This window comes from Pseudomonas sp. D3-10, assembly GCF_051132175.1.
GTDB lineage: Bacteria > Pseudomonadota > Gammaproteobacteria > Pseudomonadales > Pseudomonadaceae > Aquipseudomonas.
This window is the reverse complement of the sequence record NZ_CP071668.1, coordinates 5,661,854-5,719,524: the sequence shown is the minus strand read 5'-3', so window position 1 is coordinate 5,719,524 and position 57,671 is coordinate 5,661,854. Positions and strand designations below refer to the sequence as shown.

43 protein-coding genes (1 of these 43 cut by a window edge) are annotated in these 57,671 nt (G+C 59.4%); 18 read left to right on the top strand and 25 right to left on the bottom strand.

The genetic code is table 11. The features are described from left to right. Together J3P90_RS25985 and cfaB are read left to right on the top strand one after the other, a co-directional pair. Window positions 1–80, top strand: partial view of a heavy metal translocating P-type ATPase gene (locus J3P90_RS25985; protein WP_434675603.1) — the final stretch only. It extends 1,816 nt beyond the left edge of the window; the window shows 80 of its 1,896 coding nt (coding positions 1,817–1,896); the start codon falls outside the window, past its left edge; the stop codon is at window positions 78–80. Window positions 81–270: 190 nt separating this feature from the next. Then, a complete protein-coding gene (gene cfaB / locus J3P90_RS25980; protein WP_420766085.1) occupies window positions 271–1,458 on the top strand; it encodes a C17 cyclopropane fatty acid synthase CfaB in 1,188 nt (395 codons plus the stop codon). On the opposite strand, the gene cls is transcribed toward cfaB, so the two are convergent. Then, complete coding sequence (gene cls, locus J3P90_RS25975) at window positions 1,455–2,894, bottom strand: cardiolipin synthase (protein ID WP_434675602.1); 1,440 nt, start codon at window positions 2,892–2,894, stop codon at window positions 1,455–1,457. The genes cfaB and cls overlap by 4 nt on opposite strands. A 140-nt stretch (window positions 2,895–3,034) precedes the next feature. Between cls and J3P90_RS25970 the strand changes: the two genes are divergently transcribed. Next, window positions 3,035–3,556 carry a DUF3617 domain-containing protein gene (locus J3P90_RS25970; protein ID WP_420766087.1) on the top strand — a complete coding sequence of 174 codons (522 nt, stop codon included), beginning with the start codon at window positions 3,035–3,037 and terminating at the stop codon, window positions 3,554–3,556. Window positions 3,557–3,558: 2 nt separating this feature from the next. On the opposite strand, the gene J3P90_RS25965 is transcribed toward J3P90_RS25970, so the two are convergent. The 5 genes from J3P90_RS25965 to J3P90_RS25945 all read right to left on the bottom strand — a co-directional run bounded on the left by J3P90_RS25965 (window position 3,559) and on the right by J3P90_RS25945 (window position 7,370). Then, complete coding sequence (locus tag J3P90_RS25965; RefSeq protein ID WP_434561530.1) at window positions 3,559–4,434, bottom strand: metal ABC transporter substrate-binding protein; 876 nt, start codon at window positions 4,432–4,434, stop codon at window positions 3,559–3,561. A 10-nt stretch (window positions 4,435–4,444) separates the two neighbouring features. Next, window positions 4,445–5,311, bottom strand: coding sequence for a metal ABC transporter permease (locus J3P90_RS25960; protein WP_434675601.1), 867 nt, complete (start codon window positions 5,309–5,311; stop codon window positions 4,445–4,447). After that, window positions 5,311–5,979 (bottom strand): metal ABC transporter ATP-binding protein, encoded by a 669-nt coding sequence (locus J3P90_RS25955; RefSeq protein WP_420766090.1) that lies wholly within the window; start codon window positions 5,977–5,979, stop codon window positions 5,311–5,313. Before J3P90_RS25955 ends, J3P90_RS25960 begins: the two co-directional genes overlap by 1 nt. After that, the gene (gene folE2 / locus J3P90_RS25950) at window positions 5,976–6,872 is read right to left on the bottom strand and encodes a GTP cyclohydrolase FolE2 (RefSeq protein WP_434676606.1); all 897 of its coding nucleotides are present in this window, start codon (window positions 6,870–6,872) and stop codon (window positions 5,976–5,978) included. Before folE2 ends, J3P90_RS25955 begins: the two co-directional genes overlap by 4 nt. Before the next feature lie 105 nt (window positions 6,873–6,977). Then, the gene (locus J3P90_RS25945) at window positions 6,978–7,370 is read right to left on the bottom strand and encodes a glutamine synthetase (RefSeq protein ID WP_434675600.1); all 393 of its coding nucleotides are present in this window, start codon (window positions 7,368–7,370) and stop codon (window positions 6,978–6,980) included. 130 nt (window positions 7,371–7,500) lie between these two features. On the opposite strand from J3P90_RS25945, the gene zigA reads away from it, so the two are divergent. Continuing rightward, window positions 7,501–8,709 carry a zinc metallochaperone GTPase ZigA gene (gene zigA, locus J3P90_RS25940; protein WP_434675599.1) on the top strand — a complete coding sequence of 403 codons (1,209 nt, stop codon included), beginning with the start codon at window positions 7,501–7,503 and terminating at the stop codon, window positions 8,707–8,709. Continuing rightward, window positions 8,709–9,359, top strand: coding sequence for a DUF1826 domain-containing protein (locus J3P90_RS25935; protein WP_434561540.1), 651 nt, complete (start codon window positions 8,709–8,711; stop codon window positions 9,357–9,359). Before zigA ends, J3P90_RS25935 begins: the two co-directional genes overlap by 1 nt. Here J3P90_RS25935 and J3P90_RS25930 read toward each other — a convergent pair. Continuing rightward, window positions 9,356–9,709: an NADH:ubiquinone oxidoreductase gene (locus J3P90_RS25930; protein WP_434675598.1), complete on the bottom strand. Its 354-nt coding sequence runs from the start codon at window positions 9,707–9,709 to the stop codon at window positions 9,356–9,358. The two genes, J3P90_RS25935 and J3P90_RS25930, sit on opposite strands and share 4 nt — an antisense overlap. A gap of 27 nt (window positions 9,710–9,736) precedes the next feature. Here J3P90_RS25930 and J3P90_RS25925 point away from each other — a divergent pair, with 27 nt between their 5' ends. After that, on the top strand, window positions 9,737–10,702 hold the full coding sequence (locus J3P90_RS25925; RefSeq protein WP_434675597.1) for a CobW family GTP-binding protein: 966 nt from the start codon (window positions 9,737–9,739) through the stop codon (window positions 10,700–10,702). 12 nt (window positions 10,703–10,714) lie between these two features. On the opposite strand, the gene J3P90_RS25920 is transcribed toward J3P90_RS25925, so the two are convergent. Beyond that, window positions 10,715–11,137, bottom strand: coding sequence for a DUF3301 domain-containing protein (locus tag J3P90_RS25920; RefSeq protein WP_434675596.1), 423 nt, complete (start codon window positions 11,135–11,137; stop codon window positions 10,715–10,717). 119 nt (window positions 11,138–11,256) lie between these two features. Here J3P90_RS25920 and pdxY point away from each other — a divergent pair, with 119 nt between their 5' ends. Further along, window positions 11,257–12,129, top strand: coding sequence for a pyridoxal kinase PdxY (pdxY, locus tag J3P90_RS25915; protein ID WP_420766098.1), 873 nt, complete (start codon window positions 11,257–11,259; stop codon window positions 12,127–12,129). A gap of 45 nt (window positions 12,130–12,174) precedes the next feature. Here the strand turns inward: pdxY and J3P90_RS25910 are convergent, their stop codons facing one another. Next, a complete protein-coding gene (locus tag J3P90_RS25910; RefSeq protein WP_039593237.1) occupies window positions 12,175–12,660 on the bottom strand; it encodes an acyl-CoA thioesterase in 486 nt (161 codons plus the stop codon). A gap of 265 nt (window positions 12,661–12,925) precedes the next feature. Between J3P90_RS25910 and J3P90_RS25905 the strand changes: the two genes are divergently transcribed. After that, window positions 12,926–14,689, top strand: coding sequence for a cation:proton antiporter (locus tag J3P90_RS25905; RefSeq protein WP_420766099.1), 1,764 nt, complete (start codon window positions 12,926–12,928; stop codon window positions 14,687–14,689). Between the two features lie 21 nt (window positions 14,690–14,710). Here J3P90_RS25905 and J3P90_RS25900 read toward each other — a convergent pair whose 3' ends face one another. From J3P90_RS25900 to uvrD, 3 genes are all read right to left on the bottom strand, one after another. Continuing rightward, window positions 14,711–15,118, bottom strand: coding sequence for an SMI1/KNR4 family protein (locus tag J3P90_RS25900; protein WP_003187120.1), 408 nt, complete (start codon window positions 15,116–15,118; stop codon window positions 14,711–14,713). 137 nt (window positions 15,119–15,255) lie between these two features. Then, a complete protein-coding gene (locus J3P90_RS25895) occupies window positions 15,256–16,128 on the bottom strand; it encodes a Tim44 domain-containing protein (protein WP_434561548.1) in 873 nt (290 codons plus the stop codon). Window positions 16,129–16,372: 244 nt separating this feature from the next. Next, a complete protein-coding gene (uvrD, locus tag J3P90_RS25890) occupies window positions 16,373–18,556 on the bottom strand; it encodes a DNA helicase II (protein ID WP_434675595.1) in 2,184 nt (727 codons plus the stop codon). A 260-nt stretch (window positions 18,557–18,816) separates the two neighbouring features. Here uvrD and J3P90_RS25885 point away from each other — a divergent pair, with 260 nt between their 5' ends. From J3P90_RS25885 to J3P90_RS25875, 3 genes are all read left to right on the top strand, one after another. Next, a complete protein-coding gene (locus J3P90_RS25885) occupies window positions 18,817–21,681 on the top strand; it encodes a putative bifunctional diguanylate cyclase/phosphodiesterase (RefSeq protein WP_434675594.1) in 2,865 nt (954 codons plus the stop codon). A 175-nt stretch (window positions 21,682–21,856) separates the two neighbouring features. Further along, complete coding sequence (hexR, locus tag J3P90_RS25880; RefSeq protein ID WP_003187110.1) at window positions 21,857–22,723, top strand: transcriptional regulator HexR; 867 nt, start codon at window positions 21,857–21,859, stop codon at window positions 22,721–22,723. Between the two features lie 155 nt (window positions 22,724–22,878). Further along, window positions 22,879–23,088 (top strand): PA3496 family putative envelope integrity protein, encoded by a 210-nt coding sequence (locus tag J3P90_RS25875; protein WP_434561552.1) that lies wholly within the window; start codon window positions 22,879–22,881, stop codon window positions 23,086–23,088. On the opposite strand, the gene J3P90_RS25870 is transcribed toward J3P90_RS25875, so the two are convergent. Beyond that, the gene (locus tag J3P90_RS25870; protein WP_434675593.1) at window positions 23,030–23,992 is read right to left on the bottom strand and encodes a LysR family transcriptional regulator; all 963 of its coding nucleotides are present in this window, start codon (window positions 23,990–23,992) and stop codon (window positions 23,030–23,032) included. The genes J3P90_RS25875 and J3P90_RS25870 overlap by 59 nt on opposite strands. 187 nt (window positions 23,993–24,179) lie before the next feature. Here J3P90_RS25870 and J3P90_RS25865 point away from each other — a divergent pair, with 187 nt between their 5' ends. Together J3P90_RS25865 and oadA are read left to right on the top strand one after the other, a co-directional pair. Beyond that, complete coding sequence (locus tag J3P90_RS25865; RefSeq protein WP_420766105.1) at window positions 24,180–25,595, top strand: acetyl-CoA carboxylase biotin carboxylase subunit; 1,416 nt, start codon at window positions 24,180–24,182, stop codon at window positions 25,593–25,595. 12 nt (window positions 25,596–25,607) lie between these two features. Further along, window positions 25,608–27,416 carry a sodium-extruding oxaloacetate decarboxylase subunit alpha gene (gene oadA / locus J3P90_RS25860; RefSeq protein WP_434675592.1) on the top strand — a complete coding sequence of 603 codons (1,809 nt, stop codon included), beginning with the start codon at window positions 25,608–25,610 and terminating at the stop codon, window positions 27,414–27,416. Window positions 27,417–27,478: 62 nt separating this feature from the next. On the opposite strand, the gene J3P90_RS25855 is transcribed toward oadA, so the two are convergent. From J3P90_RS25855 to J3P90_RS25845, 3 genes are all read right to left on the bottom strand, one after another. Then, on the bottom strand, window positions 27,479–29,491 hold the full coding sequence (locus tag J3P90_RS25855) for an autotransporter outer membrane beta-barrel domain-containing protein (protein WP_434675591.1): 2,013 nt from the start codon (window positions 29,489–29,491) through the stop codon (window positions 27,479–27,481). Window positions 29,492–29,759: 268 nt separating this feature from the next. Next, window positions 29,760–30,596 (bottom strand): amino acid ABC transporter permease, encoded by an 837-nt coding sequence (locus J3P90_RS25850; protein ID WP_434675590.1) that lies wholly within the window; start codon window positions 30,594–30,596, stop codon window positions 29,760–29,762. Next, window positions 30,593–31,414, bottom strand: coding sequence for an ABC transporter substrate-binding protein (locus J3P90_RS25845; RefSeq protein WP_434675589.1), 822 nt, complete (start codon window positions 31,412–31,414; stop codon window positions 30,593–30,595). The genes J3P90_RS25850 and J3P90_RS25845 overlap by 4 nt, the downstream gene beginning before the upstream one ends. A 113-nt stretch (window positions 31,415–31,527) precedes the next feature. Here J3P90_RS25845 and J3P90_RS25840 point away from each other — a divergent pair, with 113 nt between their 5' ends. From J3P90_RS25840 to J3P90_RS25825, 4 genes are all read left to right on the top strand, one after another. Further along, the gene (locus tag J3P90_RS25840; protein ID WP_434675588.1) at window positions 31,528–32,424 is read left to right on the top strand and encodes a homocysteine S-methyltransferase family protein; all 897 of its coding nucleotides are present in this window, start codon (window positions 31,528–31,530) and stop codon (window positions 32,422–32,424) included. A gap of 265 nt (window positions 32,425–32,689) precedes the next feature. Next, window positions 32,690–37,585: a dermonecrotic toxin domain-containing protein gene (locus J3P90_RS25835; protein WP_434675587.1), complete on the top strand. Its 4,896-nt coding sequence runs from the start codon at window positions 32,690–32,692 to the stop codon at window positions 37,583–37,585. Between the two features lie 158 nt (window positions 37,586–37,743). Next, the gene (locus J3P90_RS25830; RefSeq protein ID WP_434675586.1) at window positions 37,744–38,010 is read left to right on the top strand and encodes a hypothetical protein; all 267 of its coding nucleotides are present in this window, start codon (window positions 37,744–37,746) and stop codon (window positions 38,008–38,010) included. A gap of 72 nt (window positions 38,011–38,082) precedes the next feature. Further along, the gene (locus tag J3P90_RS25825; RefSeq protein ID WP_434675585.1) at window positions 38,083–43,053 is read left to right on the top strand and encodes a dermonecrotic toxin domain-containing protein; all 4,971 of its coding nucleotides are present in this window, start codon (window positions 38,083–38,085) and stop codon (window positions 43,051–43,053) included. 52 nt (window positions 43,054–43,105) lie between these two features. Here the strand turns inward: J3P90_RS25825 and J3P90_RS25820 are convergent, their stop codons facing one another. From J3P90_RS25820 to J3P90_RS25810, 3 genes are read right to left on the bottom strand one after another with little or no spacing between them, the layout of a single operon-like run. Further along, the gene (locus J3P90_RS25820; RefSeq protein ID WP_420766112.1) at window positions 43,106–43,774 is read right to left on the bottom strand and encodes a GNAT family N-acetyltransferase; all 669 of its coding nucleotides are present in this window, start codon (window positions 43,772–43,774) and stop codon (window positions 43,106–43,108) included. A 10-nt stretch (window positions 43,775–43,784) separates the two neighbouring features. Beyond that, window positions 43,785–44,231, bottom strand: a complete 447-nt coding sequence (locus tag J3P90_RS25815) for a GNAT family N-acetyltransferase (protein WP_420766113.1) — start codon at window positions 44,229–44,231, stop codon at window positions 43,785–43,787. A gap of 2 nt (window positions 44,232–44,233) precedes the next feature. Further along, the gene (locus J3P90_RS25810) at window positions 44,234–44,875 is read right to left on the bottom strand and encodes an FMN-binding negative transcriptional regulator (RefSeq protein WP_434608780.1); all 642 of its coding nucleotides are present in this window, start codon (window positions 44,873–44,875) and stop codon (window positions 44,234–44,236) included. A 102-nt stretch (window positions 44,876–44,977) separates the two neighbouring features. Here J3P90_RS25810 and J3P90_RS25805 point away from each other — a divergent pair, with 102 nt between their 5' ends. Beyond that, window positions 44,978–46,522 carry a PLP-dependent aminotransferase family protein gene (locus tag J3P90_RS25805; protein ID WP_434675584.1) on the top strand — a complete coding sequence of 515 codons (1,545 nt, stop codon included), beginning with the start codon at window positions 44,978–44,980 and terminating at the stop codon, window positions 46,520–46,522. Between the two features lie 41 nt (window positions 46,523–46,563). Here J3P90_RS25805 and J3P90_RS25800 read toward each other — a convergent pair whose 3' ends face one another. From J3P90_RS25800 to J3P90_RS25775, 6 genes are all read right to left on the bottom strand, one after another. Continuing rightward, the gene (locus J3P90_RS25800) at window positions 46,564–51,150 is read right to left on the bottom strand and encodes a dermonecrotic toxin domain-containing protein (protein ID WP_434675583.1); all 4,587 of its coding nucleotides are present in this window, start codon (window positions 51,148–51,150) and stop codon (window positions 46,564–46,566) included. 133 nt (window positions 51,151–51,283) lie between these two features. After that, a complete protein-coding gene (locus J3P90_RS25795; RefSeq protein ID WP_434675582.1) occupies window positions 51,284–52,384 on the bottom strand; it encodes a polyamine ABC transporter substrate-binding protein in 1,101 nt (366 codons plus the stop codon). 11 nt (window positions 52,385–52,395) lie between these two features. Then, a complete protein-coding gene (locus J3P90_RS25790) occupies window positions 52,396–53,427 on the bottom strand; it encodes a histone deacetylase family protein (RefSeq protein WP_434675581.1) in 1,032 nt (343 codons plus the stop codon). Window positions 53,428–53,759: 332 nt separating this feature from the next. Beyond that, on the bottom strand, window positions 53,760–54,752 hold the full coding sequence (locus J3P90_RS25785) for an AraC family transcriptional regulator (protein WP_434675580.1): 993 nt from the start codon (window positions 54,750–54,752) through the stop codon (window positions 53,760–53,762). Window positions 54,753–54,971: 219 nt separating this feature from the next. Continuing rightward, window positions 54,972–55,976, bottom strand: coding sequence for an asparaginase (locus tag J3P90_RS25780; RefSeq protein ID WP_434675579.1), 1,005 nt, complete (start codon window positions 55,974–55,976; stop codon window positions 54,972–54,974). 132 nt (window positions 55,977–56,108) lie between these two features. Then, window positions 56,109–57,560: an alanine/glycine:cation symporter family protein gene (locus tag J3P90_RS25775; RefSeq protein ID WP_434608791.1), complete on the bottom strand. Its 1,452-nt coding sequence runs from the start codon at window positions 57,558–57,560 to the stop codon at window positions 56,109–56,111. Window positions 57,561–57,671: the final 111 nt, after the last annotated feature.

Here is a 57,671-nt window from a genome sequence, read left to right as displayed (position 1 = left end):
TGCACAACTTGAGCACCCTGTTGGTGCTGGGAAACGCTGGGCGTCTGCTGCGGTTCCAGGAACCGCTGTTGAGAATCTAACGAGCGAGCTGGAGCGAACTGTTGGCGGCGCCCGCGGTCACTTACGAGAGGGCACTCCTTCGCCAGCAGTCACTGCTAAAACACAGCTGGTAACAGGGCGATAGAAAAAGGCTATAAATTCGATAGCCTGCTATTTTTCTAGCATGGTCTACCCTCATTTCAGACGTCTGAAACAAAGGGGGGATTTTTCATGCTCGCTCAACTTCCGCCGGCCTTACAGAATCTGCATCTACCGCTTCGTTTGCGGCTCTGGGATGGCCATGAGTTCACGCTCGGTGCCGATCCCAGCGTCACGATTGTGGTCAAGGACCCTCAAGTGGTCGCGCAATTCACCCACCCCAGCCTGGATGCACTGGGTGCAGCGTTTGTCGAAGGCAAACTCGAGCTTGAAGGCTCTATCAATGAAGTCATTCGTGTATGTGACGAGCTGAGCCAGGCCCTGGTGGACGAAGACGACAGCAACTTGCCGGTGCGTACTGTCCACGACAAGGAAACCGACGCCAAGGCGATCTCCTATCACTACGACCTGTCCAATGCGTTTTATCAGCTCTGGCTCGACAGCGACATGGTGTATTCATGCGCTTATTTCGAGACCGGCAGCGAAACCCTCGAACAAGCGCAACAAGCGAAATTCCGCCATTTGTGCCGCAAGCTGCGCCTGCAACCCGGAGACTATCTGTTGGACGTTGGCTGTGGCTGGGGCGGGTTGGCGCGTTTCGCGGCGCGGGAATTCGGAGCCAAGGTGTTTGGCATTACCCTGAGCAAGGCGCAGCTCGCCCTGGCTCGGGAGCGGGTCAAGGCTGAAGGCCTGGAAGATCAGGTGGAGCTGCAGTTGCTGGACTATCGGGACCTGCCCCAGGACGGACGTTTTGACAAAGTGGTCAGTGTCGGCATGTTCGAACACGTGGGGCACGCCAACCTGGCCCAGTACTGCAAGACGCTGTTCGGTGCCGTCCGTGAAGGCGGCTTGGTGATGAATCACGGTATCACCGCCAAGCACACCGATGGCCGTCCGGTAGGGCGCGGGGCGGGCGAATTCATCGAGAAATACGTGTTTCCCAATGGTGAGTTGCCGCATCTGTCGATGATCTCTGCCGAAATCAGCGAAGCCGGGCTGGAAATCGTCGATGTAGAAAGCCTGCGCATGCACTACGCGCGCACCCTCGATCATTGGAGCGAGCGTTTGGAGGACAACCTCGAAGCCGCGTCCAGGGAAGTACCGGAGCAGGCCTTGCGAATCTGGCGGCTGTATCTGGCGGGCTGCGCCTACGCGTTCGCCAAGGGCTGGATAAACCTGCACCAGATTCTCGCGGTCAAGGCCCATGCCGATGGCAGCCATGAATTGCCTTGGACTCGCGACGACATTTACACGCCTTAAAGAATCGGCGAAATGAGCCGGGCGATTCGCATGCCGATTTTTTGCAGGCGGTGGGTCTCCCGGCTTTCTTGTTTGGCCACTTCGTGGGCTTGGGCAAAATCCTTCTCGAGCATTTGCTCCACTTCGCTGGCAAACGCGATATCAACGGTCAGCAGCATGACTTCGAAATTCAATCGAAACGAACGGTTATCCAGGTTCGCACTGCCGATCGCGCTTATTTCCTGATCGATCAGTACGACTTTCAGGTGCAGGAATCCTGGCTCATAACGAAACACCCGGACGCCGGCCCGCACCGCTTCGAATGCATAGAGGCTGGACGCCGCGTAGACGATTTTGTGATCGGGCCGCGAAGGTAGCAGGATACGCACATCCACGCCGCGCAAGACGGCCAGGCGCAGCGCCGCAAAGACCGCTTCGTCAGGGATGAAGTAAGGCGTGGTGATCCAGATTCGCTCGTTTGCGGCGTGGATCGCTTCGACGAAAAACAATGAGCAGGTTTCCTGCGCGTCCGCCGGACCGCTGGCCAGCAGTTGGCAGAGCACGCCGCCATCCGGATAGGTGTCCGGCAGGATCAATGGCGGCAATGCACGGGCGGCCCAGAACCAGTCTTCCGCAAAGGATTCCTGCATGCTCGCCACCACGGGGCCGCGCACTTCGACGTGGGTGTCGCGCCATGGGGCCAACGGAGGCTTTTCGCCCAGGTATTCGTCGCCCACGTTGTGACCACCGACAAACCCCAGGACGCCGTCCACGGCCACGATCTTGCGATGGTTGCGGAAGTTGACCTGGAACCGGTTCAACCAACCGCTGCGGGTGGCAAAGGCTTTCACATGGACGCCGCCGTCGCGCAGTGCCTGGACATAACGGTGGGGCAGGGAGTGACTGCCGATACGGTCATAAAGCAGGTATACCGCCACGCCCTCGGCTGCTTTCTTCAACAGTAACGCGTGCAAGCGTTGGCCGAGACGGTCGTCATGGATGATGAAGAATTGGATCAGAATGGCTTCCCGCGCACTTTCCATGGCCTGGAAAATCGCCTCGAACGTGGCGTGGCCATCCACCAGCAGCCGCACCTGGTTATTCGCCAGGCAAGGCGCGCGTCCGAGCTTCGGCATGGCGCGCAAGGAAGCATAAGCGTGAGACGCGCGGGCTGTGAGCGCCTCTTCGACCCAAGGCCGCCAGTTCAGCTCGGAGATCGCCTTGCGCATCTCTTCGTTGGCCTGTCGTCGCGCCTTGATGTAACCGTCGAAAGTACTGCGGCCAAAAACCAGGTAGGGAATAAGCGTCAGATAAGGGATGAACACCAGTGACAGGGCCCAGGCGATCGAGCCTTGGGCGGTTCGCACGGTGAGTACCGCATGGACCGCAGCGATGGAACCGAGGGTGTGGAGCAGCGCGATCAGGTAACCGAAAACATGCGGGCCGTAATAGTCCATGGGGCAGCCGTGCTCCTGAAGTTTCAATGCTTAACAGACCATGTTACGCAACGAATGTCGCTAATTAATTCACCTGTGCTGGCCTGAACCGAAGCTTGCCGGCAGCGTCTAACGGCCACTTGTCCTCTGGAGTTTTTGCAATGAAAGTTCGCCTGCTGGGTTTGGCCTTGGCCATTGGTTTCTCGGTTCCTGTAGCGGCTCATGCGCAGATGCTTCAACCGGGCCTGTGGGAACTGACGACAAGCAACATGAAGGTCGATAACCAGAATCTGCCTGACCTGCAATTGATCCTCGGCCAGTTGCAGAACCAGATGACGCCCGAGCAGCGAGCGATGCTGGAAAAGCAAGGCATCACCATGGGTGGTAAAGGTATTCGGGTATGCCTGACGCCGGAGCAAGTCCAGACCAACGACATCCCGCTGCAGGATCCGCAATCAGGGTGCAAGCAGCAGATCACCGAGCGGACCGGCAACCAATGGAAGTTTCGCTTCAGTTGTCCGAAAGCCCAGGGCAGTGGCATCGCGACCTTCCAGAGTGATCGCGAATTCACCACCAAGGTCAATGGCACGTTCAACGCCACGGGCATCCAGCAGAACGGTAGCCTGGATACCCGCGCCGTGTGGCTGGGGCAGGATTGCGGAACGGTCAAGCCGAGGGCTTGATTTCAGGGCTGGCTCAACGCTTCGTACAGGGTGTTGAGGTTGTACTCGAACAGGCCGGTAAACGTGCTCGCGGGTCCGCTGGCGGCGAGGGCGTCGGAGTACAAGGTGCCGCCGATGTGCGCGCCGCTTTCATCGGCAATTTGCTTGAGCAGGCGTGCGTCCTTGATGTTTTCCATGAACACCGCTTTGACTTTGGCCTGACGGATTTGCGTGATCAAGGCAGCCACTTCGGCAGCCGATGGCTCGCGTTCAGTGGACAAGCCTTGCGGTGCCATGAAATCGATGCCGTAGGCTTGGCCCAGATAACCGAAGGCGTCGTGAGAAGTGACGATCTTGCGATTGCCGGGTGGCAAAGCGGTGAACTTCGCCTTGGCTTCGGCGAGTAGGGCATGGATCTTTTTCAGGTACGCCTGGCTGTTACGTTCGTAATCGGCCTTGTTGGCCGGGTCGGCTGCTTCCAATGCCTTCGTGATGTTGCCGACGTAGAGCACGGCGTTGGCAAGGTTGTGCCACGCATGCGGGTCTGGGATGGTCTCCCCGTCTTCGTCCAACGAACGTGGAATCACGCCACGGCTGGCACTGATTACCGGCGCGGTGGTTTCGGTGCTGGTGACCAGGCGATCCAGCCACGGCTCGAAGCCCAATCCATTCTTGATGATCACCTTGGCTTTCAGCAGCGCCTTGGCATCGTCTGGGGTGGGCTCGTAGGTGTGTGCATCGGCGTCGGGACCGACCATGTTGACGATCTGAACGTGTTCGCCGCCGACCTGTTGGGTCATGTCGGCAAGGATGCTGAAGCTGGTGACAACCTGCAGCTTTTCGGCAGCAGGGGAGGACATGGACACCATCAAGCTGAATATCAGGAGCAGGGCGCGCATCGGCAAAACCTCATTGGGATGTGAGCAAAGGCGGGCGGCGCAGCAAGCCATGCACCGGACCGAATACTACGGACAGCAAATAGAGCACGCCCGCCATCAGTACGATGGCCGGTCCGCTGGGCAGCGAGAAGTAGAAGGACAGCAGCAGGCCCAGCCACACCGAAAGGCAGCCGAATAGTGCGGCCAAAGCCATCAGGGCCGGCAGGCGGCGGCTCCAGAACCGCGAAGCCGCGGCAGGCAACATCATCAGGCCCACAACCATCAGCGCTCCGATGGCCTGGAAGCCAATCACCAGGTTCAACACCACAAGTGTCAGGAACACGCCGTGGGCCAACGGACCCAGACGACTGACTGTCCGCAGAAACAAGGGGTCCAGGGTATCGAGCAACAGCGGGCGATAGATCAGCGCCATTGCACCCAGGCTTGCGGCGCAAACCCAGAGCATGCCGGTGAGTGTCGGACTGTCTACTGCCAGTGCGGAACCAAATAACAGGTGCAGCAAGTCCAGGCGTTTGCCGGCCATGCCGAGAATCAGTACGCCGGCCGCCAGGGATATGGGATAGATCGCCGCCAGGCTGGCGTCCTCTCGCAGTCCAGTGCGGCGGGTAATCCACGCTGCGAGCCCGGCCATGCTCAGGCCGGCCCCCAGGCCTCCGACGGTCAGGGCAGGCAGGCTCAAGCCGGCGAACCAGAACCCGAGCGCTGCGCCCGGCAGGATGCCGTGAGCCACGGCATCACCGATCAGGCTCATCCGCCGCAGAATCAGAAACACCCCTAGCGGAGCCGTGCTGCACGCCAGTACCAGTCCGCCCAACAACGCCCGGCGCATGAACAGGAAATCCAGGAAGGGCTGCCATAGGTGGGGTGCGCTGAGCATCAGGCGACCTGCGTGTACTGAGGCCGTTCGATCAAGTCGACGCTGCGACCCAATGCGCAACCTGTAGGACTGATCAGCAAGGTGTGGGGAACATGCCGATGTACCGCAGCGAGGTCGTGACAGACCACCATTAAGGTCCGACCTTCTCGGTGCCATTGGTGAATATGTTTCCACAACAGCGCCTGGCCCATTTCGTCGAGCGCAGCATGAGGCTCGTCGAGCAGCAGGACGGGTGCCTCGGCCAAGCTCAACCGGGCGAGCAGGGAACGCTGTAGCTCACCACCCGACAGAGCCATCAGTGGGCGATGTTCGAGGCCGCTTAGATTCCAATCGTCCAGGACGGCCTTGAGTCGCTGGTTTCGGGTCGCAGGATTTTGTCGAAGGCCCCATGAGCCTGCTGCAACCAGCTCTTGCAGGCTGATCGGGAAATGCCGGTCCAAGTGTTGTTGCTGGGGCAGGAATGAAACACCGCCGCGCCGAGGCACGTTCAATGAAGCTGTTCCAGATAGCGGCTTTTGCAACCCGGCCAGCACTTTTAAAAGGCTGCTTTTTCCGGAGCCGTTGGCGCCGATGATGGCGGTCAGGCTGCCTTCAGGTCGTTCCATGTCCAGCGGGGGCGTGAGCGGTTGACCCGGCGCACCCCATCTCAAGGCTTGGCAACGAATCATGAGGCCTCCCGTACCCAGTGACTCTGGGCGACGGCATCGTGGGCATGGAGGCTTTCAGCGTGAACCACCCGCACGTCAAATGAGGAGATCCAGGGCATCTTTTGCAACGCGACGTTCAATCGACGCGCAGCGTCTTCACAGAACATCAGGTTCTGGCCGTTGGCCAAGGCAAAGGCTTGTTCGTCCGCACGCTTCACGGCGGTTTGTAGAGCGGTGCCCAGGGCAGCCTCGGCCTCGTTGATCAGCGCCAGCCATGGTAATTCACGGATATCGGTGTTCAGCCGTACTTTCAAGGTGGCGAGGCTGCGTTGGCTATGAGGGGTAGCGACGATGCCTTTTGATGAGCCCAGCCAAGCGAGCACGTCGGCATGCTCGAGCGCTTTGTTTGCAAAATCCTCGATGAATTGTTGCTGAATGAGCTGACGCGCGAGCGCTGCCGAGCAGGGACAGGTGGATGAATACGGAACTTGAATCTCAAGTTCCACGTGGAACATCGAATCGTCCAAGTGAGCGTCCACCTTGGTGGGGTACAGCTTCCACCCAGCAAGAGGGCTGATCAAGGCGGAGCGTTTGTACATGAGATCCGTCTTCAGGCTAAGCGAGGCGCGCCGGGACAATCCCCCATGGCTATCAAGGAAGCTCTGTAAAATCTGTCGTAAAAGAGACGGCGAAAGTGGGGAGTTTTCGAGCGGCTCCAGCGCCAGATACAAGCGTGACATATGGATGCCACGAGCTTCGCCATCATCGAGGCTGACGCCCGCGTCAGCAGTTGCGCTCAAGCGTTGACCGTCGATCAACAGCGGTACAGCAATGCCGCACATGCCGACCCAATCTAGCGGCAAGTTCTGGCGAGATGCCTGTGCCGCGACGTCTGGCAGAGTTAACGCATTCATCTTGAAGGTCCAGAAGAGGTTCGCTTGAATGTTATAGTATAACAATAAAAGCGACGAGGCCTTTTTCATGAATGCTTTTTCATGGGCAGCGTTCCACGTGAAACATCAGCGTTTCGGTTGCTCGCACCCGCTCATACGGCCGCATACAAACCGGCCACCGCCCCCGCCGGAGCTGGAAAAGCGATTGATAGTGGTCCAACCCACGCGCCGGCTATATCCAACCCAGGCTTCGCCTTCAGAAGCAAACCCGGTGAAAAACGTCAGCTGACCATAACGGCTATTTGTCTGGGACCAATAGCGCCGTCCGGTAGCCTCAAAACCTCGTAAATAAAAGGTATTTCCTGCCGTGAAAACGCTGTAGGCATTGCCTTGTGCATCGACGCACGCGAGCAGATTGGCGCTGCGCGTGCAATTGGCCGGCGTGGGAGGGTGAGCCGAAGCACCCACTGAAAATAGCAATAACAGCCCTATCGGCAAAAGATTCGAAAAGCTCGGCATACGGTGTCGCCATGGAAATCGTTTGGTCAGCTTGCACTGTTATACTATAACATGTATATCGACCAGCCTTTCATCGAACCAATGCCTGAAGACTCCCCGTGAATAACGGCGTCCCAACGAGGATCCTCTGATGACCAAGCGTCTCCCTGTAACCGTGCTTTCCGGATTTCTCGGTGCCGGAAAAAGTACCCTGCTTAATCACGTCCTGCGCAATCGGGATGACCTTCGCGTTGCCGTCATCGTCAACGATATGAGCGAGATCAACATCGATGGAAGCGAAGTCCAGCGAGACGTCAGCTTGAGCCGGTCGGAAGAGAAACTGGTGGAAATGAGCAACGGATGCATTTGCTGCACGTTGCGTGAGGACTTGCTTGAAGAAGTCGGGCAACTTGCCCGGGAAGGGCGCTTCGATTATTTGCTGATCGAATCCACAGGCATCTCCGAACCGTTGCCGGTGGCCGAAACCTTCACGTTTCGTGACGAGGAGGGCCGAAGCCTGGCCGATGTGGCGCGGCTCGACACCATGGTGACGGTGGTCGATGGGGTGAATTTCCTGCTGGATTATCAGGCCGCGGAAAGCCTGGCGTCACGGGGGGAAACTCTGGGCGAGGACGATGAACGCTCGATCACCGACCTGCTGATCGAACAGATCGAGTTTGCCGACGTGATTCTGATCAGCAAGATCGACCTGATCAGCCAACACGAGCGGGAAGAGTTGACCGCGATTCTGCAGCGTCTCAACGCCCAGGCGCAGATCATTCCAATGGTCATGGGTCAGGTACCGCTGGGCCGTATTCTCGACACCGGCCTTTTCGACTTTGAGCGCGCCGCCCAGGCGCCTGGCTGGCTACAGGAACTGCGTGGCGAGCATGTACCTGAGACAGAGGAATATGGCATTGCCTCGACCGCCTACCGGGCACGTCGGCCGTTTCATCCCCAGCGTTTCTTCAACTTCATCGACCGTCCGTGGCCAAATGGCAAGCTCCTGCGCTCCAAGGGGTTCTTCTGGTTGGCCAGCAAACCTGAGGAGGCGGGGAGCTGGTCCCAGGCCGGCGGCCTGATGCGCCACGGATTTGCCGGGCGCTGGTGGCGGTTCGTACCAGAAAACCAATGGCCGCAGGACCAAGAGAGCACCGCGGCCATCATGAAGAACTGGTCTGTGGCCACCGGCGATTGCCGTCAGGAGCTGGTGTTTATTGGCCAGGACATCGACTTTGGTCAACTCACCGCCGAATTGGACGCCTGCCTGCTCACCGACGAGGAATTGGCCCTTGGTGTCGAAAGTTGGCGGCTATTGTCCGATCCATTCGGCCCATGGCATGAAGAGGCGGCAGTGTGATGCTGGCGCCGAGTCTGAAAAGGGCATTGCAGGTACAGCAGGTCCAAGGCGATACACCGGAGATACTCACGAAGATCCTGGACGACGGCACCAACCTGGCGGTCTGGCAACGTCAGCTTCCCGCGCACATCGGCGATTTCGCGGCACTGGTACTTGCGTTGGACCAGCCATTGACCGAATCACGGGTGCTCGACTTGCCGGATGATGACGCCCAGCCAGCGCTGCAAGGCTTGGCTGCAGGCTTCAGCGACCTGCACGGCTATGAAGGCTTTATCGCCGACGTCTCTTGGCTGGTTTGCGCATTTGCTTGCCTGTTGGGGGCGCAACGGGTCGGTCTGCGTCTTCGCACGTTGGACAAGGCCATGTGCCCGCGCTTTCACGTTGATCACGTACCGGTGCGGCTGCTGACCACCTATGGGGGCGTCGGCAGCCAGTGGCTCAAGGAGGGCGTCATGGATCGCCAGCACCTGGGGCAACCTGAGGCCGAACCGGTGGATCCACAAGTGATCGAGCAGTTCTGTTGCGGTGATGTCGGCTTGCTTAAAGGCGAGAAATGGCACGGCAACGAGGGGTTTGGCCTGATCCACCGCTCACCGGAACCCGCCCCGCAAGAGCGTCGCCTGATTCTCACGCTGGACTGGCTGGCTTAAGGCTTGAGCCAGGTGCCCTGGCTTTGCCCTTCGCAAAATGGCTGCAGGTAAGCGGCATCGGTCGCCACGCCGTAGTAGTGAATATCCTGGCGGTAAGGCATATTGGCGACCTGAGCGTTGCGGCAAACGCCGAACGCGCCGCCGGGGCACTGATCGACGTATTGCACCTCGACCTTCTGGCCGGCCAGGTTTGGCTGGCAGAAGCCATCGGCAAACAGCTTCTGCGGAATGTTGAGGTTCTGCTGGCAGACTTTCACATCGAGCCGCTCCGCCTGGCTGTGGACCACGCAAGCCTGGGCCAGTACCTGGTTCGACGTCAGCGCCAGTAACAACCAGCCGATCATTCGCATGTTCACCTCCATCGAAAGCCGTCGATTATGTTGCAGCACATCCCCACTCATGTCATAGCCGGCCCTTTGGGCGCCGGCAAGACCAGCCTGATCAGGCATCTTCTGGCCCAGCGCCCGGCCAGCGAGCGCTGGGCGGTGCTGATCAACGAGTTCGGTCAGATCGGCCTGGATGCCGCGTTACTGACCCAGGCTGGCGATGGTATCGCACTGGGCGAAGTGGCCGGCGGTTGTTTGTGCTGCGTCAACGGCGCGCCGTTTCAGATTGGTCTTGGGCGTCTACTGCGCAAGGCTCGGCCGGATCGGCTGTTTATCGAACCCTCGGGCCTCGGCCATCCGGTGCAGTTGGTGCGGCAGCTGAACGAAGCACCCTGGCTTGGTGTACTGGCGGTGCAACCTTGCGTGCTGGTGTTGGATGCCCAGGCGATGGCGGACGGCAAGCCGTTGCCCGATGCGCAGCGACAAACCCTGGCGGATGCCGGACTGCTGGTGCTGAACAAATCCGAGACCCTTACGCAAGCCGACCGGGAACGGCTGGCGATGCAACTGCCAGGACGGACGCTGTACTGGACGCAGCACGCAGCGTTGCCGATCGACCAATTGCCTGGCCTGGCGGCTCGGGGCAGCGAGGCTGTGGATAACTTGAGCCTGCCCAAAAGCCTGGGTCGAATGGCGGCCATATGGACCGACCCGGCGGTGCCGATCCGCCTGTATCAACAGCAGGAGGGCGGCTGGAGTATCGGCTGGCGCTGGCACCCCAGCCAGCAATTCGACGCAGCGGCGCTTACGCATTGGCTAAAAGATCATCACTGGAAGCGCGCGAAGATGGTTATCCACAGTGCCGACGGTTGGGTTTCAGCCAATGCATTGGAAGCGGCGGCACTGCAATGGCAAGCCAGTGAATGGCGCGAAGACTCGCGGATCGAGCTGATATTCGACCAGCCGCAAGACATTGATCGCCTGCAAACGGGTCTGTTGATTGCTCGGTGCACCTGAATCAGCTTTGCTTCAAGGCTTCCATTTGTTGTGCTCCTGACGCCACTGGCTCAGTTCGATGACTTCAGCTCTGGGCCGGGTCTGCACCGGCTCAACTGGCGTGGGCGGGGCCTCTTCGAAGGGCATCGGGTAGGGAGCCAGTTCGATATGCGCGCTGTGGGCACCGAACTGAGTGATGGTGCCGGTATGACGGGTCTCGCCCGTCACCGTGAATTCGAAATTATAGATACGTGCCAGGCGCCGCCGTCCGTTGGCGTCCTTGACGAATCCGATCTTTCGCAGCGCCACGTTGCCGTCCAGCAGCTCGATTTTCAGGTTGGCGCAATGTTGCATGACCCTCGCCAAGGCTCGTTCGCGCAAGCCATGGTTGTGCCACCGCCAGGCGCCGCCGGTAGCCAGCAGCATCAGCACGAAAATGTTTCCAAGGGTCAGCATGAACGAAGAGCTCCAACAAGTTGCCGTCAGCTTAACTGTGTCGCCGGTCTGTCGTACAGGCTGCGTTTAGTCGCATACTGCGCGGCTTGAATTTCAATCGTTTTACGGACATTTCCCGCATGAAACGCACGCCCCATCTGCTTGCCATACAGTCCCACGTGATATTCGGCCATGCCGGCAACAGCGCCGCCGTGTTTGCGATGCAGCGGGTCGGCGTAAACGTGTGGCCGCTCAACACCGTGCAGTTTTCCAATCACACCCAATACGGGCAGTGGGCCGGTGAAGTGCTCCCGCCGGACCAGATACCGCTGTTGGTAGAGGGCATCGCGGCCATTGGCGAGCTGGGCAATTGCGACGCGGTGCTGTCCGGTTATCTGGGTAGCGCAGCCCAGGGACAGGCGATCCTGTCGGGTGTGGCGCGCATCAAGCGTTGTAATCCCAAGGCGTTGTATCTGTGCGACCCGGTCATGGGGCATGCGGAGAAGGGCTGCATTGTCGCGCCCGAGGTGGGCAGGTTCCTGCTGGAAGAGGCCGCTGCCGTGGCTGACATCATGTGTCCTAACCAGCTGGAGCTGGACAGTTTTTCCGGCCGCAAGGCGCAATCACTACTCGACTGCCTGGCGATGGCCCGTGCGCTGTTGGCCCGTGGCCCGAAAGTCGTGCTGGTCAAGCACCTGGCTTATCCCGGCAAGCCCGAAGACAGCTTCGAGATGCTGTTGGTCACGGCTGAAGGCAGCTGGCACTTGCGCCGTCCATTGCTGGCGTTTCCCCGCCAACCGGTCGGAGTCGGCGACCTGACGTCGGGGCTGTTCCTGGCGCGGATACTGTTGGGGGACAGCCTGTCGGCAGCCTTTGAATTCACCGCTGCGGCCGTGCATGAGGTGCTGTTGGAAACCCAGGCGTGTGCAAGCTACGAATTGCAGCTGGTCCGCGCCCAGGACCGTATTGCCCATCCTCGCGTGCGATTCGAGGCCATGCCGATCAGCCTTTGATCGCTGCGGGAGCGAGCTCGCTCCCACCTTGATTTCGACGGCGGGTTACGGCCCGTCCGCCTTGATTTCCTGATAACGCCTCTCCAGTTCCTGGCGAATCTGGCGACGTTGCTGCGCTTGTTCGTAGCGGCGCTTCTCTTCGCTGTTCTGCGGTTGCAGCGGCGGGACGGGCGCCGGCTTGCGCTGGTCATCCACCGCTACCATGGTGAAGAAGCAGCTATTGGTATGGCGAACCGAGCGCTCACGAATGTTCTCGGTCACGACTTTGATGCCCACTTCCATCGAGGTATTGCCGGTGTAGTTCACCGACGCCAGGAAGGTGACCAACTCGCCGACATGAATCGGCTCGCGAAAAATCACCTGGTCTACCGACAATGTCACCACGTATCGGCCGGCATAGCGGCTGGCACAAGCGTAGGCCACCTCATCCAGGTACTTGAGCAAGGTGCCGCCATGGACATTGCCAGAGAAGTTGGCCATATCGGGGGTCATCAACACCGTCATCGACAGCTGGGCGTTTCCGGGTTCCATAACGTTCTCACGGTTCAAGGCAGCAGTTTCGAGGGCGCGCCTCTGCGGGCGCTGGAATGTGGTGAGCGGGTTCAAACCACTCATATCGGGACGCTGCGCCACGACTTGCCGTCACGCTTGGGTGGATCTGTTTCCATATATTGCACCGTCTTTTCGTAAGAAGTCCCGGTGTTAACCTGCAAAAAACCCGTCATGCCGGGTATTCCTACAAAAGAAACGGACGTACCCGACTTCACCTGGAGTCGTTTCGACAAGGAGCCCCACAATGCACGCCATCAGTTTCATTCAAGACCTGGCGATCATCTTGCTGGCGGCCGGGTTGGTCACCGTACTGTTCCATCGTTTCAAGCAACCGGTGGTGCTGGGCTACATTGTCGCCGGCTTTATCATCGGCCCGCATACGCCGCCGTTCGGCTTCATTCACGATGAAGAAACGATCAAGACCCTGGCCGAGCTCGGCGTGATCTTCCTCATGTTCTCCCTGGGCCTGGAGTTCAGCCTGCGCAAACTGTTCAAGGTGGGAGCCACGGCGTTTATCGCTGCGTTCCTAGAGATCGTATTGATGATATGGATCGGCTATGAAATTGGTCGCTGGTTCGACTGGAGCGCCATGGACTCGCTGTTTCTCGGCGCGATCCTCGCGATTTCCTCAACCACGATTATTGTCAAAGCCTTGAATGACCTGAAGATGAAAAACGAGCGCTTTGCGCAGTTGATCTTCGGGGTGTTGATCGTCGAGGACATCCTCGGCATCGGTATCATCGCTTTACTGTCGAGCATCGCTGTCAGCGGCACCGTAAGCTCCAGCGAGGTGTTTTCCACGGTCGGCAAGCTGTCGCTGTTCATGATCGTAGCGTTGGTCGTCGGCATCCTGCTGGTGCCGCGATTGCTGGCGTACGTGGCGAAGTTCGACAGCAATGAGATGTTGTTGATTACCGTACTGGGGCTTTGTTTCGGCTTCTGCCTGCTGGTGGTAAAGCTGGAATACAGCATGGTGCTTGGGGCGTTCCTGATCGGTGCGATCATGGCCGAGTCTCGACAATTGCTGAAGATCGAGCGATTGGTGGAGCCTGTGCGCGATCTGTTCAGCGCAATATTTTTCGTGGCTATCGGGCTGATGCTCGATCCGGCCATTGTGCTTCAATATGCGTGGCCGATCGCAGTCATTACCTGCGCGGTGGTATTGGGCAAGATATTTTCTTGTGGTCTCGGCGCCTTTATCGCGGGAAATGATGGACGCACCTCTCTACGAGTCGGGATGGGGCTTTCACAGATTGGCGAATTTTCTTTCATTATCGCTTCGTTGGGGATGACCCTGCAGGTGACCAGCGATTTCCTTTATCCGGTCGCTGTGGCTGTCTCGGTGCTCACGACATTGTCGACCCCTTATCTGATTCGGGCCGCTGATCCGTTGTCGGTCAGATTGGCGTCGGCAATGCCGCAGCGATTGACGCGCGTGCTGGGCATGTATGGAGAATGGTTGCGCAGCATCCAGCCACAGGGTGAGGGAGCCATGCTGGCTTCCATCATCAGGCGAATCATGCTGCAGGTGGGCGTCAACCTGGCATTGGTGATCGCGATTTTTGTCTCGGGGGGGTATTTTGCCGAACGAGTGTCTGCCTATCTGCAAGACTGGATCAGCGATCCGAGCTGGCAGAAAGCGTTGATCTGGGGCGGCTCGCTGTTCCTGTCGCTACCGTTCCTGATCGCGGCGTACCGCAAGCTCAAGGCGTTGTCGATGCTGCTGGCGGAAATGGGTGTAAAGCCGGAGATGGCCGGCCGCCACACCCAGCGCGTGCGTCGCGTGATCGCCGAAGTGATTCCGCTCCTTTCGCTGCTGGTGATTTTCCTGCTGCTGGCAGCCTTGTCAGCCAGTATCTTGCCGACCAACAAGCTGCTGGTATGGATCGCAGTGGTCGCGATTGCCTTGGCGGCCCTGCTTTGGCGCTGGTTTGTCCGCCTGCATACACGAATGCAGGTGGCCTTGCTCGAAACGCTGGACAATCACAAGGGATCGTCCGGGCATTGATCAGCGCCGGACGCTAGAGCATCAACTTTCCAACCAGACATCCCTTGCCCAGTGCCATACCGATTCCCACGTTTCCTCGGCGATCAGCTCCTCTTCTGCCTGCCATAGCACTACGGTGCCGTCTTCTTCGACACAGTAGTAGTCATCGCCGTCCTGGCAGATCGGAATCAGGCTTCGATCAACACCGGCATCCCAGGCATTGGCGGCCACATCCGGCAGGTAGGTATGGGACTGCGGATCGGTAACGGTCACCGGCTCCAGGCTGCCGTAGACGACATCGCTGACGGTGAGCAAAAACTCCCGGAACACGAACGGGATATCGATGAACAGCTGCTCTTCGATTTCCACCAGCAAGTCTTCGTCGGGCAATTCCAATGGAACCGGTACGGGTTCGTTGGCTTCGCGTAATTGTTCGATGATTTCTTCCACGTCCGGGATCCTCTTTCTCGATGGCGCGGTTTTATAGGGCGGTTTATACAGTAGCCCGCTGTAGATGCAACCGCGAAATAGAAAACCCCGGCAAGTGCCGGGGTTCTTTTATTTCAACCTGCGAAACGCGCAAAGGTTCAACCGTTCTGGCGGATACCTGCGACCAGCCAAGGCTGGTTTTCGCCTTGGGCACGTTCCATGTTCCAGCTTTCGCTGAACGCTTCACCTTGGTCGAAGCGAGAGTCTTTCGACACGCCGACGAAGGTCAGGGTGGCGATAGTCTTGTCGGCGCGATCGTCGACGCCTTCGAGTTGTATCTGGAGGTTATCGATGTAGGTGGACTGATAGCCATCACCCAACTCGGCCCGCTCGCGCTTGAGGAACTCCAGCAATTGCGGGGTGACGAACTCGGCGATCTTGTCCATTTCGTTTGCGTCCCAATGCTGCTGCAGGGACATGAAATGGCTGCGTGCCGCTTCGATGAAGCGTTCTTCGTTGAACCAGGCAGGTGCGTTGATCACCGGGCGCGCCACTGGAGCAGCCGCGCCACCGAAGATCGAGCCACCGGCAGGTTGTTGGTTGAACACTTCACGCTGCATCGGCGCATGGCCGGCCGGAGCGAATTGCTCCTGCTGCTTGCGACGACGGGCTGCGATGAAACGGAAGACCAGGAAGGCAATGACCGCCATGATCAGGATGTCGAAGATCTGCATGCCCTGGAAGCCGTCGCCCATGAACATGGAAGCGAGCAGACCACCGGCCGCGATACCGGCCAGGGGGCCGAGCCAGCGCGAAGCGCCGCTGGCCTTGGTGGCCGCGCCAGCAGCACCTGCCGCGCCCGCGGTGGCGGCAGTGGACCCGGCGGCAGACGACGGCGCCATCTGGCTGGTCTGATGAGTCGGGGCTGCGCCCGAACTTTTACCACCGCCAAAACGCTTGGCGGCATTGGCGTCGATGGCCATCGTCAGGCCGATGCACAACGCCATGGCGATGCTAAGAAAACGTTTCATATAAAGGCATTCCCATTTGTGGATAGCACGCGCGCCATGTTGCACAGGTGAACTGTTGCTGGCTAGCAGCAGAGTGTTTCGGGCTTTTGCGTGACAGCCAAGGTTCAGGTTCGGCTCGCGCAAGGAGCCTTGTTCGCTTTGGGCTGTAGGAAAGGTGAACAAGTTCTATCGGAAATATTTAATGTTTCCAGAATAATTGTGGGAGCGAGCAAGCTCGCTCCCACAAAGGGGATTACCGAGGCTTTTAGATCGCTTCCAACTTGGCATACCCCAGCATCAGCCATTTGCTGCCTTCGCTGAAGTTGACTTGGACCCGAGCCTGGGCACCGGCGCCTTCGAAGTTGAGAATCACGCCTTCGCCGAATACCGAATGTCGGACGGCCTGGCCCAGGCTGAAGCCGGTTTCCGGGATGTCGCTGCCGGCAAACAGGCTGCTGGTGCCTTGTTGCTGACTGCCGCCGAACGGTCGACTGACACTGTTGGAAAGACGCACTTCCTGGATCAGACCCTTCGGCACTTCACGTACGAATCGCGACACTTTGTTGTAGGTCTCGCTGCCATACAAACGTCGGGTTTCAGCGTAGGTCATCACCAGGTTCTGCATGGCACGCGTGATGCCGACATAAGCCAGGCGCCGTTCCTCTTCCAGGCGTCCGGGCTCTTCCAGGCTCATCTTGTGGGGAAACAGACCTTCTTCCATGCCCACCAGGAAGACGTAGGGGAATTCCAGGCCCTTGGCGCTATGCAGGGTCATGAGCTGAATACTGTCTTCATGCTCGTCCGCCTGGGTGTCGCCGGCCTCCAGGGAGGCGTGGCCGAGGAAGGCCGACAACGGCGACAGGTCTTCATCTTCTTCGGTGTTTTCGAAGTTGCGCGCAGCGCTGACCAGTTCCTCAAGGTTTTCCACCCGGGCCTGGCCTTTCTCGCCTTTTTCAGCTTCATGGTAGGCAATCAGGCCGGACTGCTCGATGACGGTCTGGGTCATCAAGTGAAGGGGCATTTCCCCGCATTTGGCGGTCAGGTCTTCTATCAGGTCCATGAAAGCCTTCAGGGCGCCGGCGGCACGGCCGGTGACGCCTTTGTTGTCCACCAGCTGGCGCATGGCTTCCCACATCGACACATGGCTGTGACGGGCATGGTCGCGAATCGCCTCGACGGTTTTCTCGCCGATGCCCCGCGTCGGCACATTGATTACCCGCTCCAGGGCCGCGTCGTTGCCTCGTCCTTCGATCAGGCGCAGGTAGGCCATGGCGTTCTTGATTTCGGCGCGTTCAAAGAAGCGCTGGCCGCCATAGATACGGTAAGGGATCCGTTCGCGAAGCAAGGCCTCTTCAAGCACTCGCGACTGGGCGTTGGAGCGATAAAGGATGGCGATGTCGCTGCGGGCCAGGCCGGTTTTCAACGCGCTCTCGATGGTTTCCACCACATAGCGGGCCTCATCGTGTTCGTTGAACGCGGCGTAGAGATTGATCGCCTCGCCTTCGTTGCCCTCGGTCCACAACTCCTTGCCCAGGCGACCGGTGTTGTTGGCGATCAGGGCGTTGGCGGCTTTGAGGATGCCGGCGGTCGAGCGGTAGTTCTGTTCCAGGCGAATCACCTCGGCGTCGGGAAAGTCCGCCGAGTACTGGTGGATGTTCTCGATCTTGGCGCCACGCCAGCCGTAGATCGACTGGTCGTCGTCGCCCACGACCATCAGGCTGTCGCCGCCCTTGGCGAGCAGGCGCAACCACGCGTATTGAACGGCGTTGGTGTCTTGGAATTCGTCCACCAGGACATGTCGGAAGCGCCTCTGGTAATGCTCCAGCAGCCCCGGGTGGTCACGCCACAGGTCCAGCGCCCGCAGCAACAGTTCCGAGAAGTCGATAACCCCCGCACGCTGGCAGGCCGCCTCGTAGGCTTCGTAGATGCTGCGCATGGTTGCCAGGAACAGGTCACCGCTGGCCTGGATATGCTGCGGGCGCAGGCCTTCGTCCTTCTGACCATTGATGAACCACTGAGCCTGGCGGGCGGGCCAGCGTTGTTCGTCCAACCCAAGTTCGCGAATCACGCGCTTGACCAACCGTTGTTGATCGTCGCTGTCCAGGATCTGGAAGGTCTGGCTCAGGCCGGCTTCCTGCCAATGGGCGCGCAACAGGCGATGGGCCAAGCCGTGGAACGTACCGACCCACATGCCAGCCGGGTTGATGCCCATCAACTGTTCGATGCGATGGCGCATCTCGGCGGCAGCCTTGTTGGTAAAGGTGACCGACAGGATCGAATGGGGCGAGGCGTTCTCGACCTGGATCAACCAGGCGATACGGTGCACCAGCACTCGGGTCTTGCCGGAGCCGGCACCGGCCAGGACCAATTGACGGCCCACGGAGGCAGCAACTGCCTGGCGTTGGGCATCGTTTAGGGAGTTCAGCAGAAGGGAGAGATCATCGCGCATCGAGGCATTCTAGGGTGCGGCGCCACCTCGGGCAAACCGAGCTTTGCATTGGCCGACAAAACACCGCCTGCGGACGACCGGTCAGTCATCGCCAGCAAGCATCGGCGGGGCTCGGTTACGGTGGCCGGCGCGCAATTGGATCCGCGTTTTTTCAGTATTTTTATGAACCAGGGCAGTGTGGGATGGCCTTTGGCTTGTGTATGCTCGGTGATCGTTTCGGGCTCACCATGCTCCCCTGAATAAGAACAAGAACAACATTTATGACCTTCAATTCCGATCTGGCAGGCCCGCGTGTAGAGCCGCGGATTATCTGCAAGCAGTACGCCACGGAAATGGCGGTCGAACGCACCAGGTTGTTGTACCAGGGCTCGCTGCTGCCCACATTGTTCATGCTGATCAACGGTCTGGTCTGCGCGGCGCTGCTGTGGGAGCCTCAGCGCTATTTCCTGGTCAGCGTGTGGCTGGTCTGGTTACTGTCGCTGGTCGCGCTGCGGGTGATCCAGGTGGCCGCTTTCGATTCGGCGATACCAAGCCGCCAGGCCCACCCGGTCTGGTTGCGCATGTTTCTTCTGGGCTCGGCCATGACCGGCCTGACGCTGGCCGGTGCGGGCATTGCCCTGGTGCCGGCAGACAGTTTCCAGCAACAGGCTTGGGTGTTCGGCCTGATCGGCGCCGCGACCCTCTCTGCCAGTGTCGCTTACGCCGTGAGTCTACCGGCGTTCCTGTCCTTTACCTTGCCCTGTCTTTTGCCGGCTATCGCTTATCTTTTCTGGGGGCCGGACGAGCATCAACGTGGCTGGGGTTGGCTCGGGCTGGTGGTGCTGGTCTCGCTGAGCGTGGTGGCCTGGCAGGTCAACCGGCTGATACAGAACGGGATGTTGCGACGGTTCCAGAACCAGGCGTTGATCGAGCATTTGCAGCAGGCACAAAGCCGCGGCGCGCAGCTCAACGAGGCGTTGGCCCGGGAGGTCGAACAGCGTCGCTCCGCCGAGGCCCAATTGCGCACGGCGCAGGTTGGCCTGGAGGCGCGGGTAGCGCAGCGCAGCCTCGAACTGGAGGCGGCCAGCCAGGCCCTGGTCAAGAGTGAAGCGCGCCTGGCGTTGGCCCTCAAGGCCAGTGAGCTGGGGTTGTGGGACTGGAACCTGCAGACCGACGAGGTTCATCACACCCAGCTCAAGGAGCTATTTGGTCTGGAACCCGAATACATCACGGCCATGCTCAGTCATCTCACCCCGCGCCTTCATCCCCAAGACCTTCCGGCGCTCAAGCGTGCCCTTGTCGAACATCTGAAGGGCCGCAGCGAGGATTACCAGATCGAATACCGCGTGCGCCACGGCGACGGCCATTGGGTCTGGATCGAAGACCGCGGCCGGGCCGTGGAGCGCAGCGCGAATGGGCGGGTACTGCGCATGGTCGGTACGCGCCGCAACATCAGCGTCGGCAAGGAGCTGGAACAGCAGCGCCAACTGGCCGCCACGGTGTTCGAGGCCGCCAGTGAGGGTATCGTGATTTTGGACCCCAATTACGCGCTGCTTGCCGCCAACCAGGCGTTTACACGAGTGACCGGCTTCGATATCGCGGACATGCTGGGGCGCAATGTGGTTGATCTGCCTTGCAGTCGCGACGCGCGTCGGCACTATCCGGTGATTCGCCAAGCGCTCAAGCAGCACGGCACCTGGCAAGGCGAGCTGGTTGAGGCGCGCGCCAACGGCGAGCTCTACCCACAGTGGCTCCAGTTGAATGTCGTGCGGGACTCGCGGGGAAATATCAGCCATATAGTCGGTTTCTTCGCCGATCTTTCAGCGCGGCGCGAATCCGAAGAGCGGATGCGCTATCTGACCCATTATGACGAGCTGACCGGGCTGGCGAACCGCTCGCTGTTCCGTGAGCGCTTGAACGAAGCCCATCAGCGGGTGCGCCAGGGAGGACGGCGTAGCCTGGCCTTGCTGCACATCAACCTCGACCGTTTCAAACTGCTCAACGACAGCCTCGGCCATGACATCGCCGACCAGCTTTTGCAGAAAATGGCTCGGCGCCTGATCAACGCATTGCCCGAAGCCGACACCATCGCCCGGCTGTCCGGCGATGAGTTTGCGGTACTGTTCGACGCCTACGGCAATCTTTCGAGCCTGGCGCGAGTGGCGACCCGACTGGCCACCAAGCTTCGCGTGCCGGTGACGATCGATGGTCACGAACTGGTGGTCAGCGCCTCCATAGGCATCAGCCTGCTGCCGGATAACGCGCGGGAAATTTCCACCCTGGTCAGCCAGGCCAACATGGCCATGCAACACGCCAAGCACTTGGGCGGGAATAATTTCCAGTTCTACACCGACAGCCTGCAAGCCAGCACGCTGGAGCGTCTGCAGTTGGAGAACCAGTTGCGCAAGGCGTTGGAAGAACAACAACTGAAAGTGTTCTACCAACCCAAGCTATGCCTGGCGACGGGGCGTCTGAATGCCGCCGAAGCGTTGGTGCGCTGGGAGCATCCGAGCATGGGCCAGATTCCACCCGGGGAGTTTATCGGTCTCGCCGAAGAAACCGGGCTGATCGGTCCGATCGGCGAGTTCGTGCTGCGCCAGGCTTGTTGGCAGGCGTGTGAATGGCAGCGCCAGGGGCTGGAGTCCATTCGTGTCTCGGTCAACCTTTCGGTGCATCAGTTGCGCCAGGGCAAGTTGGTCAGCCTGGTGCGCCAAGTGCTCGAAGAAACCGGCCTGGCTCCGCATTATTTGGAGCTGGAACTCACGGAGAGCCAGTTGCTTGACAGCGTCGAGCACATCATCGCTACGTTCCAACAGCTGCGGGATCTGGGAGTCAAGCTGGCCATCGATGACTTTGGCACCGGTTATTCGTCCCTGAGCTACCTCAAGCGCATCCCGGTGGATTACGTGAAGATCGACCAGGCCTTCGTTCGTGGGCTGGAGGAGGGGGGCGAGGACGCGGCCATCACCCGCGCGATCATTGCCATGGCCCACGGACTGTCGCTCAAGGTTGTGGCCGAAGGTGTCGAGCGGGAGGGACAGCTTGAGTTCCTGAAGAATGAGCACTGCGACGAAGTCCAAGGTTATCTCATCAGTCGACCGGTTGGAGCCGAAGGCCTCGCCCGTCTGCTGCGGGAGCAGGGATAGGATTGGACTTGGCGTGCGCCGAGCCTGCGAGACGGCTACAAGGAGCGTCGCCCGCCAAAACAAGGGACAACAAGGTCAATTCAGTTACGTATTGGACAGGCGAAGAGCCGATTCTTGTAGTATAACTACAAGCCTGCTACATCCCGGCACCTGCCCATAACAAGAGTCCAGCCCCTTGAACCTGTTGCAACACATTGCCCAGTCACGCCACTTGCTGCGCAAATCGGAGCTGAAAGTCGCCGATCATGTACTGCTTGATCCCGCGGCCGTGATGCACAGTTCCATGGCCGATCTGGCCCACAGCGTTGGCATCAGCGAACCAACCATCGTGCGTTTTTGCCGGGCTATCGGTTGCTCGGGTTTCCAGGACTTGAAGCTCAAATTGGCGCAAAGCCTGGCGGCCGGTGCCAGTTTCGGGCAATTCGCTATTCATGAAGACGATTCGGTCGCCGACTATAGCCTGAAAATTTTCGACACGACGCTGCACACCCTGATGGAGGTCCGCGAGAAACTTGACCCGGTCGCGCTGCAGAAAGCCGTTACGGCAATGTCCCAGGCCCAACGTGTCGAGTTCTACGGGTTCGGCGCCTCGGGTGCGGTGGCGGCCGACGCCCAGCACAAGTTTTTCCGGTTGCTGCTGACGGCGGCGGCTTATTCCGACCCGCACATGCAGGCCATGTCGGCCGTCACGTTGAAGCCGACCGACGTGGCGATCTGTATTTCCCAGTCGGGGCGCTCCAAGGATCTGTTGATCACTGCCAATCTGGTGCGTGAAAGCGGCGCCTCGCTGATCACCTTGTGTCCGAGCCAGACACCGCTGGCTGAGCTCTCCACCGTGAACCTGGCGATCGACGTGCACGAAGACACGGAAATCTATACGCCGTTGACGTCGCGCATTGCCCACCTGGTGGTTATCGATGTGCTGGCGATGGGCGTCGCCATGGCGCGTGGCCCAAGCCTGGTCAACCACCTCAAGAGCGTGAAGCGCAGCCTTCGCAGCTTGCGGTTGTCACCCAAGTCGGTGAAGGCGCTGGACGACTAAACGCGGCCTTAGAAGTCAGGGCTTTTGGGCGGGGGAGCAAGCTCCCACACCACGGGGCATTTGGCCGAATTCATCGTTCTGTAACGCTCGCGCCGCCAAACCGTCATCCCTCACCGTCATCGTGAAGCTCCCGTATACGTCTTGGGAGTCTCGACATGACCCAGTCCTACGAAGAACGCAGCGCCGCCAAAACCCGTCGCCAGCAGGAAGACCAGCGCCGCATGGCGTTCCGTCGTGCCATCGAAGACCGCTATGAGCAGCGTCAGCTCCTGGCGCAAATAAGCGAATATCCTGACCTGATGGAAATCAATTACTGGCAGGCAACGCCGGCGGTTTCCCGTCGAAACGCTCAACCAAGCCGATGATCTGCGCACGTTCGCCGCGAACGAATGCCAGAAACGCATGAGCCACCGGTGACAGGCGCTTGGCCCGGGCCTGTACAAGGCACCAGCTGCGATACAGCGGCAGCTCCTCCACCGGCAACTCGATGAGCGCGCCGGACGACAATTCCCGGCTCACGGCGTGGCGCGTCAAGAGCGCCACGCCCAGCCCGGCCACCACGCATTCACGCTGGGCTTCGGCAGACGCCACCTCCAGCGTCTGGGTGAAATGCACCCGTTTCTCCTTGAAATATTCCTCACAGGCCAGCCGCGTGCCTGAACCCGGCTCGCGCAACAGCTGCGTATAGGGTTCCAGGTCTTGCAAGCGCAATGAGCCCATGTGGCACAGCGGATGATCGGGCGGCGCCACCGCAACGATGGGATTATTGAGAAACGGCAGAAACTTCAGGCCCATGTCCTGGGGCACCATGGACATGATCACCAGGTCATCCCGGTTATCCGAAAGCCTGCGGATGACTTGGCCGCGATTGACCACCGTAAGGTTCAGGTTGACCTCCGGATGCTGGCGCTTGAACGCGGCGAACAGATGCGGGACGAAGTACTTGGCGCTGGACTCCACCGCAAGCTTCAGCTGGCCTTGCAGCGAGCCCTGCATGTCGGAAAGCTGCATATCGAGGTTTTCCAAACGCCCGAAGATATCCCGGCTGGCGCGTTGCAGCGCTTCGGCGGCTTCGGTCATGTAGAGTTTTTTGCCGACATACTCAAACAACGGCTGGCCGATCAGCTCTTCCAGGGATCGAATCTGTAGGCTAACGGCCGGTTGCGTGAGAGACATTTCATCCGCCGCACGGCTGTAGGACCTCAGATCGCACACCTCATTGAAGATTTGCAGCTGACGCAACGTCATACGCATCAATGACTTACGCATTTTTCAAGCACTCTGGTCCGAGACTGATCACCCAACTATAAGTGTTTGCTTATGCGTGACCCAATAATTATTCATTTTTGTTAATCCCCAGCCAGGACTAGTGTGGGGCTGCGACCAATTGTTACATCTGGTCACGCGTCGGCCTGGATCCCAGGCCGTGGTATCACCGGCTCAAGGGAACCTCCAATTGATAACAAAGATCCTGATCGCCAACCGTGGTGAGATTGCCGTCCGCATCGTGCGCGCCTGCGCCGAGATGGGCATTCGCTCGGTCGCGGTCTACTCCGACGCGGACCGCCATGCGCTGCATGTCAAGCGCGCGGACGAGGCCCACAGCATTGGCGCCGATCCGCTGGCCGGTTACCTCAACCCGCGCAAATTGGTCAACCTCGCCGTGGAAACAGGCTGCGATGCCTTGCACCCCGGCTATGGCTTTCTGTCGGAAAACGCCGAGCTGGCAGATATCTGCGCTGAACGCGGAATAAAATTCATCGGTCCGTCGGCGGAAGTCATTCGGCGGATGGGCGACAAGACCGAAGCGCGCCGCAGCATGATCAAGGCGGGCGTACCGGTGACGCCAGGCACCGAAGGCAACGTCGCGGGCATCGAAGAAGCCCTGGCCGAAGGCGACCGAATCGGTTACCCGGTAATGCTTAAGGCTACGTCCGGTGGCGGCGGTCGGGGTATCCGTCGCTGCAACAGCCGCGAAGAACTCGAACAGGCCTTCCCGCGTGTCATCTCCGAAGCCACGAAGGCGTTTGGATCGGCGGAAGTGTTCCTCGAAAAATGCATCGTCAATCCCAAGCACATCGAAGCGCAGATCCTGGGCGACAGTTTCGGCAATGTGGTGCACCTGTTCGAACGGGACTGCTCGATCCAGCGCCGCAACCAGAAGCTGATCGAAATCGCCCCCAGCCCGCAACTGACCCCCGAACAGCGTGCCTATATCGGCGACCTGTCTGTGCGCGCCGCCAAGGCTGTCGGTTACGAGAATGCCGGTACCGTTGAGTTCCTGCTCGCCGAAGGCGAGGTGTACTTCATGGAGATGAATACCCGGGTCCAGGTAGAGCACACCATTACCGAAGAAATCACCGGTATCGACGTGGTGCGCGAGCAGATTCGCATCGCCTCCGGGCTGCCGCTGTCGGTCAAGCAGGAAGACATCCAGCACCGCGGCTTTGCGTTGCAGTTCCGCATCAACGCCGAGGACCCGAAAAACAACTTCCTGCCCAGCTTCGGCAAGATCACCCGCTACTACGCCCCGGGTGGCCCGGGCGTGCGCACCGACACGGCGATCTACACCGGTTACACCATTCCGCCGTTCTACGATTCGATGTGCCTGAAGCTGGTGGTCTGGGCGCTGACCTGGGAAGAAGCGATGGACCGCGGCTTGCGGGCCCTGGATGACATGCGCCTGCAAGGGGTCAAGACCACCGCCGCGTATTACCAGGAAATCCTGCGCAATCCGGAGTTCCGCAGCGGCCAGTTCAATACCAGCTTCGTTGAAAGCCATCCGGAACTGACCAACTACTCGATCAAGCGCAAACCCGAAGAGCTGGCCTTGGCCATCGCCGCCGCCATTGCCGCCCACGCAGGCCTGTAAGGAATCATGACAATGTCCAAGAAGATCCACGTAACCGACACAATCCTGCGCGACGCCCACCAATCGCTGCTCGCCACTCGCATGCGCACCGAAGACATGCTGCCGATCTGCGACAAGCTCGACAAAGTCGGCTATTGGTCGCTGGAAGTCTGGGGCGGCGCAACCTTCGACGCTTGCGTGCGCTTTCTGAAGGAAGACCCGTGGGAGCGCCTGCGCCAACTGCGTGCGGCGCTGCCCAACACCCGCCTGCAAATGCTCCTGCGCGGCCAGAACCTGCTGGGCTACCGCCATTACAGCGACGACGTGGTCAAGGCGTTCGTGGCCAAGGCTGCGGTCAACGGCATCGATGTGTTCCGTATCTTCGATGCGATGAACGACGTGCGTAACCTGCGGGTCGCCATCGAAGCGGTGAAGGCTGCCGGCAAGCATGCCCAGGGCACCATCGCCTATACCACCAGTCCGGTGCACACCATCGAAGCATTCGTGGCCCAGGCCAAGCAGATGGAAGCCATGGGTTGCGACTCGGTGGCGATCAAGGACATGGCCGGGCTGCTGACCCCCTACGCCACTGGCGAATTGGTCAAAGCCCTGAAAGCCGAGCAATCGCTGCCGGTCTTCATCCATTCCCACGACACCGCCGGCCTCGCCGCGATGTGCCAGCTCAAGGCTGTCGAAAACGGCGCCGATCACATCGATACCGCGATCTCCAGCTTCGCCTGGGGCACCAGCCATCCAGGCACCGAGTCGATGGTCGCCGCTCTCAAGGGCAGCGAATTCGACACCGGCCTGGACCTGGAACTGCTGCAGGAAATCGGCCTGTACTTCTACGCCGTTCGCAAAAAATATCATCAGTTCGAGAGTGAATTCACCGCGGTGGACACCCGCGTCCAAGTCAACCAGGTTCCGGGTGGAATGATTTCCAACCTGGCCAACCAGTTGAAAGAGCAGGGCGCACTGAACCGCATGAACGAAGTGCTGGCGGAAATCCCACGAGTACGCGAAGACCTCGGCTTCCCGCCGCTGGTGACCCCGACCTCGCAGATCGTCGGCACCCAGGCGTTCTTCAACGTATTGGCCGGTGAGCGCTACAAGACCATCACCAACGAAGTGAAGCTCTACCTGCAAGGCGGATACGGCAAGGCACCTGGCGCGGTGAACGAGAAGCTGCGTCGCCAGGCCATCGGCAGCGAAGACGTGATCGATGTGCGTCCGGCCGACTTGCTCAAGCCGGAAATGACCCGGTTGCGTGGTGAAATCGGTGCCTTGGCCAAATCCGAGGAAGACGTGCTGACCTACGCGATGTTCCCGGACATCGGGCGCAAGTTCCTCGAGGAGCGTGAAGCCGGCACCTTGACACCCGAAGTACTGCTGCCTATCCCAGAGGCGGGCAGCGTGAGCTCCGCTGGCGGCGAAGGTGTACCGACCGAATTCGTCATCGATGTCCACGGCGAAACCTATCGCGTCGACATCACCGGCGTAGGCGTCAAGGCCGAGGGCAAGCGGCATTTTTATCTCTCCATCGATGGTATGCCGGAAGAGGTCGTGTTCGAACCGCTCAATGAGTTCGTCAGCGGCGGCAGCAGCAAGCGCAAGCAAGCCACCGCGCCGGGCCACGTCAGCACCACCATGCCAGGCAACATCGTTGATGTGCTGGTCAAGGAGGGCGACGTGGTGAAGGCCGGCCAAGCAGTGCTGATTACCGAAGCCATGAAAATGGAGACCGAGGTCCAGGCCGCCATCCCAGGCAAGGTCACGGCGATTCATGTAGCCAAGGGCGACCGGGTCAATCCGGGCGAAATCTTGGTGGAAATCGAAGGCTGATCCGAACAGCCGCGATATAACGTTTTACCTCGGGGGAGCAGGTGCTCCCCTTTTTTTGCCCGTTAGAACGCCATCCGCCATTGCCCGGTCAACGCGCCGTTACGGTTGTCCTGGCCCGTTTCTGCGCTGTAGCTCAACCCCAGGGTGTGACGTGGCGACATGGCCAGGTCCAACCCCGCTTGCAAGAGCAGGCTGTCCCGGTCCAGTTCCACCCCTTGGATGATGTAGGTGCTGCCACCGTTAGCCAGGCGTTGATGGGAGCTGCCCCTGATGTCGCCGTATAGGTGTTTCCAGCCGACATCCACGCGTGGCGTCAACCGCATGCCTTGGTCGAACGCAAAAGGGAGGGCGATACGCAGGCCGAGATCGCTGCTGAAGTGTTCCTGGCTCTGGTCGTGGTATTGCAATGCAGCATCGCCACCTTTTTCTGCATAGGCGTCGCGTTGGTAGCGTTGGTAACCCACCTGGATGTAGGGCTCCATATCGAAGTGTCCGACGTCCAGGTTGTAGCCGACCTGTCCAAAGATCTGTTGTGTCGTGGCGTCGTAGCGACCCTTGAGGTGATCCCTGAAACCATTGAACGCAACATGGCGTTTGGTGCTTCCGTCATGGCTGCCATAAACGGCACCCAGGCGCAGGGCCACTGGCCCATCCTGGCGCAAGGCATAGGCACCCACCAGCCAACTGTCGAGCGCGCCGTCGAATTGATAGCTGTCCAGCCGTGTCTGGGTTTTGCTGCCGATGACGCCCAGGCGCCAATCGGGGCTGACGGCCCAGTCGGTTCCCAGCATCAAACCTTTGGTCGAATGCTTCAGGGCAAAGCTGCCCAATTGCTTGGCGAGGCTGCCGTTGTTGCCGATGGCCTGGACCCAGACCTGGCCATTGCCATGCTCACCCGTCGGGTTGTTCCGGCCCATGGCGGAGAGCATTCCCGAGCTGATCGGTGCGACGCTGCTTAAAGTAGCACTGCCCAGGTCTGCCGTGTCGTAACCGCCCAGTTGGTCGATGGCATCGGCGGCGGTGGCCATGTTGGTACCGAGCAGGGCGTTGATGGCGGCGTTGGGTTTGGGGTTGGCTGCCACTTTCGCGGGTTCGTTGGGATATGACGCGGGATGACGGGTTTGCGATTCTGTGGCGGATATTTGTTCAGCGGGTAAAGCGACGGCGGGGCCAGCCTCCGTTGCTTCGGCATGGTGTTCCACGATACTGCTTATAACCGCTTGGCTATTAACCGTGGGCGCGATCTCGTCGGGCACCTTGTCCTTAAGCGCAAGGGTCAATCCTACTTCTCCAGTGGCGTACTCAGGTGTTGCCGTCATCAAGGCCAATTCGTTGATGACGTTCCCGAACTTCCCTTCGACTTTTTGCGCTTTTATCACGACGTGTTTGTTCTCAGCGATGGACTCGCCCGACAGAGACGTGATCTTCAACGTCGCATTGCCTAACGTCGCGGTACCGCCAACCTTGATCGTGGCGCCGCCTTTCTCCGTGTCGACTGCATAAGCCAGCGTCGCGCTTTTGGACAGCTTGAGGTCATGGGTAACCGAGGGGGCACCCATGACTGGAGCGACTTCAATCAAACCCGCCACATCCAGCGCGTCGACCGTCCCGTTGCCGCTGAACGTGCCGTTTTTTCCAACGAACACAGGCCCGGTCACGGTACCTGGGTTATGGAATACGCCAAGCACATGCACTGCGCCCGTTATCTGACCTGTGTTGGCCAGCTTTGCCTTTGAGTCAACCAGGCTTGCACCGGTGAGCGCGCCACTGTTCGACCATTCGCCTTGCTTGAGGTACAGATCCTTGAAGTTGCCGGTTGGACCGATTACGCCTCCCTTGCTGATATCCAACTGCAGGACATTGGTACCGCCGCCGCCGTCAGTGGGCCCGAAAAGTTCGCCTTGCTTGCTGACAATCACCAGGTCATTGCCGTCGCTCATCGATAGGGGCGCTTCCTGGGCCTCGATGACCGGTTCGATGTTTGTATCCGGCGCCGCCGCGAACGCCTTGAGCCTCGCCTGCATCTTGGCGGTTGTTTCAACGGGGTGGGCGTCCTCGGTAGCTGACTGGGCCATCGAAACCTCGGCACACCCGAGGGTCAAGGTTATTGCCAAAGCAAGATGGTGGGGCAGGAATAGGTGTTGGGTAGGCATTGAATGCGACCTGTAGTGGAGAAGGTCGCACTTTAAAAATTCACCGAAAGCGGCGATGCCAGCCATCTTCTCGCCGCAGAGGCGAATTGGCGGATGAAGAGCGTAGGCCGGTCGTGCTCGGTTCCCTCCATCGTCGCGATGGCTGGCGGAGCCTGTAGCTTTACCCTACAGCAGGTTCATACACGATCGATCAGCTGCGCTTTAGATAAGCCTTCCCATAATGCCGCTCCATCCGCGCTTGAATCAGCTCCAGCGCAATGGACATCAGCCAGTAGATAATCGCGGCCGTGGTCAGCATTTCGATATAGCGATAGCTGGAGCGACCATAAGATTGCGCCAGGAACATCACTTCCCAGACACCCATCACCGAGATCAGGGAGGAGTCCTTGAGCATGGAGATGAATTGGTTGGTGGTCGGCGGGATGATGGTGCGCATGGCCTGGGGCAGGGTGACGCGCCAGAAGATCACGGTTTCGCCCATGCCCAGGGCGAGGGAGGCTTCGCGTTGGCCGTGGGGAACGCCGAGGATGCCGGCGCGGAAGATTTCGCTCAGGTAGGCGCCGTAGTTCAGTGACAACGCGATGATGCCGGCGGCAATGGCGCCAGGAACGATGCCCAGCTGGGGCAGGCCCAGGTAGATCAGCAAAATCTGGATCAACAGCGGGGTGCCGCGAAAGAACGACGCATAGAAGCTGGCGATGCCGAACGCCACCGCACTGCTGGACAGCCGCGCCAGCGCGGTGATGAAGCCCAGGAGTGACGACGCGACGATCGAGCACAGGCACAGGAACAACGTCAGCACCGCGCCCTGCAGGAAGCCGTTGGGGGCCAGATGCAAACCGAGCAGGTTCGGCAGTTTGTCCAGGATGATCGAGAACTTCAGGTCGAAACTCAGGAAAAAACTGGCGAACAGCACCAGCATGACCGCCCACGTCAGGTACAAGCGTGTGCGAAAGCCGAAGATTTTATGCAGGCGCGACTCAGTCACCGGTGGCGGTAGCTGGACAGGAGGCGGAATGGAAGTCATTGGCTGATGTCGGCGCCGATCCATTTTTGCGAGAGCTTGCTCAGGGTGCCGTCCTGTTTCAGTTGGGCGAAGACTTCTTGCACCTTGCTGTTCCACTCGGCGTCACCCTTTTCGATGGCGACCGAGTTTGGCTCGGCATACAGCGCTTCGCCAGCGAGTTTGAAGCGCTTGTCTTCGGTCAGGCGTGGCTGAGCGGTCACCAGGTTGGTCAGCACCGCGTCCAGGCGCACTCCGGCGCCCAGGCCGAGGTCCTGGAACGCCACGTTATCGGTGTCATACGGGGCGATCTGTACGTTCTCGAACGGATAGCTCAACCGGGTATCTTGCGCGCCTTCAATGACCAGGTTCTTGTTCAAGTAGCTCTCATAGCTGGACGCGCTGGTCAGGCCGACCTTCTTGCCGCTCAGATCCTTGGCGCCATGGATGCTGTCGTCCTTGGCGTTGACCACGATGACCGCTGGCGAGGCGTAGTACTGCACCGGGAAATCGAACACCTCGGCGCGGGCCTTGCTCGGTGTCATGGAGCAGATGCAGATATCGTAGCGCCCGCTCCAGCGGCCGGCCGCAATCACGTCCCAGGACGGCGTTTCCAGGCGCAGCTTCACGCCCAGTTTCTGCGCCACGGCCTTGGCGACGTCCACGTCGAAACCGTCTAGCTGGTTCTGGTCATTGAGGAACGAGAAGGGTGGATAGCTTTCCATCAACACGCCGACGAGTTCTTTTTTCTGCTCGATACGCTCCAGGGTGGTGCCAGCGAGCGCCTGGGAAGACGCAGCCAGCAGACCCAGGCCCAGGGCCAGCAACGGTTGAAATTTCATGGGCGATCCCTGGTTGAAAAAGAGGTTGTGATTGGCGAAAGAGTGCGCATTAAATAGTTATAAGAACTACTCCGGTAGTGAGTATTTTTCATAAGCTTATGAGTGAATCGCATATGGGCGCAGCAACAGTCATTCTCGATGGCGGCATGGGCCGTGAATTGCAATGCCGCGGCGCGCCGTTTCGACAGCCCGAGTGGTCGGCGCTGGCGCTGAGCGAAGCGCCCCAGGCAGTGGAAGACGTCCATGCCGCTTATATCGCCAGCGGCGCCAACGTGATCACCAGCAACAGTTACGCCGTGGTGCCGTTCCATATTGGCGAGGCGCGTTTTGCCGCCGAGGGCCAGGCGCTGGCGGCTTTGGCCGGTGAGCTGGCGCGGCGGGCGGTGCAGGCTTCAGGCAAAACCGTACGAGTGGCCGGGTCGCTGCCGCCGCTGTTCGGTTCCTATCGTCCCGATCTGTTCGATGCGTCCCGTGCCGGTGAGCTGCTGGCGCCTTTGGTGGCGGGCCTGGCGCCCCACGTCGACCTGTGGCTGGCAGAAACCCAAAGCTCAACGGTCGAGGCACGAGCCATCCGTGCCGGGATCCCACGGGATGGCAAGCCGTTCTGGCTATCGTTCACCTTGAAAGACGAGGACACGGATGAAGTGCCGCGCCTGCGTTCCGGTGAACCCGTGGCGGATGCCGCGGCCGTCGCAGCGCAGCTGGGCGTCGAGACGCTCCTGTTCAACTGCAGTCAGCCGGAGGTGATCGGTGGCGCCATCGATGCCGCGCGGCAGACGTTCGAGCGCCTGGGCGTGAAAATCCACATCGGTGCCTACGCCAACGCGTTTCCGCCGCAGCCCAAGGAGGCGACCGCCAACGACGGGTTGGACCCATTGCGCGACGACCTTGATCCACCGGGGTATCTTCAGTGGGCAACGGACTGGCAAAAGCGCGGGGCCAGTCACCTGGGGGGCTGCTGCGGAATCGGGCCGGAGCATATCGCCGTCCTGGCGCGACGATTGGGTTGAGAGGCGTGGCGGTTGGCCGAGGAATTGGCCGACCGCTTGTTCATCCCCGCTTACGATTTTTACCCAAAACGACAGCGACGCCATACATATGTATGGCCGTGCTGCGCGACTGACGCGTTAGGTTTCCGGACTTTCCAATCAACCCTTGGACAGTCCAATGCCCTCTGATTCGACAAATCAACCCAGCCCCCTCCCGATACCCAACGCGGCGCCATTGAGTGGTGACCGCCAGCCGTCCTGCGAGCCCGTACCAACAGAAACGCTCATGCCAGACGACGACCTGAGCGCCGCCGGCAAAGAGCAGCTGCGACAATTGAAGTTGCTGGACGCCAACCAGAAGAGCCTGGCGCTTCTATTCGCCGGCCTGCCAACTTTCGATACGGTGATCAATAACCTGTTGGTCAGCTCGATCAAGAGGAAAATACCCGAGCGTAAACTCCGTCCAGCACTGCTTGAAAATATCGACCCTGATCATTGCTACGTGAATCACTTCGCCATCGACTCGGATGGCGGGCGCACGTTGACGCACTCGCAGAGTTTTACCGACGTGATGCGTAGCAGTTTGGAAACCGATACGCCTCCCATCTATACGGCCGGTGGCGTAGGTTTCTACATTCGCCCGGATACCGTAGACGAAGCTGACAGTATTTTTTCCAGCCCTGCGGATAGCAAGATCCTACAAGCAATGGAGGCGACGTTTTACATAGCTGGCCCGACGACCAACGAGACGGTAAGGCAGCAATTGCGTGACGACCTCAGTCTCTTTCGCAGCAGCGAGCGCTGGGCGGGCATCCTCGACAGGGCGGACTCATCGACGGTTCAAGCGGTATTCGCCCATCTGCTTTCGCGGCGTTTCCTGCATCTTTGCGACCTGTACAAAGCCGACCGCAAGCCGGCTGCCTCACCGGGCGAGCGGACGCAGCGGGCCGAGGATGACCGCCTGTTGGACATCCTCACCACTCATCCCTCCATGATCGACAGGGGACGTTTGCAACGAGCGCCCATTCCCCATGTTTATGCGGTCATGCTCGATACGGGGCGCGCAAAGCCGCAGCAGTGGCCAGCCGCGATGGTAATCAAGCAAACCGACCGACAACGGTTGTTCTTGTATTCCATGGAAGGCGGCCTACAGGGCTTCTCCTCCTTTCAGGCAATGACCGTTGCGGTGAGTCCGCTCTATGACGGGCAGGAACGCACGATCCTGAATATTTCCTCCGAGCTGTCCGGGCATGTGTTTGAAGTGGCGGCCTCGGATCTTTTCCAGCGGCAAAGCACAGCGCTCGAAAAATTCCTGAGCACACCCATCGACGGGACGATGACCTTGGAAGCTTTTGCCCAACAGGCAGAAGAAGCCCTGAGTCTGCCTGTGCTATCGCTCTCCGGGCCATTGGCGGTGCGTCGGTTGACCCGAGTCGAAAACAACCGTCCGGTCTTCTACGCATCCGCGACACTGTCTGAGCAAGCGACCTATCGTCGTCTGGAAGCGCAGGTGTACCAGGGGGTTTATGAACTGAGTGGTCGCGTCCAGTCGCTCGTGCAATTCACTCAGGAGAAGATCAAGCAATACCTTAAGCAAACGTTGCACCCGGCCATTAAGCCCGATCCGGATCGGACCCAGGTGACGCTGTCTTTTGGCAACAAAGCCAACCCAAGACAGTCGCGCACCGTCAGCCTGACCCAGCTGATGCTAGATAATCTCCGCCCGCCAGATTATCCGGAGGCAATGAGCGAAGTGTCGACGGTCTATCTTGTCGATCAGCACTGCCAGCGCATTCGACACCCGGATAATGACGTTCCGCTCACCCTGACCGGGAGCGAACTCGCCCGCATGGCCAAGAGCCTGGATGCCGGCGGCAACTATGAAATCCTGCTGCGAGAGGAGATGAACAAACCGCAATACAAGGCGGCATGGCAAGCGGCGTATCTGGCGAACTTGAAGTTCAAGGGCTACGAGGCCGGGCTGAGGGGCGACAGCGTGTTCGAGGCTACTGGCCTGGACAAGACCGGCAACCCACCGAAGCTGCAAAAATTGGTGCCTCTCTGGTTGGCCGCCGTGTTGAAGTCTCCTGTGGCGGAGGCTCGTGCCCAGGCCTTCGGGCGAAGGGTGCATGTTCATGGCCTGTTGCTCGGGGGAAGCGTGGGGGCGGGAGGACAGCATGGAACGATGGGCAACGCCCTCAGTGTGGATGGCGCGCTGATCTTTACCGATCAGCTCGGGCCGGAAATCAACGGTCCCGTAGGGGTGTACTTTCCAGACAGCCCTGATGGCGACGACTTCCAGGAATTTTCCGATCTGGGTGAGGGTATCGGGGAGCTTCTGCTGCAAGAAAAATGGCAAGGGTATTTCCGTTCGCGAATATCCGCGCCCGATGCTGAAGAATTGAAGGGGGTATCAGCGCAGCGACGCGGTCGGCCGCTGATTCGTGGCTCCTTGATTGCCGGTGATTTGTTGGAGACGCTTCATCGAGCCTATGTAAATTTTCATAGCGCCCATGCCGATCACTTGTCCAACAGCAACCTGGACGTCCGGCGTCACCACGCTGCCCGGGTGTTCATGGTGACGGTCGATATTCTGTTGGAAGTGGCCGGCGTGCTGGCGGTGCCGGGTTTCCAGCTACTCAAGCGAGCCGTGAGAACCGGCTCGTTCGTGCTCAGGAGCGGTGTGGTTCCACGGGACCTCAATACCTTGGTCTTCATCGACAAAGTGGCTAACCGTCTTGGGCAGGGCAGTGCCCATGGATGGATGATTCCATCGCGAGGCCAAGCCTCGTTTCCAGCGGTGAAAGCTCGTCAACATGCTGACGAAGCGTTGGCCGGATTGCCGCTGGAGGAGGCGATCTATCATCGTTATGCGGTGAAGGATACGGCGCCGATCCGAGGGCTGGCCCCTGATGCCCAAGGCTTCTATCGTCCCAGGCTCAACAATGACGGCACGGCACAGGTCTATGTGCGGCAACCCGACGGGACGGTTTTTCGCGTACACGATCACACGAAGATGACCGCCACCGAGGCCACGATCGTCGATCCATTGACGGGTCTGAGTATCCGTTCCAGTGGTGTGATGAGAAGTACCGTGGCACGCATGCCCAATGGCGAATGGCGCGCCGTGGGATTCGGCCAGGGCGGGGGTAAACGGCCTTCCCAAACGCCGCCTCCGTCGGGCCCTTCCAAGCCCAAGGTCCCTGCCCTGACTGACCCGGGTATCGCCGACGCCGTTCGTACCTTGGGCAACTGGGACAACGAGATCATGGACCTGGTCCCCTCCATCATCACGCAGGTACCGAGTTGGCCACAGAGTCGCAGCTTGTTGATCATTGATGAAGTATCCGCCAGCCGCGCATGGTCAGTGCGCTACACCCCAGGGCGGGACGAACGTGTATATCCAAGCAGTGTTCATCCCGACAGAGCGAACACGGATGTTGTCCTGCGGCGCACGGGCCAAAATCATTACAGCCTGGTCTTGGGCAATCGCGTCATGGAGATCACCGCCGACGGTGACTGCTTTTTTAACGCCGTTGCTCGCGGCCTGAATGATGGGAGGCTACAGGGGGACTTCTCGATAAGAGGGCTGCGTAATGCCGCCGCCGATTACATCGATCAGCACCCCAATATCCGTAGTTTTCTAACGCCGCAAGTCTCCGGGATACGGCAGGCGCTTGTCGATAATGCGCCAACGTTGGAGCAACTTCTGGGAAAGGCGGCGGTGCTTGACCTGACGCAAATTATTCATGGGGCCCCCAATCCGCATCGCTTGTTCCAACCGATCATGAACTATTTGCGTTCATACGCCGAAGCTTCGCTGCGTGACTATTTGCGAAATGTACAATCCTTGAGCTTGCCTCCGGAAATGCTGCATAGCATCGCCAGACATTTCTCGCCACGAACGCCTGGCCAATTGATACAGAGCGATTTTCCTTTTTACCAGGCCAACGAAGACGACCTGATCAAGTTTTTCGAGGACATATTATTGGATCCAATTGTTGATCGAGAAATTCTCGAACTGATGAACAACGAATACCTCATGCTCTCCCAGGACGTCTTGCACATCATGCTTGAATACGGCCTGAGGGCCCGGGAGCTGACCGATCACCATCCCCGGAATCTCATGGCCTACGTCAAGTTTGACCAGGCCTTGCACGGCGAAATGAGCCATGAACAGTTGGATGAGCTGGTGGGGGATGCTTATCTGATAGATCGGGGTGACCTCAAGGATGTCCAGCGCAGACTTGAGCGAGAAACAGGCAAGCTTGTTAGTGACGATGCGCGGTTGATGGATCAGTACATTTACTATGACCGCGCCGAAGACCTTGTCGACTTGCTCAGGGTAGCCCTTGGCCGGTTTCCCGATTTGCTCAGGCGCGCCGAAATCGCTTTGCAGTCCCCAGTTATCACTTCCAACCTGGGCGGCATGCTGCCATTGAGCGTGGTGTCGCAGTGGATACGCGATCCGAGCCTTACCGATGGGCGGCTTCGGCTCATTGCCGCCTACACCACTACTCGTTATACGGAAGTCGTGATTACCGGCGATATCGATATCGGTTGGATGCGGGCGTTTGACGACGATAACGTCCGGGACATTATTTTCCATCAGCGGCCGTTGGTGAACTTCATGCGATTCATTGGCGGCGTGCGCGGGAACCTGATGGACAACGATCTACCCGCCGTCGCCAGACTGTTCAGCACGCCAGGAAATCCTCCTTCTAATAGCCGGGTCTCTTTGTTGTTACAAACCCCTGCCGTCTGGAGCTCGATTCACAATATGGCCGCAATCACAGCCGAGGGGGCCAGAAGCCTCTGGGACGATCTGGTCAGCGTGCAATACAGCGACGACCTGATTCGCGAAACGCTCCAGCGGCCTGGTTCGCTGGCGTCCGAATCGGCTTTCGCGGGCGCGTTGGTGGACAGCCTGCTAAACGAGGAAGCTCGTGCGCACCAACTGCTTCTGGGGACTTACGCAGTGAGCCAAGGAGAGGCCCAGCAATTGCTGCGGCGCTTCAGGTTTTCAGGCAACCGGGCGGAGCACAGTCGTCTGAGCTTCGCACGCTACCTGAGTCATCACGGGGGAATACCCGAATGGGCCTGGCAGTATGCCAACGAGGGCGTGACACCCGAATCCCTCAGTCGATTTCTAACCACGAGACGACCACCAAAAGCGGAGTGATCCAATCGCCGTCGCGTGGCTGGCTCGCGATGGCGACCCTGCGGAAACACGCATTCACATATGCACGTGGCTGTCCAAGGTTGCCTATATATATGTATGGCTTGATGGTGGCGACGGAAGGATAGGGTCGGGTTCTTCAATAAACAAAGGGACCCCCCATGACCTTATTTCTTAACGACGAACCAGGCGTGCCGCTCCAGGCGCCTGGCATCACGCTAACGCCTATTCATTCACTACCCGACGGCCATGCATTCGAGCCGCACACGTTCGCCGATCAGTGGTTGCTGGAGTTGGGACTGCTGGGTGATACACCGCTTCGTGTGACTTACCGGGAAGTTGGAGCCGCTGGTTTGGCTGCTGAAGATAGAATCGCATCGGTTCCCTTGCGTGCCGCTGTCACGCAGGGTTTTCTCAAGGCCTATTAAAGCAAGCCTATTGCTTCCCTCGCGGCTTTCAACCGATGCGAGGATTGGATCGAGTATCCCCACAGAAGCCATATGAAGCGGGATTTTTCGGCACTTCGTATCGACGGCTTTGTGCTTCCAAGAAACCTGTTGCAGAAGTTGCAAGCAGGCGTGCCGCCGGGCTACAGGGGGCCTGGGCTCGCTTTCGAGACCGATTCCGTCAATCAAGTTAACCCGCTTGCCCCTCAAGAAGAGGCTCGCCCTAAACAGCTGAAACATCTGGCCCCCCATAAGGCCGATCTGGATCGTTTGTTCGCAGGCTTGCCCACGTTCGACACGGCGCTGAAGAATTTGCTGGTCAATTCGATCAGGGAAAAGATCGAGCCGAACAAATTCCGTGGCGCAGCGCTATTGGCGATCGACCCGGACAATTGTTATGTGAATCACTTCACGACAGATTCCCTCGGGGCGCGCTCACGGGCTTCTTCAATGAGTTTCAGCGAAGTCATGATGGACTGTTTGTCTACTGACGAGCCTCCTGTATACGCCCAGGGAAGCGTAGGTTTTTTCACTCGCTCGGACACCGTGCAAGAGACCGAAAGCCTATTCGTCGACCCGGTGGATGCGCATATCCTGGCGGCCATGACGTCGGCGTTCCATATCGAGAACCCGACCACCAATATTCACCTGAGACGTCAGTTCCTTGATGATCTGGCCGCATTTCGCATGAAGGAGACCGTGAGAGATGCCCTCGACCCGGTTATCCCCTCTACCGCGCAAGATGAGCTGGTGCTCAGGCTTTCCCAACGATTCCTGTATTTATTCGATTTATACAAAGCCGATCGAGATCCCTCTGCACGGTTAACCCATGCGGAGCAGATCCTGCGCAATGACGAGGATCGCCTGCTGAGCATCATCACGACTCACCCTTCAGAGTCGGCCAGGGGAAGTTTGATGAGGAAAGAGCATCTTCCCCATGTATATAAGGTCATGCTTGAAATGGAGGGCGACTTGTCGCAGAAGTGGCCGGCCGCGATGGTGATCAAACAAAGTGATCAGCCGGCTTTATTTCTGTACTCCATGGAAGGAGGCATACAGCGGTTCGATGAGTTCCACGAGTTGGTGAATTCGGTAAGCCCGGTCTATCAAGGACAGCAGCGCAAAATCCAAAGTATTGACCAGGCGCTTCCTGAGCATGTATTCGAGCAGGCAGCAAACGACCTGCTTGATCTTCAGTACGCGGCGTTACAAGCCGTTCTAAAAGCACCGGAACGGGTGCAGTTCGATTTGGCCCGCTTTGCCCTGGATGCTGAGAAATCGCTGGAACTGCCGATGCTGGCGCTCGACGGTGTGCTGATCGCCCGAAGCGAAACCTTGTTCAAGAACAGTCGTCCGAGCGCCTACAAAATCGCGACGGTTGCGCAGAAGCGCATTTATCGCTTCCTCGAAGATGAGGCGCTGACAGCGGAAGGCGAAATTGCCAAAAGACGCGTTAAGACACTGTCGGAGTTCTCTCGCGAAAAAATCGTCGCTTATCTCCAGGAGCATCTGCACAAGGACATTGATCCCGATCCAGACCGGACGTTGATTACCCTGTTTCAAGGGCGCGCGTGTACCTCGAAGGACTCGCGGGCCACCAGCCTGACCCAACTGATGATCGAGAATACGCGCCCTTCGCAGTACCCCAATGCCATGAAGGAAATCCGGCCTGTCTATCTGGTCGATCAGGACGGCCAACCCATCAGCCATCCACTGACCCGTCGTTTCATTCTTTTAAAGGGGCCTGAGCTTGCCGAGATGGCGACAAGCCTTGATATCGGCGGCTGCTACGAGACGTACCTCAAGGAAAAAATGAATGCGCCCGACTACAAGGAGGCCTGGTGGGACGCTTACCTGGCCAATATGTCCCTCAAGGGCTACGAAGCCGTCCTCAAAGATGATGATGTACTCAAAGAGACCGTGACGGATGTCAGCGTCCATCCAGCACGCACCGAAAAACGGGTCGTGCTCTGGCAGGATGCGGTTATCAAATCAACGAGGGCAAAGGATCGCGCAAGAGTACAGGGAAGGGAGGTGCATGTTTACGGTCTGCTGTTGTGCGGGACCGTAGGCGTTGGAGGCCAGCATGGCAACTTGGGCAACGCAACCAGTGTCGACGGTGTGTTGATTTTTTCAGATCAGGACGGGCCGACAATACAGGGAACCGTTGGCGTCTATTTTCCGGACAGTCCCGGTGGCGATGATCTCCATGAGTTTGCCAATCTCAATGATGGTGTTGCGCAGCTTCTTCAGCGGGAAGAATGGCAGGTCTATTTCTCCTCCCGCATCGCCACTAACAATCCTGAAGAACTGAAACAAATATTCGGAACGCGAAGCGGTCGCCCCTTGGTTCGGGGCGCGTTGATCAGCGGTGATTTGTCTGAAGCGCTGCATCAGGCGCATGTGAGATTTCGAATTGCCCATGCCGATCATCGTTCCAACAGCAACCGCAACATCCTGCACCAAACCATTTTCAACCTTACCGTGATGGCGTTCGAAACGGTCCTGGACGTGGTTTCGTTTCTGGCACCCGCTTACGCCGCGTTGCAGCTGTATTTGATGGTCGCCAAGACTGGCCAAATCCCGCTTCACCTGAACATTGTCAAATACTTGATCCGCTCCGGCATCGCGCCGCGACCCATCGGAGGTGCGATGGGCACTTCACGAAGTAGATCGTTCTCCCTAGAGGTATTGGCTCGTCTAAGCCAACAGGAAAAACCGATTGGGTTGCCATTGGAACAAGCAATCTACGGCCCCTACGCGGTGAAGGATGCAACGGTTACACGAGGGCTAACCCCGGACACTGGTGGGTTTTACCGCGTTACCGTTCGGGATGCAGCGACAGGCGCTGTCTCCGCTCGCCCGGTGTATGTGCGACAACCGGAGGGAATGGTGCTCCGGGTGCACGACAATACCAAGCTGAACGCAACCGAGGCGACCTTGGTCGATCCCGTTTCAGGGTCGAGCATCCGCTCCAGTGGCGTGATGAGAAGCACCGTGGCACGCATGCCGGATGGGGAATGGCGTGCGGTCGGGTTCGGCCGCGGAGGTGGCGGGGAACGTCCAACGCGGCAGTCCTCGCGGCCGGGCCCGTCAAGTTCGGGCACTGCTGGCCAGACGCTCGAGGACATGATCGCTGTGCTGGAACAGCCCGGCCAATGGGATTTTCTGCTGATGGATATCGTTCCCGAACTCGTGCCCCGTATTCCGAACTGGCCGCAAAACCGGGGCCTGGTCATCATGGATGTCAGGCCCGGGAGGCTCCCTTCCACCCTGCGGTTCTCGCACCAGGCAGGCCCGGAACGTTTGTCGAGCCGTCCGGATTACGCCACGGATGTGGTGGTGAGACGGTCGAGCGACAGCCACTATGATTTGATCCAGGCAGGTCGTGTCATTCCAATCCGAAGCCTCGGTGACTGTTTCTTCTCGGCGGTTACCCAGGGCTTGGACGAACTTGAGGGAAGGGTTGTTTTCTCCCCGACAGAGTTGCGCCTGGCGTCGGCAAGATACATTCGCGAAAACCTTGAATCGTTTCGCCATCTGGAAGTTCAGGACGCCCCCCGCCGAATGCAGCCGTCGGGTAGCCAGGGGGAGGAGGCGGTCGCGGAGGCGGGGCAGGTGTTTGTGAAAACGGAGACCACGCTTGAAAATCTTCTGGGCAGGGAGACCCTGGATGTTGTAACGAGGCTGCTCGCTGGCGCGCCTAACCCTTATAGGTTGTTTAGATCGCCGCGGGTACGCCTGTCGCTGCGTGCAGGTTTGGCTGCGGTCGGTTCCTCGTCGGAACTCTGGAGGCAAATCGAGCAGTTGGCGCCGGTCCGGCCTTTGTATGGATTGGCAACCTCATTCACGCCCTACACACCCGCCCAGAGAAGCGTTGTCGAAGAGCTCCTGGATATGACGCTGGTCGGCAACGAAGGTGGGAGAACGATCGATCTTCTGGCCAGGGATGGCTATTTTCAGTTGAACCGGGATTCGATTCATATCTTGCTTGAGTACGGCGTAGGTATCGATGAGTGGTACAAATTTTATCCCAAGAGCCCGACAGCCTATATTCCGAGCAGCGAGGCGGGTGCTGGGGATGTGCGGGGGCTCCTTAACGGCAGGGAGTTGGTGCATCCACATCAGTTGGCCGAGCTTGCCAATACACTTAACCTGAATCCCGGCAAGGGAAGGCCGACCAGCGGAATGATCGAGTTATTCCGCTATAGAAAAATGACTGGACGCACCGTTGGGTTACTTCGAGGTGCCCTGCGCAATAAAGGTAGGTTGTTGGCCCGGGCTGAGCGGGTTCTAGCCTCTCGTGTGATCGAAACCAATCTTGGCGGTGCGTTGCCCGTCTCTGTATTTTCAAGGTGGATAAGTCATCCGGCGCTCAGCTCGGCGAAGCTTGAGTTTATTGCCAGATATGCCGAAACCCGTGTGCAGGAGCTATTGAATACCGGCGATATCGATATCCGATGGATCCACGGGTTCACCGACAAGACGCTGAGAACCATCGAAATACATTCAGCACCGCTAGCAGCTTTTGTTCGTTTCCTGGAGCCACAATCGGGAAGTGCTACAGATATCGGTATGGCGGGTATCGCCAGATTGCTAACCGGCCCCGATGGCGTTCCGTCGAACTCCAGAACTATTATTTTGCTCGACGTCCCTAACTTGTTGGCTAATCTGACCCACAATTTTACCCGCGAGGAAGCCAGGAGTATTTGGACAGAGTTGATCAGCCCTTACTACAGTGACCTGAATATCTACGACGCGCTTGGGCAGGTCCGCCCGTTGAACTCCGAAGCGAATTTCACCTCGGCGTTGATCAACGCTCTCCAGGAGGATGTGGCACGCGCGCACCAGCTGATTGACCGTGTCTTTGCCGATCCCACGACCTCGGCGCAGGTACCGAATCACCTGTATCGCTTTGACTTTACGGCGAATCGAGCGGAACACAGCCTTCTGATGTTCGCAGAATACGTGAGTTGTTTTAACCGAATACCGGACTGGGCATGGCAATACAAAAAATATAAATAATGACAGAGCAATGGCTATCGCAAGGCCACTCGCGATAGCCGTCTGCTCTTGCTCAACGGCAAGCAGCCAAGCTTCGGACCTGCCCGCCTTCGCGTTGATTTTCTTCGCTAAGCCATCGTTCAAATGCCGCTCCGATCGCCGGCCACTCCGAGTCGAGCATCGAATACCACGCCGTGTCGCGGTTCTGGCCCTTGACGACCATGTGCTGGCGGAACACCCCCTCAAATGTGAAGCCCAGCCGCTCGGCGGCATATTTGGAGCGGGCGTTGCCGTTGTTGCACTTCCATTCGAGGCGACGGTAGCCGAGGGCGAACGACTCCTTGGCCAGCAGATAAACCGCCTCGGTGCTTTTCGGCGATCGCTGCATCGGCGCGCCAAAAGTGACGTGGCCGATCTCGATGCGGCCGTGGGCCGGCACGATGGACATCAGGCTGAGGATCCCTTGCACCTCGCCGCTGGCACGGTCGATCACGCTGAAAAAATACGGGTCGGTGTTGGCTGCATGGTTGTCCAGCCAGGCGTCGAAGTCGCCACGAACCTTGAAGGGACCGTAGGGCAAGTAGTCCCAGAGTTTCGGATCGGCCCCGGGGCCTTCGAGGGCTTGCCAAAGACCCTCGGCATGACGCGCCGGGTCGAGTTTTTCCAGGCGGATGAATCGCCCTTCGAGCAAGCGCGTAGATGGCGCCGAGACACCTTTCCAATCGGTAAGCGGGGTCGACATGCAGTGCTCCTTACAAGGCTTTGCGAAATTGAATGAAGCCTGGGCGTTCGGCGATGCGTTCGTAGAGTTGGATCGCGGTCGTGTTGGTCTCGTGGGTCAGCCAGTGGACCTTGGCACAACCGTCGGCCTTGGCCGTGGCATAGACGAATTCGATCAATTGCCGACCAACACCGGTGCCCCGACTTTGCTCGGTCACCAGCAAGTCCTGCAAGTAGCAGGAGTTCTCTATGCTCCAGTTCGAGCGGTGGTAAATGAAATGCACCAGGCCCACCGCCGTATCGCCGTGCCAGGCGAGGGCGCCGTGGGTTGGTTCGCGATCGTCGAGCAGGCGCTGCCAGGTGCTGTGGGTCACCGCTTCCGGCAGTTCGGTGTTGTAGAACCGTAGGTAAGCCTGCCATAGCGGCAGCCAGGCAGCGTGGTCTTCAGCAGTGACGAGGCGGATCTCGGTGTGGCTCATGTTCACTCCTTGGTGGATGCATCAGGCATCAGGCGTGACAGCGCCTGATCTTGCGGATCGGTGCTCGTGGCGAGACCGTTGCGCACTCCGGCGATATCTTCGGGGCTGCGGTTTTGGCTGAGCTTGCGTTTGCCTTCCAGGCGCTGGATAGGCAGCGAAAAACCAACGATGGCCTTGAGCATCGCTTCGACGTACTCGGCCGGTGCATCATCGAGTTTCCAGGGTTGGGCGCGGCCGGTTTCGTGACGTTCGGTGAGGGCGCCGACTACTTCGCGCAGGCGATGGGCGTCGCTGAAAACTTCGGCTGTGCCATAGGCGTGTACGGCCAGGTAGTTCCAGGTCGGCACCACTTTGCCGTGTTCGGCCTTGCTGGGGTACAGGCCCGGGCTGACGTAGGCATCGGCGCCGGGAAATATCACCAGGGCCTCGGCCCCGGCCTCCAGGTCGCGCCATTGCGGATTGGCCCGGGCCATGTGCCCGCGCAGGCTTCCGTGGGGACCCTGTCGCGTATCCAGCAGCAGCGGCAAGTGGCTGGCCTGTAGGCCGTGTTCACCCTGGGTGACCAGTACGGCCAAGCGGCAATCGTTCATCATTTGATGTAACTGGGGTATGTCTTGGACGGCGAAGGCTTTTGGGTTGTACATGAAAGTTTTTCCTTGGCGAATGCCAGCATCCTAGGCAGGCTATTGGTCTGTTGTAAGAGCCACTCCAGGCCAGTTTGATAGGTCCATTCCTGAGGCTGTGTGATGAACAACCCCGTGCCGCCGCTGTCGTTCAACCCCGCTGGAATCGAACTGGATCGCCGCCACGGGCTCAGCCGGCAGCTTTATCAGGCATTGCGGGCCCGCGTCCTGGATGGTCGCCTTGCAAGCGGCACGCGCCTGCCAGCTAGCCGCGACCTGGCGGCGGCCTTGTCCATTTCCCGCAACAGCGTGGTGCGTGCGTACGACCAGCTCTATGGCGAAGGTTTTATCGAAGGACGCGTCGGTGACGGAACCTATGTGGCGAATCTGTCCGCAGTGGCGTTGCCGCTGAAGAAATTATCCACAAAAGCATCCACAGGCTTTTCAACAGGCTTACCCACAGGTTTATCCACAGAATGGCTCGATTTACCTGTGGGCCCATCCAGTAAAGTTATCCACAGCGACGCGCTGCTACGTGTCGAAAAGCATCATCTGGCCCAGCCGCCGGCGGGACCACCGCGTGCATTCCGGGTGGGTGTGCCGGCCTTCGACCTGTTCCCTTTTGATGTCTGGGCCAAGCTGAACGGGGCTTTCTGGCGCAAGCCGGATCTTCAACAGCTGTGCTACGGCGATTCTCAAGGAGACGAACGCTTGCGTGGCCTGATTGCGGCTTACCTGCGCAGTTCGAGGGGCCTGCAGTGCACGGCTGAACAAATTGTGATCACCAGCGGCGCGCAGCAGGGCATCAGCCTTTGTGCACAGCTGTTGGTAGATCCCGGTGACGTGGTGGCGGTGGAAAACCCAGGTTATCGCGCTGCGGGGCATGCGTTTGCGGTGGCTGGAGCCGACGTCCGAGGCGTGCCGGTGGACAGCGATGGCTTGGATTGCGCGGCGCTCGCGGCGTTGAGCCATTGTCGGCTGACCTATGTCACGCCCTCCCATCAATACCCGACCGGGGTGGTCATGAGCCTTGCGCGGCGGCTGGAGCTGCTGGGTTGGGCCGAACGCAACGACGGCTGGATCGTCGAGGACGATTACGACGGCGAATACCGCTACAGCGGCGCGCCGCTGGCGCCGTTGGCCGCGCTGGATCGCCAGGGCCGGGTACTTTACGTCGGCACCTTCGGCAAGGTGGCGTTCCCGGCCCTGCGCCTGGGTTATCTGGTGTTGCCGCCGGGCCTGGTCGACGCCTTCGCCCGACGGCGCGCCGTGGATGTGCGCCACTCCGAAGTCAGCACCCAGGCCGTGATGGCCGAGTTCATGGCCGCCGGGCATTTCCAGCGACACATCAGGCGCATGCGTCGGGCGGCCCTGGCTCGGCGGGATGCGTTGTTGGCGGGTTGGCCCAAGGCTGTCGAGGGTGTTGGCGCCATGCCCACGGTCGTCGCCGGGCTGCATGTCACGGTACCTGTGGACAGCATCGAGCGTGAACGGGAGCTGATTGCCAAGGCGGCCAGCGTCGGCGTGGAGATCAATGGCCTGAGCGGCTATTGGTTGCCTACCACGCCTGCGCAGGTCCGCGCCGGGCTGGTGCTGGGGTTCGCGGCAGTCCCGCCCGCGGCGATCGGCACGGCGCTGGCGAGCCTGGCTAAGGCCTGGGATGTCTGACGGCCCGCGGCCGGGACATCAATCGCAGGCCAGGCTCGGCTTCATGGCCGTTTCTTTGGAAAGAACACCTGTATGGCCTGATCCACGGCAATTTCGCTGCGGTAACGATCAATCAATTGACGTTGGTTCAATCCATCCAAGGAGATGTCTGCCATGCCTGACTTGACCTGCTCAGGGGTTCTCAGGTGTGCCGAAAGAAACTTGAGGTCGACCCCCCAAAAGGTGGAGTAGTGAAAGTCCGCGAACCATAGCGGCTTGCCGCTTTGCTTGTCCTGAATTTCATACCGGTCGAGGTATCTCTTTCCCGCCGGGGTCTTGATGCGCTTTCGGTTGATTCGTTTAGTCAAGTGGATGAGGTTTCGTTCGTTCAGCCAAGTGACGCCGCTCATGTTGGGCGGGCTTCGTTTGATGAGCCCCAGTACGGTCTCGTGTTCCTCGGCGCGTAGCGCCGTCGCTTCGCTCTTGAGCTGCAATCGCAAGGATTCGGCGGAACTCCGTTCTTCTGGCGCAAGTTCGACCGTTTCGTTCCTGGCCCGGTCGAGCGCCTTTTCGATTGCATTGGCGACTGTATCGAACCGGCTCGCATGGGCGCCCATGATTAATGAAATACCGGACGGTGTACGGTCTGGCTGCTGCACGTCATCTTGGACTTGTGTTTTGAAGGCAGAGAGTCCTTTGATCAGGGCTTTGCCTTTCTTGACGCTGGTTTTCAGAGCGGGGATCGCCGGAGGTTCGTTGGCCTCGATATGGGGGACCCATTCACCGGTTTCTTTGCGGTGGAATAAAGCGATCATTTCACCGGATAACGGATTCCTCACCTCGACCCAACCCGTTTCTTCGTACGAGCTGGACAGGCGAGCCACGCCGCTGACGACTCCCCAGAAGCGGCCTCTGATGAATTTCCTCCTGGAGCGGGGGCGTTCCTCATATACAGTCAGCGATTGTCGTTTATTGCTTCGCTCGTCGAGGGCCTTGGCCAAATGACGCAACGCTCGCTCTTTTGCCTTGGTTATTCGATTACCCAGATGCTTGAGTTGTTGAGTGTTAGCACTGTCCTGGTATTCGTTTCCCATGTAGTCCAGGTGCTCCCGGATGGCAGTGAACTGTTCCGTCAGGCTGCCGAGTGCATCGATTTGTTCGTCCAGCCGGATCCTGGTTGTTTCATCGAGCGCCTCGCGCAAGGTTTGGAAGGCCACCATCGCATTGTCGATCAGTCGGTCAATCTCCAGCCAACCTTCGGGCATTGTTTTAACGCTGTCGAGGGTCAGGCAGAGGTGGCGATACATTTCCAATTGAAGAATTCGTAGATCGTCGCTGGTGTAGGAAGGCATTTTTCTGCGGTATTCGCGCACAAACTCAAAGCCTCCGAGCCCGAGTTTCTTGAGCTTGGAAAAGCGTGTCTCAATATATTCCAGACGCTCGATCATGTTGTCACCGAGCTGAATCATGCTGTTGGCAGCATCGACGTGTCGTTGCTCGCGCATTTGGAAGCGAGGGGTGATCATGTCCCTCGCCTGCGCCATGGCGGGTAGAAATTGTTCCCGCAATATGTCCATGTCAGCGAAAGTGAAATTTATTTGCGCGTTCAGGTAACCAAGGCTCACGCGCGGAGCATCCGGCCTCGCCTGGAAGACCGGCCACTCCATCAAAGCGCTCAATGCCCGTTCATAGTTTTGCCGCTGCGTTTGCAGGGAGACTCTATAAGCTTCAGCAAAAATGTCCCTGGTATCGGCCGATGCCCGCTCCATGTTTTGAGCACCGATATTCAGCGCCCATTCGTTATACGTTCTGCTTTCTTCAAATTTATTGAGTTCGGCAAGCAATTCAATGTTGCGGCGTTGTGCCGCGACGACGACTTTCTGCCTGACGCCTTTCGATCCGCTGCCCTTTAATCGCAAGCGACTATCGATTCTCCACTGGTCACGCTCGTCCCGGAGCAAGGGGGGGCCGGAGCGTGTGTCCTTGATGATGCTGACCTGCTCGCCCTCGACGCTGACTTCAAAACACTGGCTCGCCAGCTTTGCGTACCACTTCCCATTTTTCGGGTAGAGGCCTTTGAACACGCCTTCGCTCTCGGGATGCCCGAGGTTATCGGGCGCATCGATGCTGAAGCTAGCGAGAAGCCCGGCGTGACTGCCGGATTTACCCATCAAGGCGCCACTGGTATGGATGAACTCGTAGTGCTCTTGTGACAGTTCTTTTTGCACGAGTGGCGAAAGTGTCTCGATGCTTGGTTTGGAAAGTGGTGCTGGCACATTTTGTTTCGGGGCTACTTCAGGCGCTTGTGTTGGTCGTTCGCGGCTGCCTGCTTTGGAGCGATCGATAGCAATATTGACCACGCCTAACGCCACGTTTAACAGCAAATCCACGACGGCCTCCCACTTGGTCTGGTCCTTGCGCTCTCCGTCGTCCTGCGCTAACCGTTCCAAGTCCTCCAGTATCTGCCAGAGCCAGGTCGCGGTGTTCGCCGTGGTGCCGAGATAGGGCAACGCCAGATTGAAAATCAACCACCCCGTCTGTTTGAACGACTCCCAACGGCTCTCGCTGTTGGAAACCGATTGTTTATCGGCGAGTGTCACCAGGGCGTTGGCGTTGGCCTTGAACAACAGCGGCATGAAATCGGCTCCCAAGGATTCGTCGCTTAAGGTGATGGGCCCCGCGTTGGCTAATGATGTGATGGGGGTCGCCACGAACTCCAAAGCGGCCCAGGGCGAAGGCAGGGCGCCCGGGAAGACCAGTCGGCTGTAAGTGTCCCGCACCCCATCGGGCAGCCACGCCAGTACCGATTGGCGCAACGTGGCTGACTGCTTGATGGCATAGAGCAAATTGCTGAACGAGGGGAACTGGCACAGCTGCGGTTCGAGTAGAGGGCGGTAGAGCAGGCAGGGGCCGGCGCTGGGTGTCTGCGGGCCGATCACAAACATATTGGCCACGATGTCCTCGGAAATACCGAGCTGCAACTCTGGCACGAACGCCAGCTTGCGCAGGACAATGGCTTGCCCGTCAACCTTGCGGTCGGCTTCCAGCGGCTCCATCAGCGCCGCGACGTAACGACAGCCGCGATCATCGATATCGCCCAACCCCTTCAATTTACTTTCCAGCGCAAGCAGGGGCAGTTGTATGCGTAGCTGTGAACTGAACAGGCGCTCTCGACGGGACGATTGCGTTGGATCGTCGAGTAGTTTTCGTTTGATCAGCTCTGGATAGACGCGACCGATATCGACCTGGGTAATAAGGCGCTCAACGTAGTCCACCGTCACCCATTCGGGGAGCTCGGTCCCGTCCACGGACTTCACGGTTTTGTTGCCCTGTGGAAGCGCAATCAGGTTTTGCAAGGCGAGATCGATTAAGTTGAACTCGGTTGTGTCGAACTTGAACGGAACGACAAAGGTCCCCCAGACCACCGGGCTTGTTATCTCGATGACGATTGTTTCCGGTTTCAGAGTCGAAACATCGCTGTGGTCGGATTGCATCTGGGTTTTCAAGGCATTTGACGCGTAGTCCTTGATCGAAGGGATATCCTCCAAGTAAGTTTCGCCGGCGTGGGAACTGCCCAGCGCCGACAGGTTTTTCATGTATTGAGCGAACAACGTCTGGTCGGCTACTGGTGCGTTGCGTAACCAATCGGGTATCTGCTGCTTGAACCACGCCTCGCCTGGTCCGACCGCGATTCCACTGATGGGTATTTCGGGCTCAGCAGCGACAGCGTCCGACTCCGTACGAGGGTTTCCGAGCACCCTGACCTGCACACCAATAAGTCCACAGGCCTTGCTGTCGAAAATGTTTGCGCGCGGTTCATAGAGCCGCCAGCGTATCGCGGTGGTGGGGTGAGAGAGCGATAGATGATCGGTAAGGGACTGGCCCAATGCGTCACGTGTCTCGAACTTCTCATAACCGCTGTACAACGAGTGCGTAAGGATGACCTCCTTGTCATCGATCTGACCGATCAGGACGACCAGCGAGTTCTCGTTCAAGCGAGTGACCTGAGTGTCAGCGACTGCATCGACGTCGACCAGGTACGCGTGGCTTTGGAATTTATCCTTACGGTCTTGCGGGTCGGGGTACAGGTAAAGTTGCCTGGCCATGGCACATTCGTCCGCCGTCCAGCCCTTGAGTTGCCGCACGTCCCAGAATTTGCGCAATGTATTGGACAGCTCATGCCAGCGGGCACCGTAATGACCGAATGGCATGTTCCAGTAAGCCAGTTGTTGTTCCTGGTTGGCCTTCAACATCGCGGGCGCCAGCTCATTGATCAACCTTCCGATTTGCTCGATGCGCACCGGCAAATGCACTTCGGGTTCGGTAATCGGCAGCCGGGTCAGGAAGTGCAAACCCTCAATCAACAAGGTCGGATGTTCCTGGTCGATCTGATCGGCCAGTAAGTTGCTCAGTGACTCATAACGGGTTGGCAACGCTACGATTTCGCCGCCGACGATGTCCCAGGCCGGTTCGGCGAGGACGGTTGTGTAGGGGTCCAGGTCCAAGGACGGATAAAGGTCCTTGAGCGCACCTTGCAGGAGTCCGGCGGCCACTTCCGGGTAGGTGGGGCCTGCAAGCAATTGGTTGAGCAATGCTGCCTTGATGCTTGCGTCGGACGTAGGGCCTGTGTCAGTCGAGTCGAGTGTCATTTGCGTGTCCCTCCTTGAACATGAAAACCCGAAGCCGAACGCTTCGGGTTTTTCATGCTAGGGAGGCACGGACTGGGGCAGGTGGTAACTATGTATAGGCCGACGTATTGACGTTGGCGCCGATACGACGTGGTTACTGGCCGGATTTGATTCGCGTCCAGGCTCGCGTGCGTGCGCGCTCGGCATCCCTCGGCAACGGTTGAAGCGTATACAGCGTCGCCATTGCCGCTTCGGTCGGGTACAGGTTGGGGTTGCCGCGGATCGCTGGGTCGACGCTTTCGGTAGCGTCTTTGTTCGGGTTCGGATAACCGACAAAATCACTGATCGGCGCGATCACCTGCGGTTGCAACAAGTAATTGATGAAGGTGTAGGCGTCGTCCGGGTTTTTCGCCCCTTTAGGAATGGCGAGCATGTCGAACCAGATCGGCGCGCCCTCCTTGGGCAGGCGCATGTCCACCGTCACGCCGTTCTTGGCTTCCTTGGCGCGGTTGGCCGCCTGGGAGAAGCTGCCGGAATAACCGACGGCCACGCAGATATCGCCGTTGGCGATATCCGCCATGTATTTGGAGGAGTGGAAATAGGTGATGTAGGGCCGAATCTTCAACAGCAGCGCTTGGGCCTTGGCGTAGTCCGCCGGCTTATTGCTGTTGGGGTCCAGGCCCAGGTGCTGCAAGGCCAGGGGCAGGATTTCCGAGGGCGAATCGAGCAAGGCCACGCCGCACTGCTTGAGCTTGCTGATGTTTTCTTCCTTGAAGATCAGGTCCCAGCTGTCCACTGGCGCGTTTTCACCCAGCGCGGCCTTGACCTTGTCCGGGTTGAAGCCGATCAGGATGGTGCCGTACATGTAAGGCACGGCGAATTTGTTGCCTGGGTCGTTGGCCTCGATCAGCTTCATCAGCTTGGGATCGAGGTGGTTCCAATTCGGCAGCTTGCTGCGATCCAAGGGCTGGAACACCCCGGCTTCGATCTGCTTGGCCAGAAACACGTTGGACGGCACCACCACGTCGTAGCCAGCGTTGCCCGTCAGCAGCTTGGCCTCCAGGGCTTCGTTGGTGTCGAAGATGTCGTAGATCAGCTTGACCTGGCTGTTCTGCGCCTTGAAGTCATCCAAGGCCTTGGGCGTGATGTAGTCGAACCAGTTGTAGACGCGCAATGTGCGCTCCTCGGCCTGAGCGGCGCCACACAGCAGCGCGGCGCACAGGGCCGGGGCCATCAAACGCTTGAGTCTGTTCATGCTGTTGTTCCTCATTGGGCGCTTTGGAAACCTTCAAGGACGTTCACGGCGTTGATGCCGATTTCTGCCACTGCGTAGCCGCCTTCCATCACGAACAAGGTCGGTTTGCCGAGGGCGGCGATGCGTTTGCCCATCGCCAGGTAATCCGGGCTGTCGAGCTTGAATTGCGAGATCGGATCTTCCTTGAAGGTGTCCACGCCCAGAGACACGACGATGACATCGGCATCGTAGCGTTGGACTTCGCCGCAGGCTTGCTCCAGCGCGGCGCTCCAGGTTTCCCAACCCGAGCCCGCCGGCAAAGGGTAGTTGAAGTTAAAGCCCGCGCCGGCACCTTCGCCGCGCTCATCTTCGTAGCCCAGAAAGAATGGGAACTCGGCCTCCGGGTGGCCGTGGATCGACGCGAACAGCACGTCGCTGCGCTCGTAGAAAATCGATTGGGTGCCGTTGCCGTGGTGGTAGTCCACGTCGAGGATCGCAACCTTTTTGTGCCCCTGGTCAAGAAAGGCCTGTGCTGCGATGGCGGCATTGTTGAGGTAGCAATAACCACCCATCAAGTCGCTTGCAGCGTGGTGTCCCGGTGGGCGACACAACGCGAAGGCGCTACGGGCGCCACGCTGGATGTCGGCCTGGGCGGTGAGGGCGACCTGGGCTGCGCTGTACGCCGCTTGCCAGGTACCGGCGGTAATCGGCGCTCCTCCATCAAAGCTGTAATAGCCGAGCTGGCCGTGCAGGCTGGTCGGGATCACCGAGCGCAAGGTGCGGGCCGGCCAGGTGTAGGGCAGCAGGTCACCGTCGCGATTGAACTCGGTCCAACGCTCCCAGGCGCCCTTGAAAAATTCCAGGTACGCCGGGCTGTGGACACGCTGGATCGGCGCGAGGCCGAATTCCTTCGGCGCCTCCACCGGCCCCAACGCCCGAGCCTTGACCCGCTCCAACACATGGTCGGCCCGGGACGGCATTTCGAAACAGGGCATCAACTGCCCATCCATCAATTCGCAGCGTCCGTGGTGCAGGTGGTGATCGTCTGAGTAGATCGTCAGCATTCTTGTTCTCCGCAGGGCTGATTCGTTGGAACACAGTCTTGCGGCGCGAAGCGTTTCGGAGAACGGCAGGAGAGGCCAAAAGGGGATCGAAATGGCCAAAAGGTTTGACCGTAAATCGCCCCTTGTTGGCGCGGGTGTGAGCCGATTCGGGGCGTGGACGGGTTCGCAGTTTCACAACCCGTGGCGAGGGAGCTTGCTCCCGCTGGGGGGCGAAGCCGCCCCAACCGATCCAACGCGTTTCTATAGATAATCCGCGTCAGCCGGTTTGCGACGGCTACGCCGCCGAGCGGGAGCAAGCTCCCTCGCCACGGGGATCGTGTTGAAGCCAACTTTCACGTCCTGAACCGACTCGGCGCCACGCCGCTCCAGCGCACGAAGGCATGGCGAAAGCTCGCTGTTTCACTGAAGCCAAGCAGTTCGGCGATCCGGTAGATCGGCAGCTGATCCTCGCAGAGCATCTGCTTGGCCCGCTCGAAGCGCAGTTCATCGAGCAGTTCTTGATAGCTGCAACCCAGGTCCTTGAGGTGCCGGCGCAGGGTGCGCGCCGAGCAGTTCATTTGCTCGGCCAGGCCTTCCAGGCCCGGGGCGGCGTCCAGTTGCGCGCCGAGCAGTTGGCGGATTCGTCCCAGCCAGGCTTGGCGGCCGGTGAATTCCGTGTTTTGCCGCCGACAACGTTCGGCCATGGCTTGGTGGGTGATGGGGTCGGCCAGCGGCAAGGGTTGTTCCAGCCAGTAGCGATCGAAGGCGAAGGCGTTATCGAAGCTGTCGAAGCGCACCGGGCAGTCAAACAGGTAGGCGTAGCGCGCCTGGTAGTCCGGCGCCGAGTGTTCGAAGCGCGCCGCGCGCAAGGGCAGCGGGTGACCGAGCAGGTCGTTGCAGATCACCTTCAGCGACACCATGCAGAACTCGGCGTTGAACACCGCCAGGGCCGGGTTCTCCCGGTAGTCGCCGGCGCTGAGCCAGATGTGCTCGCCGTCGTCCTCCAAGGCCAGCTCGAAGAGTGTTCCCAACAGCGCCGGGTAGCGCAACGCCAGGCGCAAAGCGTCACCTAAGGTGGCACTCGTGAGCAGGGCGTATCCCAGCATGCCGTAGGAAGAAACGTGCATGTTGCGCCCCAATTCCAAGCCAATGTCGCGCTTGAGGGCCACGGCGTTGGCACAGACCTGCATCTCTTGGTTGGTGGTGATGCGCGTGTCGGCCCGGCTCAAGTCCGCCGTGCTGATGCCGCTGCCGGCCAGCAATGCATCACTGGGCAGGCCATCGTGCTTGAAGGCATCGAGTACCAGGGAGACGGCGTTGAGGGTGGTGAGGTGGGAATGCAACATGGTCCGTTTCCAGCCTGGGGAGACGGGAGACGGAGCAAGTTGTATGCCGAACGGTATCTGCCAGGACACTGCCATTGTGGCGAGGGAGCTTGCTCCCGCTGGGCCAGTCCGACGCCTCGGGCGAAGCGGCCCCCTAAATCTTGCGGTCGCTGCGCAACCGAGCGGGAGCAAGCTCCCTCGCCACAAAAGCCACTCACCACAACTCGGTGCAGGTTCGGATCAGCTCAGCTCGCCGCACAGATCCAGCTCAACCAACCGGCGAACCTCATCCACCGGCAACCCCGCGCCAATCAATGCCTGCAACTTGCCGAACGCCGCCTCGCGGGTCATGCCGCCGCCGGACAGCACGCCAACGCCGCGCAAACGGCTGCCGGCTTCGTACACGTCCAGCTCGACGCCGCCTTCATGGCACTGCGTCACCGCCACGACCACCACGCCGCTGTCCCGCGCCCGTGCCAGGCTGGCGAGGAACGCCGGGTTGTCGCTCGGCCCGGTGCCGCTGCCGTAGCACTCCAGCACCAGGCCCTGGATGCCGCTGCCCAGCAGGCCATCGATGATCTCGGCACCGATGCCGGGAAACAGCGGCAACGCCGCGACATTCGCCAAGTGTTTGGGCTGGTTGTAATTCAGCTGCGTTGGCAGGGAAGCCGCCTTGATGCCCCCGCCCTGACGTTCCAGGCGCTTGAACGGATGACGGCCGAAGCTGCGCACTTTCGCGCAACGGGTCGGCGCCAGCAGTTCACCGTGGAAATAAAGGTGTACGCCCGGCGCCAGGCCTTGGCCGAGGGCGACCAGCGCGCCGCTGAGGTTTTCCCAGGCATCGCTGTCGGTCACGCCGGCGGGCAGCATCGAACCGGTGAAGCAGACCCGCCCATGCAGGCCCAGCAACTGGAAGCTCATCGCAGCGGCGCTGTAGGCCAGCGTGTCGGTGCCGTGGAGGATCAGCACGCTGTCGCAGCCTTGCACATCCACGGCATCGACCACCGCTTCGCGCAGTTGCTGCCAGTACGCTGGCGTCATGTTGGCGCTGTCGATCAGCGGCGCCATTTCCCGGAAGCGCCACTGGGGCACGACCAGTTCGGGTTGGCTGTGCAGGTAGTCGCGCATCCGCGCTTCGAAGCCGGATGCCGGGGCCAGGCCGTTGGCGCTGGCTTGCATGCCGATGGTGCCGCCGGTGTAGAGCACCATGACGTGCTGGGCGGCAGGATAGGTCGAGGCATTCATGGGAAGTTCTCCGAGGACGAAAACAGCAGCTTCACTCGCTGCCGCAACATAAGGTCGAGCATGACGCCGACCTTATGCTGTGTCACGCCGGACGCAGGGGATGCGCCCGGTTTTTTTCCAACAGACCGTTGATCAGCGTTGCGCTGCAGCCAGGCTTGCCGGAGCGTTGCCGGAATCGGCGGCAGGCGCCGACGGGCTCGCTGGCCAGGCTTTGCGGTCCAGGTCCAGGTCAGGGAACTTGCTCGAATCGAAGACAGGCACCTTGATGCCGGCCGAGCGCTGGTCGTCGTAGTCGCGCAGGATGCGCATGCCGACTTTGAACAGCAGGAACAGCGCGATCAGGTTCACGAACGCCAGCAGGGTCATGGTGATGTCGGCGAACGCGAACACGGTGCCCAGGTTCTCGATGGCGCCCCAGAAAATCAGTGCCAGGACCAGGGTGCGATACGCCATCAGCGCCTTGCGGTTTTCACCCAGCATGAAGCGCAGGTTGTTTTCGCCCAGGTAGTAGTTGTAGAGGATCGAGGTGAAGACGAACAACGACAGGGCCACGGAGATGAAGACCCGGCCCCAGTCACCGACCACGGCCGCCAGGGAGTTCTGGGTCAGGGCAATGCCGTCGCCTTCGAAACCTGGAGTGTAGAAGCCCGACAACAGGATCAGCAGCGCGGTGCAGGTGCAGATCACGAAGGTATCCAGGAACACGCTGAACGCCTGGACCACGCCTTGGGCGACCGGGTGCTCGACGGACGCAACGGCCGCGACGTTAGGCGCGCTGCCCAGGCCGGCTTCGTTGGCGAATACGCCACGCTTGACGCCCATGACAATGGCGCTGCCAATCAGGCCACCGAAAGCCTGGTCCAGGCCAAAGGCGCTCTTGACGATAGTCGCCAGCATGCCCGGCACGTGTTCGAACTGCAGCACGATCACGTAGAGGGTCACGGCGATATACGCCAGGGTCTTGACCGGTACCAGCAGGTCGGCCACTTTGGCGATACGCTTGATCCCGCCGATGAACACCAGGCCCAGCAATACCGCCAGGCCCAAACCGGTGTAGGTGGTGTCGAGGCCAAAGGCGTTGTTCAACGAGTGAGTCACGGCGTGGGCTTGCAGGCCGTTGAAGGCGAAGCCAAAGGTGATCAGCAGCAGGAATGCCATGATCATGCCCAACCAGCGCTTCTGCAGGCCGTGCTGGATGTAATAGGACGGGCCGCCACGGTACTGGCCTTCGGAGTCGCAGCGCTTGTAGAGCTGGCCGAGGGAGCATTCGAAGAAGCTGCTGGACATGCCGACCAGCGCGGTCACCCACATCCAGAACACCGCACCCGGACCACCGAGGGTCACCGCAATGCCGACACCGGCGATGTTGCCCGCGCCGACGCGGCCGGCCAGGCTGAGCATCAAGGCCTGGAACGAACTGAGCTGGTCGGTGCTGCTTTTCAGGCTGTCACGGAACACCGCGAACATATGAAAGAAATGACGGAACTGGACGAAACGCGAGCGGATCGTGAAGTAGCCACCGAGCCCGACAATGAGCGCGATCAGCACTTTCCCTGAGAGGAAGTCGTTGATGACTTCGAGCATGAGTATTCCTCGCTGTTTTTTGTTAAAAGCAAATGCTGGCCATTTGGAAACATCGTGTTACATCCGTCGGCACGCGGCTCGACAGAGGGGGCGATGTTTCGTCCCGGTCCA

Coding starts and splice junctions, on each gene's coding strand:
- J3P90_RS25875 (WP_434561552.1), top strand. CDS start 22,879: ATGACCCAGTCCTACGAAGAACGCAGCGCCGCCAAAACCCGTCGCCAG.
- J3P90_RS25870 (WP_434675593.1), bottom strand. CDS start 23,992: ATGCGTAAGTCATTGATGCGTATGACGTTGCGTCAGCTGCAAATCTTC.
- J3P90_RS25835 (WP_434675587.1), top strand. CDS start 32,690: ATGCCAGACGACGACCTGAGCGCCGCCGGCAAAGAGCAGCTGCGACAA.
- J3P90_RS25935 (WP_434561540.1), top strand. CDS start 8,709: ATGCTGGCGCCGAGTCTGAAAAGGGCATTGCAGGTACAGCAGGTCCAA.
- J3P90_RS25800 (WP_434675583.1), bottom strand. CDS start 51,150: ATGACACTCGACTCGACTGACACAGGCCCTACGTCCGACGCAAGCATC.
- J3P90_RS25795 (WP_434675582.1), bottom strand. CDS start 52,384: ATGAACAGACTCAAGCGTTTGATGGCCCCGGCCCTGTGCGCCGCGCTG.
- J3P90_RS25825 (WP_434675585.1), top strand. CDS start 38,083: ATGAAGCGGGATTTTTCGGCACTTCGTATCGACGGCTTTGTGCTTCCA.
- J3P90_RS25930 (WP_434675598.1), bottom strand. CDS start 9,709: ATGCGAATGATCGGCTGGTTGTTACTGGCGCTGACGTCGAACCAGGTA.
- J3P90_RS25910 (WP_039593237.1), bottom strand. CDS start 12,660: ATGGAACCCGGAAACGCCCAGCTGTCGATGACGGTGTTGATGACCCCC.
- J3P90_RS25830 (WP_434675586.1), top strand. CDS start 37,744: ATGACCTTATTTCTTAACGACGAACCAGGCGTGCCGCTCCAGGCGCCT.
- J3P90_RS25790 (WP_434675581.1), bottom strand. CDS start 53,427: ATGCTGACGATCTACTCAGACGATCACCACCTGCACCACGGACGCTGC.
- J3P90_RS25960 (WP_434675601.1), bottom strand. CDS start 5,311: ATGCTCAGCGCACCCCACCTATGGCAGCCCTTCCTGGATTTCCTGTTC.
- J3P90_RS25955 (WP_420766090.1), bottom strand. CDS start 5,979: ATGATTCGTTGCCAAGCCTTGAGATGGGGTGCGCCGGGTCAACCGCTC.
- J3P90_RS25810 (WP_434608780.1), bottom strand. CDS start 44,875: ATGTACAACCCAAAAGCCTTCGCCGTCCAAGACATACCCCAGTTACAT.
- J3P90_RS25925 (WP_434675597.1), top strand. CDS start 9,737: ATGTTGCAGCACATCCCCACTCATGTCATAGCCGGCCCTTTGGGCGCC.
- pdxY (WP_420766098.1), top strand. CDS start 11,257: ATGAAACGCACGCCCCATCTGCTTGCCATACAGTCCCACGTGATATTC.
- cfaB (WP_420766085.1), top strand. CDS start 271: ATGCTCGCTCAACTTCCGCCGGCCTTACAGAATCTGCATCTACCGCTT.
- J3P90_RS25850 (WP_434675590.1), bottom strand. CDS start 30,596: ATGACTTCCATTCCGCCTCCTGTCCAGCTACCGCCACCGGTGACTGAG.
- J3P90_RS25970 (WP_420766087.1), top strand. CDS start 3,035: ATGAAAGTTCGCCTGCTGGGTTTGGCCTTGGCCATTGGTTTCTCGGTT.
- J3P90_RS25785 (WP_434675580.1), bottom strand. CDS start 54,752: ATGTTGCATTCCCACCTCACCACCCTCAACGCCGTCTCCCTGGTACTC.
- J3P90_RS25780 (WP_434675579.1), bottom strand. CDS start 55,976: ATGAATGCCTCGACCTATCCTGCCGCCCAGCACGTCATGGTGCTCTAC.
- J3P90_RS25920 (WP_434675596.1), bottom strand. CDS start 11,137: ATGCTGACCCTTGGAAACATTTTCGTGCTGATGCTGCTGGCTACCGGC.
- J3P90_RS25840 (WP_434675588.1), top strand. CDS start 31,528: ATGGGCGCAGCAACAGTCATTCTCGATGGCGGCATGGGCCGTGAATTG.
- J3P90_RS25820 (WP_420766112.1), bottom strand. CDS start 43,774: ATGTCGACCCCGCTTACCGATTGGAAAGGTGTCTCGGCGCCATCTACG.
- cls (WP_434675602.1), bottom strand. CDS start 2,894: ATGGACTATTACGGCCCGCATGTTTTCGGTTACCTGATCGCGCTGCTC.
- J3P90_RS25895 (WP_434561548.1), bottom strand. CDS start 16,128: ATGAAACGTTTTCTTAGCATCGCCATGGCGTTGTGCATCGGCCTGACG.
- folE2 (WP_434676606.1), bottom strand. CDS start 6,872: ATGAATGCGTTAACTCTGCCAGACGTCGCGGCACAGGCATCTCGCCAG.
- J3P90_RS25845 (WP_434675589.1), bottom strand. CDS start 31,414: ATGAAATTTCAACCGTTGCTGGCCCTGGGCCTGGGTCTGCTGGCTGCG.
- J3P90_RS25885 (WP_434675594.1), top strand. CDS start 18,817: ATGACCTTCAATTCCGATCTGGCAGGCCCGCGTGTAGAGCCGCGGATT.
- J3P90_RS25775 (WP_434608791.1), bottom strand. CDS start 57,560: ATGCTCGAAGTCATCAACGACTTCCTCTCAGGGAAAGTGCTGATCGCG.
- oadA (WP_434675592.1), top strand. CDS start 25,608: ATGTCCAAGAAGATCCACGTAACCGACACAATCCTGCGCGACGCCCAC.
- uvrD (WP_434675595.1), bottom strand. CDS start 18,556: ATGCGCGATGATCTCTCCCTTCTGCTGAACTCCCTAAACGATGCCCAA.
- zigA (WP_434675599.1), top strand. CDS start 7,501: ATGACCAAGCGTCTCCCTGTAACCGTGCTTTCCGGATTTCTCGGTGCC.
- J3P90_RS25805 (WP_434675584.1), top strand. CDS start 44,978: ATGAACAACCCCGTGCCGCCGCTGTCGTTCAACCCCGCTGGAATCGAA.
- J3P90_RS25965 (WP_434561530.1), bottom strand. CDS start 4,434: ATGCGCGCCCTGCTCCTGATATTCAGCTTGATGGTGTCCATGTCCTCC.
- J3P90_RS25905 (WP_420766099.1), top strand. CDS start 12,926: ATGCACGCCATCAGTTTCATTCAAGACCTGGCGATCATCTTGCTGGCG.
- J3P90_RS25815 (WP_420766113.1), bottom strand. CDS start 44,231: ATGAGCCACACCGAGATCCGCCTCGTCACTGCTGAAGACCACGCTGCC.
- J3P90_RS25945 (WP_434675600.1), bottom strand. CDS start 7,370: ATGCCGAGCTTTTCGAATCTTTTGCCGATAGGGCTGTTATTGCTATTT.
- J3P90_RS25855 (WP_434675591.1), bottom strand. CDS start 29,491: ATGGCCCAGTCAGCTACCGAGGACGCCCACCCCGTTGAAACAACCGCC.